Origin of the sequence: Actinobacillus arthritidis (assembly GCF_029774155.1) — a bacterium.
GTDB classification, from domain to species: Bacteria; Pseudomonadota; Gammaproteobacteria; order Enterobacterales; family Pasteurellaceae; genus Actinobacillus; species Actinobacillus arthritidis.
Window position 1 is genome coordinate 1,787,816 of record NZ_CP103833.1, and the last position, 57,671, is coordinate 1,845,486.

The 57,671-nt window shown below is 38.9% G+C and carries 43 protein-coding genes and 11 pseudogenes (2 of these 54 running past the window's edge); 17 read left to right on the forward strand and 37 right to left on the reverse strand.

The window, feature by feature from the left end; all coding sequences use genetic code 11:
* The 5 genes and pseudogenes from nagB to NYR89_RS08555 form a co-directional block, all read right to left on the reverse strand.
* Window positions 1–115, reverse strand: partial view of a glucosamine-6-phosphate deaminase gene (nagB, locus tag NYR89_RS08535; RefSeq protein ID WP_279445477.1) — the beginning only. The gene continues 689 nt to the left of window position 1, outside the view; the window shows 115 of its 804 coding nt (coding positions 1–115); the start codon lies at window positions 113–115; its stop codon lies off the left edge, out of view.
* Window positions 116–164: 49 nt separating this feature from the next.
* Window positions 165–1,043 carry an N-acetylneuraminate lyase gene (nanA, locus tag NYR89_RS08540; RefSeq protein WP_279445478.1) on the reverse strand — a complete coding sequence of 293 codons (879 nt, stop codon included), beginning with the start codon at window positions 1,041–1,043 and terminating at the stop codon, window positions 165–167.
* A gap of 20 nt (window positions 1,044–1,063) precedes the next feature.
* Window positions 1,064–1,934, reverse strand: a pseudogene (locus NYR89_RS08545) (N-acetylmannosamine kinase).
* A pseudogene (locus tag NYR89_RS08550) lies at window positions 1,922–2,632 on the reverse strand (N-acetylmannosamine-6-phosphate 2-epimerase). The pseudogenes NYR89_RS08545 and NYR89_RS08550 overlap by 13 nt, the downstream one beginning before the upstream one ends.
* A 37-nt stretch (window positions 2,633–2,669) precedes the next feature.
* Window positions 2,670–3,263 carry an SGNH/GDSL hydrolase family protein gene (locus NYR89_RS08555; RefSeq protein ID WP_279445479.1) on the reverse strand — a complete coding sequence of 198 codons (594 nt, stop codon included), beginning with the start codon at window positions 3,261–3,263 and terminating at the stop codon, window positions 2,670–2,672.
* 251 nt (window positions 3,264–3,514) lie between these two features.
* On the opposite strand from NYR89_RS08555, the gene menD reads away from it, so the two are divergent.
* Together menD and menH are read left to right on the forward strand one after the other, a co-directional pair.
* The gene (gene menD / locus NYR89_RS08560; RefSeq protein ID WP_279445480.1) at window positions 3,515–5,221 is read left to right on the forward strand and encodes a 2-succinyl-5-enolpyruvyl-6-hydroxy-3-cyclohexene-1-carboxylic-acid synthase; all 1,707 of its coding nucleotides are present in this window, start codon (window positions 3,515–3,517) and stop codon (window positions 5,219–5,221) included.
* Window positions 5,221–5,985: a 2-succinyl-6-hydroxy-2,4-cyclohexadiene-1-carboxylate synthase gene (menH, locus tag NYR89_RS08565; protein ID WP_279445481.1), complete on the forward strand. Its 765-nt coding sequence runs from the start codon at window positions 5,221–5,223 to the stop codon at window positions 5,983–5,985. Before menD ends, menH begins: the two co-directional genes overlap by 1 nt.
* 64 nt (window positions 5,986–6,049) lie before the next feature.
* Here menH and NYR89_RS08570 read toward each other — a convergent pair whose 3' ends face one another.
* Both NYR89_RS08570 and NYR89_RS08575 read right to left on the reverse strand, forming a co-directional pair.
* A complete protein-coding gene (locus tag NYR89_RS08570; RefSeq protein ID WP_279445482.1) occupies window positions 6,050–7,105 on the reverse strand; it encodes a HupA family protein in 1,056 nt (351 codons plus the stop codon).
* A 129-nt stretch (window positions 7,106–7,234) separates the two neighbouring features.
* Window positions 7,235–8,759 (reverse strand): annotated as a pseudogene (locus NYR89_RS08575) (YifB family Mg chelatase-like AAA ATPase).
* Between the two features lie 205 nt (window positions 8,760–8,964).
* On the opposite strand from NYR89_RS08575, the pseudogene NYR89_RS08580 reads away from it, so the two are divergent.
* Window positions 8,965–10,151: pseudogene (locus tag NYR89_RS08580) on the forward strand (FAD-dependent oxidoreductase).
* Window positions 10,152–10,347: 196 nt separating this feature from the next.
* Here NYR89_RS08580 and NYR89_RS08585 read toward each other — a convergent pair.
* The 8 genes from NYR89_RS08585 to NYR89_RS08620 all read right to left on the reverse strand — a co-directional run bounded on the left by NYR89_RS08585 (window position 10,348) and on the right by NYR89_RS08620 (window position 18,906).
* Window positions 10,348–10,905 carry a DUF5358 domain-containing protein gene (locus tag NYR89_RS08585; protein WP_279445483.1) on the reverse strand — a complete coding sequence of 186 codons (558 nt, stop codon included), beginning with the start codon at window positions 10,903–10,905 and terminating at the stop codon, window positions 10,348–10,350.
* 21 nt (window positions 10,906–10,926) lie between these two features.
* Entirely contained in the window at window positions 10,927–12,081 is a 1,155-nt protein-coding gene (neuC, locus tag NYR89_RS08590; RefSeq protein WP_279446669.1) for a UDP-N-acetylglucosamine 2-epimerase, read from the reverse strand.
* Complete coding sequence (locus NYR89_RS08595) at window positions 12,081–13,343, reverse strand: cytidylyltransferase domain-containing protein (protein WP_279445484.1); 1,263 nt, start codon at window positions 13,341–13,343, stop codon at window positions 12,081–12,083. Before NYR89_RS08595 ends, neuC begins: the two co-directional genes overlap by 1 nt.
* A 51-nt stretch (window positions 13,344–13,394) precedes the next feature.
* The gene (gene neuB / locus NYR89_RS08600) at window positions 13,395–14,432 is read right to left on the reverse strand and encodes an N-acetylneuraminate synthase (RefSeq protein WP_279445485.1); all 1,038 of its coding nucleotides are present in this window, start codon (window positions 14,430–14,432) and stop codon (window positions 13,395–13,397) included.
* The gene (locus tag NYR89_RS08605; RefSeq protein ID WP_279445486.1) at window positions 14,425–15,057 is read right to left on the reverse strand and encodes an acetyltransferase; all 633 of its coding nucleotides are present in this window, start codon (window positions 15,055–15,057) and stop codon (window positions 14,425–14,427) included. The genes neuB and NYR89_RS08605 overlap by 8 nt, the downstream gene beginning before the upstream one ends.
* A 107-nt stretch (window positions 15,058–15,164) precedes the next feature.
* Entirely contained in the window at window positions 15,165–16,511 is a 1,347-nt protein-coding gene (locus tag NYR89_RS08610; protein ID WP_279445487.1) for a tetratricopeptide repeat protein, read from the reverse strand.
* Window positions 16,512–16,516: 5 nt separating this feature from the next.
* Complete coding sequence (locus NYR89_RS08615; RefSeq protein WP_279445488.1) at window positions 16,517–17,692, reverse strand: DUF6716 putative glycosyltransferase; 1,176 nt, start codon at window positions 17,690–17,692, stop codon at window positions 16,517–16,519.
* Window positions 17,693–17,694: 2 nt separating this feature from the next.
* Entirely contained in the window at window positions 17,695–18,906 is a 1,212-nt protein-coding gene (locus NYR89_RS08620) for an alpha-2,8-polysialyltransferase family protein (RefSeq protein WP_279445489.1), read from the reverse strand.
* Between the two features lie 465 nt (window positions 18,907–19,371).
* Between NYR89_RS08620 and NYR89_RS08625 the strand changes: the two are divergent.
* The 3 genes and pseudogenes from NYR89_RS08625 (at window position 19,372) to NYR89_RS08635 (ending at window position 22,627) form a co-directional block, all read left to right on the forward strand.
* Window positions 19,372–21,036, forward strand: a pseudogene (locus NYR89_RS08625) (bifunctional metallophosphatase/5'-nucleotidase).
* A 222-nt stretch (window positions 21,037–21,258) separates the two neighbouring features.
* Window positions 21,259–21,792, forward strand: a complete 534-nt coding sequence (locus tag NYR89_RS08630; protein WP_279445490.1) for a hypothetical protein — start codon at window positions 21,259–21,261, stop codon at window positions 21,790–21,792.
* Window positions 21,749–22,627: a hypothetical protein gene (locus tag NYR89_RS08635; protein WP_279445491.1), complete on the forward strand. Its 879-nt coding sequence runs from the start codon at window positions 21,749–21,751 to the stop codon at window positions 22,625–22,627. Before NYR89_RS08630 ends, NYR89_RS08635 begins: the two co-directional genes overlap by 44 nt.
* Window positions 22,628–22,686: 59 nt before the next feature.
* On the opposite strand, the pseudogene rpoC reads toward NYR89_RS08635, so the two are convergent.
* The 9 genes and pseudogenes from rpoC to NYR89_RS08680 all read right to left on the reverse strand — a co-directional run bounded on the left by rpoC (window position 22,687) and on the right by NYR89_RS08680 (window position 36,326).
* A pseudogene (gene rpoC / locus NYR89_RS08640) lies at window positions 22,687–26,960 on the reverse strand (DNA-directed RNA polymerase subunit beta').
* A gap of 126 nt (window positions 26,961–27,086) precedes the next feature.
* Window positions 27,087–31,115: pseudogene (rpoB, locus tag NYR89_RS08645) on the reverse strand (DNA-directed RNA polymerase subunit beta).
* Between the two features lie 484 nt (window positions 31,116–31,599).
* Window positions 31,600–31,970: pseudogene (rplL, locus tag NYR89_RS08650) on the reverse strand (50S ribosomal protein L7/L12).
* Window positions 31,971–32,030: 60 nt separating this feature from the next.
* Window positions 32,031–32,523: pseudogene (gene rplJ, locus NYR89_RS08655) on the reverse strand (50S ribosomal protein L10).
* A gap of 288 nt (window positions 32,524–32,811) precedes the next feature.
* Window positions 32,812–33,501 (reverse strand): 50S ribosomal protein L1, encoded by a 690-nt coding sequence (gene rplA / locus NYR89_RS08660; protein ID WP_279445492.1) that lies wholly within the window; start codon window positions 33,499–33,501, stop codon window positions 32,812–32,814.
* Window positions 33,502–33,505: 4 nt separating this feature from the next.
* A pseudogene (gene rplK / locus NYR89_RS08665) lies at window positions 33,506–33,935 on the reverse strand (50S ribosomal protein L11).
* A 283-nt stretch (window positions 33,936–34,218) separates the two neighbouring features.
* Window positions 34,219–34,782, reverse strand: a complete 564-nt coding sequence (gene nusG / locus NYR89_RS08670; protein WP_279445493.1) for a transcription termination/antitermination protein NusG — start codon at window positions 34,780–34,782, stop codon at window positions 34,219–34,221.
* A 1-nt stretch (window position 34,783) separates the two neighbouring features.
* Complete coding sequence (gene secE, locus NYR89_RS08675; RefSeq protein ID WP_279445494.1) at window positions 34,784–35,197, reverse strand: preprotein translocase subunit SecE; 414 nt, start codon at window positions 35,195–35,197, stop codon at window positions 34,784–34,786.
* A 109-nt stretch (window positions 35,198–35,306) separates the two neighbouring features.
* Entirely contained in the window at window positions 35,307–36,326 is a 1,020-nt protein-coding gene (locus NYR89_RS08680) for a LacI family DNA-binding transcriptional regulator (protein WP_279445495.1), read from the reverse strand.
* Window positions 36,327–36,542: 216 nt separating this feature from the next.
* Between NYR89_RS08680 and NYR89_RS08685 the strand changes: the two genes are divergently transcribed.
* The 3 genes from NYR89_RS08685 (at window position 36,543) to NYR89_RS08695 (ending at window position 40,412) form a co-directional block, all read left to right on the forward strand.
* Complete coding sequence (locus tag NYR89_RS08685) at window positions 36,543–36,815, forward strand: PTS sugar transporter subunit IIB (protein WP_279445496.1); 273 nt, start codon at window positions 36,543–36,545, stop codon at window positions 36,813–36,815.
* A gap of 13 nt (window positions 36,816–36,828) precedes the next feature.
* The gene (locus NYR89_RS08690; protein ID WP_279445497.1) at window positions 36,829–38,187 is read left to right on the forward strand and encodes a PTS ascorbate transporter subunit IIC; all 1,359 of its coding nucleotides are present in this window, start codon (window positions 36,829–36,831) and stop codon (window positions 38,185–38,187) included.
* Window positions 38,188–38,405: 218 nt separating this feature from the next.
* Entirely contained in the window at window positions 38,406–40,412 is a 2,007-nt protein-coding gene (locus NYR89_RS08695) for an OPT family oligopeptide transporter (RefSeq protein WP_279445498.1), read from the forward strand.
* A 43-nt stretch (window positions 40,413–40,455) separates the two neighbouring features.
* Here NYR89_RS08695 and dprA read toward each other — a convergent pair whose 3' ends face one another.
* On the reverse strand, window positions 40,456–41,610 hold the full coding sequence (gene dprA / locus NYR89_RS08700) for a DNA-processing protein DprA (RefSeq protein ID WP_279445499.1): 1,155 nt from the start codon (window positions 41,608–41,610) through the stop codon (window positions 40,456–40,458).
* A 184-nt stretch (window positions 41,611–41,794) separates the two neighbouring features.
* Between dprA and def the strand changes: the two genes are divergently transcribed.
* From def to rfaD, 3 genes are read left to right on the forward strand one after another with little or no spacing between them, the layout of a single operon-like run.
* On the forward strand, window positions 41,795–42,307 hold the full coding sequence (gene def, locus NYR89_RS08705; RefSeq protein WP_279445500.1) for a peptide deformylase: 513 nt from the start codon (window positions 41,795–41,797) through the stop codon (window positions 42,305–42,307).
* A gap of 22 nt (window positions 42,308–42,329) precedes the next feature.
* Entirely contained in the window at window positions 42,330–43,775 is a 1,446-nt protein-coding gene (locus tag NYR89_RS08710; protein ID WP_279445501.1) for an ATP-binding protein, read from the forward strand.
* A 52-nt stretch (window positions 43,776–43,827) separates the two neighbouring features.
* Window positions 43,828–44,754 (forward strand): ADP-glyceromanno-heptose 6-epimerase, encoded by a 927-nt coding sequence (gene rfaD, locus NYR89_RS08715; protein WP_279445502.1) that lies wholly within the window; start codon window positions 43,828–43,830, stop codon window positions 44,752–44,754.
* A 197-nt stretch (window positions 44,755–44,951) separates the two neighbouring features.
* Here the strand turns inward: rfaD and NYR89_RS08720 are convergent, their stop codons facing one another.
* Window positions 44,952–46,358: a surface lipoprotein assembly modifier gene (locus tag NYR89_RS08720; RefSeq protein WP_423848074.1), complete on the reverse strand. Its 1,407-nt coding sequence runs from the start codon at window positions 46,356–46,358 to the stop codon at window positions 44,952–44,954.
* A gap of 146 nt (window positions 46,359–46,504) precedes the next feature.
* A complete protein-coding gene (locus NYR89_RS10925) occupies window positions 46,505–46,936 on the reverse strand; it encodes a factor H binding protein domain-containing protein (protein WP_341536372.1) in 432 nt (143 codons plus the stop codon).
* Window positions 46,937–48,736: 1,800 nt separating this feature from the next.
* On the opposite strand from NYR89_RS10925, the gene NYR89_RS08730 reads away from it, so the two are divergent.
* Both NYR89_RS08730 and NYR89_RS08735 read left to right on the forward strand, forming a co-directional pair.
* The gene (locus tag NYR89_RS08730; RefSeq protein WP_279445504.1) at window positions 48,737–49,150 is read left to right on the forward strand and encodes a helix-turn-helix domain-containing protein; all 414 of its coding nucleotides are present in this window, start codon (window positions 48,737–48,739) and stop codon (window positions 49,148–49,150) included.
* A 163-nt stretch (window positions 49,151–49,313) separates the two neighbouring features.
* Window positions 49,314–49,796 (forward strand): annotated as a pseudogene (locus tag NYR89_RS08735) (hemerythrin domain-containing protein); the annotation flags it as partial.
* An 88-nt stretch (window positions 49,797–49,884) separates the two neighbouring features.
* On the opposite strand, the gene NYR89_RS08740 reads toward NYR89_RS08735, so the two are convergent.
* Both NYR89_RS08740 and NYR89_RS08745 read right to left on the reverse strand, forming a co-directional pair.
* A complete protein-coding gene (locus NYR89_RS08740; protein WP_005620515.1) occupies window positions 49,885–50,214 on the reverse strand; it encodes a DMT family transporter in 330 nt (109 codons plus the stop codon).
* Between the two features lie 88 nt (window positions 50,215–50,302).
* Window positions 50,303–50,593, reverse strand: a complete 291-nt coding sequence (locus tag NYR89_RS08745) for a YfcZ/YiiS family protein (protein WP_279445505.1) — start codon at window positions 50,591–50,593, stop codon at window positions 50,303–50,305.
* A 202-nt stretch (window positions 50,594–50,795) separates the two neighbouring features.
* Between NYR89_RS08745 and NYR89_RS08750 the strand changes: the two genes are divergently transcribed.
* The 3 genes from NYR89_RS08750 to NYR89_RS08760 are packed head-to-tail and all read left to right on the forward strand — an operon-like array spanning window position 50,796 to window position 52,440.
* Window positions 50,796–51,104 (forward strand): helix-turn-helix transcriptional regulator, encoded by a 309-nt coding sequence (locus NYR89_RS08750; protein WP_279445506.1) that lies wholly within the window; start codon window positions 50,796–50,798, stop codon window positions 51,102–51,104.
* Complete coding sequence (locus tag NYR89_RS08755) at window positions 51,092–51,409, forward strand: HipA N-terminal domain-containing protein (RefSeq protein ID WP_279445507.1); 318 nt, start codon at window positions 51,092–51,094, stop codon at window positions 51,407–51,409. The genes NYR89_RS08750 and NYR89_RS08755 overlap by 13 nt, the downstream gene beginning before the upstream one ends.
* On the forward strand, window positions 51,409–52,440 hold the full coding sequence (locus NYR89_RS08760; RefSeq protein ID WP_279445508.1) for a type II toxin-antitoxin system HipA family toxin: 1,032 nt from the start codon (window positions 51,409–51,411) through the stop codon (window positions 52,438–52,440). Before NYR89_RS08755 ends, NYR89_RS08760 begins: the two co-directional genes overlap by 1 nt.
* Before the next feature lie 46 nt (window positions 52,441–52,486).
* Here NYR89_RS08760 and NYR89_RS08765 read toward each other — a convergent pair whose 3' ends face one another.
* The 8 genes from NYR89_RS08765 to ureC form a co-directional block, all read right to left on the reverse strand.
* Entirely contained in the window at window positions 52,487–53,119 is a 633-nt protein-coding gene (locus NYR89_RS08765) for a tellurite resistance TerB family protein (protein WP_279445509.1), read from the reverse strand.
* Window positions 53,120–53,259: 140 nt separating this feature from the next.
* Window positions 53,260–53,544, reverse strand: coding sequence for a putative quinol monooxygenase (locus NYR89_RS08770; RefSeq protein WP_279445510.1), 285 nt, complete (start codon window positions 53,542–53,544; stop codon window positions 53,260–53,262).
* A gap of 21 nt (window positions 53,545–53,565) precedes the next feature.
* Window positions 53,566–54,378, reverse strand: coding sequence for an urease accessory protein UreD (locus NYR89_RS08775; protein WP_279445511.1), 813 nt, complete (start codon window positions 54,376–54,378; stop codon window positions 53,566–53,568).
* Between the two features lie 165 nt (window positions 54,379–54,543).
* Entirely contained in the window at window positions 54,544–55,179 is a 636-nt protein-coding gene (ureG, locus tag NYR89_RS08780) for an urease accessory protein UreG (protein WP_279441882.1), read from the reverse strand.
* 20 nt (window positions 55,180–55,199) lie between these two features.
* Window positions 55,200–55,883, reverse strand: a complete 684-nt coding sequence (locus NYR89_RS08785) for an urease accessory protein UreF (RefSeq protein ID WP_279446671.1) — start codon at window positions 55,881–55,883, stop codon at window positions 55,200–55,202.
* Between the two features lie 11 nt (window positions 55,884–55,894).
* Window positions 55,895–56,458 (reverse strand): urease accessory protein UreE, encoded by a 564-nt coding sequence (ureE, locus tag NYR89_RS08790; RefSeq protein WP_279445512.1) that lies wholly within the window; start codon window positions 56,456–56,458, stop codon window positions 55,895–55,897.
* 72 nt (window positions 56,459–56,530) lie between these two features.
* Entirely contained in the window at window positions 56,531–57,148 is a 618-nt protein-coding gene (locus tag NYR89_RS08795; RefSeq protein ID WP_279445513.1) for a glutathione S-transferase, read from the reverse strand.
* A 122-nt stretch (window positions 57,149–57,270) separates the two neighbouring features.
* Window positions 57,271–57,671 carry the end of an urease subunit alpha gene (gene ureC / locus NYR89_RS08800; RefSeq protein ID WP_279445514.1) on the reverse strand. The gene runs 1,318 nt beyond the window's last position, so 401 of the gene's 1,719 nt are visible here — the last part of the coding sequence; its start codon lies beyond the right edge, outside the window; its stop codon occupies window positions 57,271–57,273.

The window sequence follows — 57,671 nt, forward strand, 5'->3', positions numbered from 1 at the left end:
AACCTAATACAAAAGGGCGATCCGCAGTCGGTTTAAATTGATTGATGCGTTCAACAATATGACGAGCGGCCCAGCGACTTACTTGCTCACTCGTTTGTAAAGGGATAAGACGCATAATATTTCCTCATTATTATTGTTATATGTGTACAACAAGCGGTCAAATTTTATAAAAATCTTGCATAAAGTGCTTTTGCCACTTCAAGTTGTTTGTCGGTTGCTTTAGCGGTCATCGGTTCACGGCAATAACCGGCTTCTACACCTTGTAATTTAAGTAATTCTTTAATGGTGAGATATAAACCGTTCGCTAAAATGCCTTCAATCAAATCATTGGTCACGTGTTGTACCGCTAACGCTTCCGCCAATTTACCTTGTTTGGTCAATTCAAAAATTTGACGAGCGCGCGGTGCGTTCACGTTAAAGGTCGAACCGATTGCACCGTCCACACCTAGTGCCACCGCTGGTAACATCATTTCATCAAAGCCCGCCCAAATTAAATGGTTCGGATAGGCTTTTTTCAAGCGTTCTAATAAATAGAAATCGCCGGCGGTAAATTTCACCCCTAAAATTTTCGGATTTTTATACAATTCGCCGAACTGCTCTACACCGATATTCACACCGGTTAAGAACGGAATCGAATAGACGATCATATTGTTGCCGGTTTCCGCAATAATAGTGTCGTAATAATGTTTAATTTCAGCAAAACTAAATTTGTAATAGAACGGTGTCACCGCTGATAAACAATCATAGCCTAATTCGGTGGCATATTTACCTAATTCAACCGCTTCCTGTAAATTGACACTTCCCACTTGTGCAATCAATGCAATTTGATCTTTCGCTTCGTCTTTTGCGATACGGAAAATTTCCTTTTTCTCTGCGGTAGAAAGCATAAAGTTTTCGCCAGTTGAACCACCGACATATAACCCATCTACTTTCATTTTGTCGATATTATGACGAATAATTTGGCGTAAACCTTGCTCATTAATTGAGCCGTCCTCGTTGAATGCCACGAGTAATGCACTAAAAATACCGGTTAAATTTTTCATATTATGTTCCTTAAATTTAATTAAAAATGTTGTTCCGCCCATGCTTTTGCACCGATTAAACCAGCATCGCCACCATATTTCGCGCCTTCCAATTCACAATGATAGAAATGTGGCATTTCGGCTAAGTATTTTTGCACGAGTGGCAAATACCCTTCTGCCAAGCCGACACTGCCGCCGATCACCACTTTTTGCGTATCCAAACCAATGGTTAAATCCGCCACTAAATTGGCGATCGCTTTTGCAGATTTTTCGACTAATTCGACCGCTTGTACTTTGCTCGCTCGGAATTGCTCAAACACTTGTTTCGGGGTACAGGGTTCCGTCCATTGGCCTGAAACCGCTTCGATAGCTCGTCCAGAAGCAACCGCTTCCACACAGCCTCGGCGACCACAGCCACAAATTGGTCCGTTCGGATCCGCTAAAGTATGTCCGATATGCCCTGCTACGCCATTCGGTTGGGTTAGCAATTTGCCGTTTTGGATAATGCCGCCACCGACACCGGTTGAAACGGTAATGAACACAAAATTTTCGACCGCTTGTTTATCTTGATGTTGATATTCGGCACAAGCCCGCTTGCACGTCATTGAGTAAGAAAATCGGTTTGTCAGTATGACTTGCAATACTTTCTTGCAACGGAAAGAAGGCTAATCCACCTAAATTTTTTGGGTTTAATGCGGTTAAAATACCGTTATTGATAATGCCGGTTGAAGCTACTGAAACTGCATCAAACTGTCCTTGGTACTGTTGCAAAATGTCCGCCAAAGTGTGGTGCATCGCTTCCGCCGCATCTTGTTGTGGCGTGCTGATTTGTCGGCGTTGGGAGATCACACCGTTTTCGACTAATGCCGAGGCAATCTTAGTACCGCCAATATCTAATGCTAAACAACGCATACATTCCCCTTAGACTTTTGCGCTTTTATTTCATCAGCAAACCAGCTGACAATATGCTCCAAACGCGTTAATGCCGAACCAACCGTAACACAATCCGCACCGATCTCAATCGCGGTTTTAGCCAGTTGAGGGGAGTTATAACGCCCTTCCGCCATCACAAAACAACCTGCCGCTTTTAAGTCTTTAACTAACTGATAATCCGGTTCATTCGGTACTTCGCCACCGGTATAACCCGACATCGTACTTCCGACAATATCAAAACCGAGTTGCTGGCAGTATAAACCCTCTGCCAAGGTCGAACAGTCCGCCATTGCCAAACAACCTAATTCGTGAATCCGTTTCAACGCCGCTTCAATCGTGACCGGTCGTACCCGATCCGTGCCGTCCACCGCAATAATATCCGCACCAGTCGCGCTAAATCTTCAATATCTTGTAAAAATGGGGTGATGCGTACCGGGCTATCCGATAAATCACGTTTGACAATCGCAATGATCGGTGCTTTTACTGTCGGACGCGTTGCTTTTAAATTATCTACCCCTTCAATACGTAACCCTGCTTGCGCCTCCGATAATTGAGGCTTGTGCCATTGCGGCGACAATCTCCGGCTTGTCCATCGGACCGTCATCAACCGGCTGACACGAAGCAATCAAACCATTTTGAATCGTATTCAATACTTCTGTATGAGATAATTTTGACATATAAACTCCTTGAGTCTGTTATGCTTTCCGACACATATTACACATACGCCTCTAATAAGCGACGCAAGATCGCGTAACCCTGTAAATTGAAGTGCAAACCGTCCGTCGTAAATGTCGCATTGAGATTTCCCTCTGAATCCGCAAATGCATCAAAGGTTTTAACAAAAGTTAGATTTGCCGGACAATGTTCGCTGAGATAGGCATTAAGTCGCTGAATTTGGCTGTTCGTAACCGTATTTATATGGCGAACTGGCGTAGCTTCTAGCAAGAAATAATGGGTATTTGGCATTGCAAGCGGTTGAATTTTTTCAATTATTTGCAATAACCAATGCAAGACTTGGGCAGGAGAATAGTCAGGCTCTTTCACAATATCGTTTACGCCTAAGAACAAGAAAACCTTTTGCCCTAATGAAGTAATACGCTGAGGTTTCGCTATCACATCCAAGTATTGGCGGGTACTCACGCCAGAAATGCCTAAATTTGCTACTGATTTACCATTAAAAGTAATTTCATTTTGCCAATCATTCCACATATCGAACAAAGAATGACCTAACAAACTGACTTCCACAATACGTTGAAATTCTTGGCTTTTAGCTTGATAACGTAGGAAAATATCCTCATCTGATAACATTTCTCCAAACCTCGCACCACTTATGAATAAACACACCATTTATTATAAACTTAATGGCGTAATTTTCATTTATAATGTTCAAAATATGTGAAGTACTTCTCATTAATTTTGTTATCCAGCAGAAAAACAATTCAATAAAAATGAAATAAAATGGCTAACAAATGGTAATTTTCCAACTATTTTTCGTAGATTTTGCTACAATTCTTTTATTTAATGATAATTAAACCCGTTATAAAGCACAGAGAAGAGATATGACAGTAAGCACCTTTAACCGCTCTTGGGCAAAAGTGATTGTGAACGCCTTATTAGGTTATGGCGTAAAACATTTTTGTATTGCACCGGGATCACGTTCCACCCCATTGACACTTGAAGCAATCCAACTACAGCAAAGCCAATTAGCTCAATGTCATAGCCACTTTGACGAACGCGGATTAGGCTTCTTTGCCCTCGGGATTGCCAAGTCAACTAATGATCCTGTCGCTATTATCGTGACATCAGGAACCGCAGTTGCTAATCTTTATCCGGCAGTTATTGAGGCAAGTCTTACTCACCATAAACTTATTGTTCTGTCTGCAGACCGACCGCCGGAATTAATCGGTTGTGGTGCAAATCAAGCGATTCAACAACCAGGAATTTTTGCGAATTATCCGGTGGCAAGCGTTAACTTACCAAAACCGGCAGAGCATTATAATGCGGCTTGGCTAGCCGCAACGATTGAACAGGCTTGTGTCACCCAAAACCAACAAGGTGGTGTGGTACATATCAACGCACCTTTCGCAGAACCGTTATATGAAGCAGATGAAAATGCTATTAGTACGCACCCTTGGCTGAAACCACTTCAAAGTTGGTTAATCAATCCACAAACCAAATGGATCAATAGCCAAACGATTCAAAGCGAAGTATCAATGCACGAAAATTGGGATTATTGGCGTACCAAACGTGGCGTGATTGTGGTGGGTAAATTACCGGTTGAACAAGGTATCGGCATTAAAGCATGGGCGGAAACGCTCGGTTGGTGCTTACTTACTGATGTGCAATCTTGTGTAGATGCGAGTTTACCATACGCAGATATTTGGTTGTCGAACAATACGGTTCACCAACGCTTATTACAAGCGGATATCGTGATTCAATTCGGTAGCCAAATTGTCAGCAAGCGAGTCAACAAATTCCTTGAAGCCTTCAAAGGTGAATTTTGGCAAGTTGATGAATATAGCGATTATTTAAATCCGTTCGCACATCATCAAACACGCTTTATCGCCAAAGCACATCATTTCTTACGTGTGCATCCGCCACTTCGCCAAAAACCGTGGCTATTAGAACCATTGGCGCTTTCACAATTCTGTGCCGGTTTTATTGAACAACAGGTAGGTGGTAGCTTAAATGAAGCATCATTGGCACACCATATTGAAGAAGTATTGGCGACTAACGGTAATTTGTTTATCGGCAATAGTTTATTTGTGCGTTTAGTCGATGCTCTATGCAAATTGCCAGAGGGTTATCCTGTTTATACCAATCGTGGTGCTAGCGGTATTGACGGTTTAATTGCAACCATGGCAGGTGTCGCACAAGGTAGCGGTCAACCGACCGTAGGTGTCATTGGCGATATTTCCGCTCTACACGATTTGAACTCGGTTGCATTACTCAACAAAATCAATCACCCTTGCATTTTATTCGTGATTAACAATAGCGGTGGTGCGATTTTCGATATGCTACCGGTCGAAGCAAAAGCGAAAGAACAATTCTATCGTTTAGCACATAACTATGAATTTGCCCCGATTGCAACAATGTTCGGCATTGAATATATCCGTCCATTTACTTGGGCTGATTTAAAAGCCAAACTAAAACTTGCTTACGGACGTAAAGGCGTGACTATCGTTGAAATTAAGGTAAATGATCAGGACGGTAGTAACCTGTATAAATCATTAATCAAACAAATCTCTCAAGCGGAAATTGCCTAATGCTCCATGCAACATGGCACAGTGAAACGGGTACACCGGTAGTTTTTCTGCACGGTTTACTCGGTTCACAACAAGATTGGCAAGCGGTATTAGACCGCTTGCAAAATTTTCCGGAAATTCGACCGCTGACCATAGATCTCCCCTTACACGGTGCAAGCGAACATATCGCCTGCCATGGTTTTACTCACGCTAGAGAGCTCATTCATCAAACTATCCTACATTATATTGGCAATCAGGCTTTTTATTTGATCGGCTATTCGTTAGGTGGACGTTTAGCTTTGGACTATACACTCAATGCCCATAATCCTCATCTCAAACATACCATTCTTGAAGGGGCAAATATCGGTTTAGCAACGGATACGGAACGCCAAACTCGTTGGCAAAATGATCAGCAATGGGCGGAACGTTTCCGCCAAGAGCCTATGACAACCGTGTTAAATGATTGGTATCAACAAGCGGTTTTTGCCAATTTAGACCTACACCAGCGGTCAAATTTGATCCAAAAACGGCAAAATAACCATGGGATAGCCATTGCAACAATGCTTGAAGCAACCAGTCTTGCAAAGCAAACATATTACCAACCCTTATTAATAGAAAAAAATTGGAATATTACCTTTTTAATCGGTGAGAAAGATCGGAAATTCCGAAAAATGGTCTGCGATAATAATCTCAATCATCATATTATTTCTGATGCCGGTCATAATGTACACACGGAAAACCCACAGGCTTTCCTCAATTGTTTACTTGGATTGATAGAAAAGTAAAAAAGCTATCCCCATTGGATAGCTTTTACTTTTCTTAATTTCTTAAAAGTGATAACTAAAAATTTTACTTATGATTTGTTTCCGTTGCTTTCGCACCAATAACACCATGCCATTTAGGACTAATTGCACTACCGGCTAACACTTCTCCATTTTTACCAAACAGTCCCCCAGAAAAATTAGCATCAGGGGTTAATTTAGACAAATCACCCTCAACTTTCGAATATAATTTGGCATTCAAGATTGTACCGTCTTGATCGACCGACGCACCATTTACTTTACTCGTTAGTAATTTAGTACTTCCAGTATTTCCTAGTTGCCAATAATCATCTCCCTTACCTGAAATATCCATTGATAATTTCTTATCAGCATGATTGTATTTAGCTGAAACACTGGCTTCTAACTTCTCATTCGATCCTTCTGTATATTGGTAAAACATATTTCCTTTATATACCAATGAGTTAGCCGGACGTCTTTTCTCATTATCATTCATCGATAACAGATAATGATCATTCAGATTTCTGCTATCAATACCTTCACGTTCCCCCTGCTTTACTTGATTTAATTGCATATATCCATAATATCCTAACAGTTTTCCTGTCGAATCATTCAAGGTTTTAATTTCTGAATTTGAGATTCTATTTGCAATCAGGAGATTATTTCGATTTGGATCTTCATTTAATAATGATATTTTTACATTCTTGTTGTCATCTAATTTAAGATTCAAAACAACATCAGAAATAGTGATAATACCAGAATTAATATCTTTAACTTCCAATCCTTTAAGAATATCTTCATTACTTTGATGAATATTATTTTCTTCGATACGTTTATTATTTAATGGCTGGGTTATAGGCGATAAGTCATCAGTATGAAGGTCTTTCTTTACAGAATCCATGATTGATGGGGTTACCTCTTTCTTAATTGATTCTTTTTTAGTTTCCACGTCTTTTGGTCGAGTTTCAGCCTGTTTGGTTGATTTTGGAGTAGATGTATTCATCTTATTAGGTTTTCCGGTATCAATTGTTGATTGCTTAGATGTTCCTGATGAACCTCCACTCCCACAAGCGACTGTTATTAAACAGACCATTATCATTGGTACTAATTTTGTTATAGTCTTCATATATAAATCCTTATTATTAGAAATAGAATAAAAAATTATTGGTTTCTTATTAAAACCAATTCCCCCTTTATGTAAAAATGAGAATACATAATAATACATAAATATATTAAATACACATTAATTTACAATTTAATTGTTTTGTAATCTCTGTAACAACCTATCCATAGCTCGATATCCCAATGCTTCTGCAAGATGATTTTGTTGAATATTAGGTTCATTAGCCAGATCCGCAATTGTGCGAGAAACCTTTAAGATTCGATGATAAGCACGCACTGAAAGCCCTAATTTGGTCAAAGCATTTTCTAGAAATAGTGCGTCTTTTTCTGCAAGGCGACAATCACGTTCGATTTCTTTGGTGGTTAACTTGGCATTAATTTTTCCGGCTCTCGCCATTTGCAATTCTCTTGCCGAAAGCACTCGCTTACGTACTTGTTCTGTGGTTTCGCCCCGGTTATCACTATTTTGTAATGCACCTTTCGGTAATAAAGGGACTTCGATGGAGAGATCGAAACGGTCTAAAAACGGGCCGGATAAACGATTTAGATAACGCATTACTTGTCGCGGAGAAGTTCGATTGTGCGTGCCTTGATAATGTCCTGTTGGACTGGGATTCATTGCCGCAATTAATTGAAAACTGGCGGGGAATTGCACCTTAGCATTCGCTCTAGAAATAATAATCTCACCGGCTTCCAACGGTTGACGTAATGCGTCCAATACTTTACGTTCAAACTCAGGCGACTCATCTAAAAAAAGCACACCATTGTGCGCCAAACTGATTTCACCGGGTTTAGGAATAGAGCCGCCCCCCACCAACGCCACCATAGATGCACTGTGATGCGGTGAACGAAACGGGCGTTCTTTCCAGTTATGAAAATTCAATTCGTTTTGTACCAAACTGGTGACCGAAGCGGTTTCAATCGCTTCGTCATCACTCATTGCCGGTAACAAATCCGCTAAACGGCTGGCGAGCATTGTTTTACCGGTACCGGGAGGGCCAAGGAAAAGTAAATTATGTTGTCCGGCGTACGCAATCATCAACGCTCGTTTAGCGTGCTGTTGCCCGATAATGTCGGTTAAATCACGTTTTACAAGCGGTTGAATTTCTTGTGTTTTTTGCGGAATCTGCTGAGCAATCGGCAGGCTGTCCCGCTTATTCATAAAATTCACCACCTGCAATAATGAACTGGCAAAATAGGTTTCGGCATTCGAAACTAACGAGGCTTCATTCACATTCGGGCGGGCAATAATCATCTGTCGTTTGGCTTTTTCGGCGGAAATTACCGCCGGAATCACGCCGTGAACGCCTCGTAACGTACCGGTTAAAGCCAATTCCCCTAAAAACTCAAACTGTTTTAAGCGATCCGAATCCATCTGCCCTGAGGCGCTAAGATCCCAATTGCGATCGGCAGATCAAAACGCCCACCCTCTTTAGGCAGGTCCGCTGGTGCCAGGTTAATGGTGATCCGCGCGGAGGGTACATAAAATTGGCATTCATTAATGCACTACGCACCCGATCGCCCGCCTCTTTTACCGTGGTTTCCGGTAAGCCGACAATCGTTAGCCCCGGTTTTCCATTACTCAAATGCACTTCAATCGTTACCAACGGTGCTTCTACACCAATCGATGCACGGCTATAAACAATGGCTAAAGACATCTTCCCTCCTACAAATTGTTAGGAGGGTAAAAGATAAAGTCACATAAGCACAGTAACAAAATCACTTTTCTCGATCAGGATCGCAAAAATAGGTTTCCTCTCTATCAAATCCAAGCTAAAAATCCTAAAAGCACTAAATATTGAGTTAGTTCCGGTAATTAAAACGTTATAATAGGGCATCAACATTCAGCAAATGAGGGGCAAAATGAAAACACAGGATATTATCATTATCGGTGGCGGTATGGTCGGGGCGTGGCGGCGCTCGGCTTGGCGAAACAAGGGTTAAATATCGCGTTAATCGAAAAAAATCCGCTTCCCTCATTTGATGCGAATGCCGCTTATGATTTACGTATTTCCGCTATCAGTATTACCTCGGTTAAACTGCTTGAAGAACTGGGTGCGTGGCAAGTAATCAGCCAATTGCGAGTTTGCCCGTATGACGGTTTGGAAACGTGGGAAATCGAAGGGTTTAATACCGCTTTTCATGCGGCGGAAATCGGCTTGGATAAGCTCGGCTTTATGGTAGAAAATAATGCGATTCAGCTTGGTTTATGGCAAGCCTTAAACCAATATCCAAACTGCCAACAAGCGGTCGGATTTTCGCAAATTTCTGCAAATTATCACGAACAATTATGGACGGTAACCGTTGATGAGCAAACATTTACTGCCCCACTGCTAATTGCGGCGGACGGCGCAAACTCACAAGTGCGTAGCTGGGCGGGTATTGGGCTAACCAGCTGGCAATATCGCCAACATTGTTTGCTTGCCACGGTGAAAACCGAATTACCGCAACAATCGGTTACCTGGCAACAATTCTTCCCGAGTGGCCCTCGTGCATTTTTACCTCTATCAGATCACAACGGTTGTGTCGTATGGTATGACGCTCCGCAACGCATTACTCAGCTAAAACAACTGTCTTCAGAAAAGCTCACCGCCGAAATTCAGCAACATTTCCCTGCCCGTTTAGGCAAAGTGGAAGTAGTCAATGCCGCCGGTTTTCCACTCACTCGTCAACACGCTCAACATTACGTCAAAAACGGCGTAGTATTGATTGGCGATGCGGCACACACTATTAATCCGCTTGCCGGACAAGGCGTCAATCTCGGTTTTAAAGATGTGCAAGTGTTATTGGAAGTGATTGAACAAGCGGTCAAAAAAGGCGAAAACTTTGCAAATGAAGCGGTGCTTAAACGTTATGAACATAAACGTAAACCCGACAATTTATTGATGCAAACTGGTATGGATGTCTTTTATAAAACCTTCAAAACCGAGTTATTGCCGGTAAAAGTCGCCCGCAATTTAGGCTTGGTACTGGCGGAAAAAATCACGCCACTCAAGAAAAAAGCATTACGCTATGCGATAGGCTTATCATCTAGATACTATACCAAATAAAAAGGACTGAATTTAACGAAATTATGTAGCAAATGCACAAAGTGACTAATTGGCTTCAATAATGTAGGGGCGAATACGATTCGCCCCTACAAATAAACTTTTGTACAACTTCTACATAATGCCTGACTTTAATCTTGTATAAAACTCAGTCCTTGAACATTGTTCTAACCGATGGACAATACTGTTTCAAGCCAAATTACAATAAGAGTGCTGACCCCCATTTGATAATATCAAAAAAGAATTTATTTTGATTAGTCGCCACACCATCGCCATTTTTAGCATCTGATTTGGTTTCCTCAACCATACCGCTTTTATACTGACCTTTTACAACGGCTAAGTCGGCTTTAGCTTTTTCTCTTAAGATTTGACATTGTTTCTTATCTAATGGCTCAAATTCTTGAGTATTTTTAAACTTTTTAAATTGATATTGAGCATAGCCCATCGCTTTCTCATCATCTTGAATAATTTTTACATATTGCTCGCCAATAAGCTCTTCTAACGGATAGAAAAATACATATTGTGAGTGAATATATGAATCTTCTTTACTAAAAGCCTGTTGTTGAATCTTTGTTAAATTCGGATAAATACACTGCTCAGCCTGCTGACTGGCAATAACCCAACGCTGAGCATCTGAATCCGAAAGTATATAATCCGCATTAGCAAACTCTCCGGGGAAAGTTTCTTGTAGAGAATTGGAAGATGAACAAGCTGTCACAAGTCCAACAACGGCTAATATTAACCACTTATTTCGCATAAAATACCTTTTTTGATTTTATTATAAATCGTAAAATGCTTTCGGCTGTGAAATCATTTCATCTGCCAAAAACGTTTTGATGATTCGATAAGCGTTTTCCATCGCATTATCTTGATAATATGGGTTTATCATTCGTGGTAAACACTGTTGAAAATCAAGTGAAATTAATCGTTCAATCCCTGCTTTAATCGCTTCTTTAGTCGTTTCCACATCAATCACGCTTTCTCCGCGAACTCTGCCTTGCTGGCGATTGCCAATATTTACCGTACCGACACCACAGCTTGGAGCTTCTAATAAACCTGACGAACTATTACCGATTAAACCGGCAGAATATTTAATTAAGGCTAAATACTCTTCCGGCTTTACCGAAGTAAAAAACTTATAATGATGTTTCGTAGCATAATCTTGCAGACGTTTAAAAATTTGATCAGCATTTGTATCCGAATTTGAGCCAATAAACACAAATTGATAATTCGATTTAAACGACTCTAAAGCGACTAGAAGCTGATCTACTTGTTCCAATACAGGTTGTTCACTCAATGTTTCCGGATGAAATACTACCATAAAATAAGGTGTATTCGGTATCTCTCGGCTAGAGATCAATTCTGCTTTAGTTGGTAACATCAGCAACAAGCTATTTTCCGCACCTAATGAACCTATGTTATGTACATATTGAGGAGCCTCACCTAATTGAATTACTCGTTTTTTATATGCTTCAGTTGCAGTTAAATGTAACTTCGACATTTTCGTAATACAATGACGAATAAATTCATCATAATTACCGAGCGTCTGTTCTCCACCGTGTAAATGAATCAAAGGAATGTTATGTATTGCGTACGCCGTTGCAACCGCAAGCATCTCATAGCGATCCCCTAATATCATAACCGCATCATATTTATGCTGTTGAAAATGCCTACCGAAATCATCTAAACATTCCGCCATAGAATGAATAATCGTTTGATTATTCTCAGCATTCAAGGTTAACGGTATACGAGTCGCAATATCAAAACCGTCTTTTTCAATGAGTTCTACTGTTTTTCCATATTGTGCATCCAAATGCATGGCAGTAACAACCAAAGAAAAATTCAGTTCAGTATCTTCATTTAACTTTTTTAGTAGTCGTTTGACAATACCATACTCGGCTCTTGAACCGGTTATATATGCAATGCGTTTAATCATTGTATCTTCTGCTCCAAAATAGCGGTCAATTTTTCATAGCCTTTTACATTAAAATGCAAACCGTCATCACTATATTCCAAGTTAAGTTTTTGGTATTTATCACTGAACTGCTCAGCTAAATCTACCCAAATCACATCTTGCAAATATTGCTTCAAATACACATTTAATGTTTTAATTTCCGTATTATTACGATCTACTCGTAAAGCAGTCGGTGTAATTTCTAGGAAATAGATTTCTACTGTAGGATTAATGTGTCGTAATTTCTGAATTACACTTTGAATATTGTGAGCAATTTCCTCTTTACTCCAATCCGGATAAACAATGTCATTTGTACCTAGCATCAAAATCACTTTCTCGCCCAGTTGCTGAATAAGTGGTTGATTTAAAATGAGAGATAAATACTGCTGTGTAGTAATTCCTGAGATCCCTAAATTATTTACTTCCAACCCTCTTAAAGTTTGAATATCCCATTGATCTAAAATTGAATGACCGATCAAAGTGATTGGTTTAGCCTGATTGAATAATATGGTTTTGTCAGTAATTCTTTGCTTAATACGATTTAATAAAAGTTCAAAACGTTTTTGCCGCTGAGTAAGAAAATAGAAGTATTCAAAATCTTGCCGATCATCAATATCTACTGCTTTTTCTCGTTCCATAAAATAAGCTAAAGATTTAGTACCAAAGAAGTGTTTTTGTTCTAAATAAGCTGTTGGTTTTGCGATAAAAATCGCACCATTCGGAGAATATTCTTGTCGATATTGTTGACGAGTATAATTGGTATAATCTAACTGGAAATGCTTGAGACTCCCATCTTCATCAATCGGAAAAGTTAATGAAGTTGGTTTATGTACATCCGATACTGAAACACAAAAATCAAATTGCTCAAAATGACGTTCAAATTTTTTACAGGCTTCTTTAATATGTTTTGCCGTCCGTAACGGAGAGGTCGGCTGTAATAAGACAAAATAATCAAATTTGATTGCATGATACTGTTTTAGTACATCTTCAATCACCACAAATGAACTGGCATTATCACTCGCTAAATGTGCCGCTCGTTTTAGAAATTCGATCGGATAATGAGACAATAAATCAATATATTCTTGCGAATCAGTACTCACAATAATTTTTTCAAACTCACCTGACTGTATTGCCGCCTCAATCGAATAGACAATTAACGGTTTCCCGTTTACCAATAAAACATTTTTATTCGGCAAGCCTTTTGAGCCTGCACGTGCTGTAATAATGGCTATTTTTTTCATAAATTTTACCGCTTATCTGTTAAATATGCCCTCCAATAGGCGGGCAACATATTACATTTGATTTTCGAAACGACTGTCAGCAATTAACTGATCTTCTTCAAAATCCTGTTCTGCCGTTTTGCCCAATACCTCATACCAAAACATTGGACTGATGCCATTACCCGGTCGTTTAGTGGTAAGATTCTCAACGGTAAACACTTCGCCTTTTTTAATCGCTCGAGCGGCAATAATGGATTTACGTGCCACAATTTTATTTTTCATTTCAGAACGTGTTACGACTTTTTTCGAACAACCTAACGACTTCTCAACTGCCCGAATCCCTTCACATAACAATTTTAGCTCATCCGGCGTCACAGAGGCTTTGTGATCCGGCCCTTCAAAATTTTTATCTAAGGTAAAATGTTTTTCAATAAACGTAATACCGTAAGGTACTGTCGCAAGTCCTGCAAAATAACCGGCAGAATGGTCAGAAAAACCTAAGCGATATTCACTAAATTCTTGTTTCAACTGATGAAAAGCATTTAGGTTCACATCCTCATAAGGTGTCGGATATTCGGTATTACAATGTAATATAGTAATATCTTTTTTTGCCATACCATTCACTTCCAGTACTTGAAGTGAACATTGAGTTTCTTCAATCGTTGCCATTCCAGTTGAAATAATGACTGTTTTTCCTTCAATCGGTAAACGGGCAATTTTTTCCAAATAGGGTAAGTTAGTTAATTCACCGGACGGAATTTTCCATATTTTTTGTCGTTGACTTGCCAAGAAATCAATTGATTCAAAATCAAACGGTGTAGAAAAGACTTCTAGACCTAATGAACGTGCGTAAACGTCTAGCTTTACAAACTCATCGTACGGTAACTCCAGTTTACGTGTCATTTCTAATTGAGAATCCGCCGTACCGGTTGTTACTTTTTGATATTCCGCTTTCGGTGCATATTTTGAAATTAATTTGTCAGCCTTAAAGGTTTGAAATTTTACTGCATCTACACCGCATGCTTTGGCTACCTCAACCATTTTTTTCGCTAATGCAGGATCGCCGTTATGATTACAGCCAATCTCCGCAACAATAAATACTTTACTCATTTATATTCCTGATGATTCTTGCCGGAACTCCGGCGACTACGGTTTCCGAAATGACATTTTTTGTCACTACGGCTCCAGAACCTACTACAGCTCTTTTACCAATATGAAGTTGCCCGTTAATAATCGAAGAACTACCTATAAACGAATATTCGGAAACAAATACATCGCCATTTAATGTTGTATTAGTTGAAATATTGCAATGATCTTCAATACAGCAACCATGTTCAATTAATGACTTAGTATTAATAATAACGTTATTACCAATCTTAGTTCCCGCATTGACAATAGATAATTTTCCGATAAAAACCCCAATACCTAATTCACTTCTTTCTGAAACAATCGCTGATTTATCTATTACGCTAATAATTTTGCAATTTAATTCTTGTAGAGAAAGAAACTTTCTCGAACGACTCTCATTACCACCAATACTAATGAAATAGCAATAATCATCTCTATCAGTAAATTCTTTTACTGTTTTTGCCAATATAGGGTATCCCAAATGGGAACTGCCTACGGGTTTTAAGCTGTCGATAAATCCATAAAACTCATATAATTCTTTATTTAAGGAATCTAACGCAGATTTAGCGTAACCTCCGGCACCAATAAAAATAACTTTCTGTTTCATTTTTTCTTCCTAAGATAAATTTAGAAATACTTTGATATCATTCATCACTCTATTCCGGATATAACGATATAAGTGAGAAAATTCTTATAGATATGATTGAACGACGTTTATAAGAACTTATACAAACGCATGTCAGGATCACTATAAATTGCATAGATTTCATCTAAGATATCTACAATATTCCCGTCTAATTCTTGACTATCATTATCTACAATCAAGTTCTCATATTTTCCTCTTAACTCTTCTTTAGTCTTATTTTCCGGAATTGTTAATGGAATACCTGTCGCATGACCAGAAAAATTTAATTTGATAATATCCACATTTTCATAGTCTGATATCCTGTTTATCTCATTCACATCCATCATAAATTTATTTCCATAAAATATAGATAATAAATTCTCATCTTTAATTTTAAATTTGATATATTCCTTTGCTTTCAAAATTAATTTCTCTAAGATAGGATTGCAAGCGATCTTCTCTGCCAAACTTCTATAGCTTAAAACTGAAAGATTTTGATTAAATGGCCAAAGTGCTATTTGAGGTGAACAAGCAACAGCCTTAATCATGATATCTGGAAGATGTTCTTGCAAAAGATTAATCAACATAATGGCGACAGTACCACCTTTTGACAGTCCAACAATAGATATTTTTTTATATCGTTTAATCTTTTGTAACTCTATGATCTTCTTGGCAATACTCTCGATAGATAACATATAATAACTCTCCGAGAGATCAACTAAGTTTAATCTGTCACCTTTAAATGGATATTTAGATAGAATAAAATCCATATTAGATGATAAAGTAACAAATAAATTATTTTCATTGTTATCAATAAAATTAGACTTAAATAAACTATGATAAAAATATTGTTTATATCGATGAGATGAAGTGAAATTTCCTGTATTTTTATGTAACTCTGATAACATAATATAGTCTGAAGCAGTATTCTTATCGGAAAGTTCAATAGCATAGGACATATCTTTTAAAAGAGAAGTATTGATACCTTCTTTAAATTTAATACAACACAAAAGTTTAAGTAGATCTGCTTTACCATTTTTCTTTGCAATCTCTTCTACTTCTCTGAGTTCAAAAATATCTAATGCTTTGCCTAATCTATACTTTAAGATAAAATTTTTATATTTTGCACTTAACAGTTTAGAATTCAGTTCTAATGCTTTCTCAAAATAGAATTGCGAATATTCAAGATCATTTCTTAACCAATAACACTCTGCTAACATCTCATAAATAAAATAATCCGTTAAAGGGGTATGATTTTCTAAAACTTTACAGGCCTTAATACACAATGCTAATTTTTTAGTTTTAAAGAAACTAATTGACAAATATCTAAGTGACTCCGAATCTAGCTTTTCTAATTCTACTTTTATTAAGTGATTAATAACTTCTTGATACTTCTGCTCATTAAATAGCTTTTTCACATAATTCTTACGTTTCATATTTATTACCTCCCTAATAAATACTTGTTAAATTTAGAATCTATAAAAAAATCTCTAGGTGATCTGACTAATTTCTTTAGTTTTTGATACTTATTAGATTTATTCATATATTGTCTCCCTTTAAAAAATAGAAATTTTTTATATAGTTTTGATGGATGGCTTATCATATTCTCAATAGCCTGTAATAAAGCATCATCTCTGTTATCATCAAAATATAAGTTTTTTTCTAACCATAATACTGAAGGCATAGGACGAATACCTCTCTCTATTTCATCAAAACTAAGAAAAATATCACTTCCTAAAAACTTATCTAAAGCATAATTATCATTAATACCCAAATCAGAAATTACCGCAATAGGAATCCCGTAATATAATGCTTCTAACAATACTGTAGATGAAAAAGAAAGGCATAAATCCATCTTATGATAAAGATCATAAATAGGTTCACTTGATATTTGAAAATTAGTCGGTAATTCTTTTTTATTTAGAATATCTATATAACTAATCTTATCCTCATGGACCGTTACTTCACGCTCAATGATTCTTCTTTTGAAGATAATTTCCTTTTCTGGATAATTTTCAGCCAAATTAATTAGCTTATCTACCACAAATTCTTTTTCTTCCTTAGTTTCAGGTATTCTAATTTGCTCAATAAAAACTATCGTTTTTTCAAAATTCCTTTTTGAAAAAATATTTTTCTTATTTATATCAATATTGATTAAACCATAATGTATAACCTTGGTAGTTGAACGATAAACCTTAAGGATTTCATTCACTTTTTCTTTATCTAATAAGCTATTCACTAAGATAATATCTGTATCTATTCTAGATAAAATACTTTCTGTATGCCCAAATATTAACCCTGGAAATATCGAAATAATAATAGGGCGTTTACAAGATATAGAATGGTTCTCATAAAAATGAGCAATAAATTTTTTGGTTGCGGCATTACCGACAGACAGAATAATAATATCGTATTGTAAGTAATCTAAATCATAACTGAATAATATCTGCTTATATTTAATTGCATTACTTTCTAATAATTGTCTAGCTGATAGCTGGTTCCGTTTTACCGGAAGTATCATAATTTCTATATTTTTATTGCTTGAAATTCTCTCCGCTACCTTAATCCCAGATCTAAGAAAAGAATCATAAGTAGCAATCACTAATACTTTATACATAATCAAATTTGGCTTGTATCACTAATAAACTTTACATTCTTAAATTTATTCAAAATAGCAAAATGTTCCTCTACTTCATAAAAGTTCTTATGCTCATAAGCTATACTTTCTAGCATTTTCTCTTTTATTAACAAATAAATGGATTCCGCATTGATATCATTTGCCAATAATTGTGAATAAATAAGGCTAGTTGAGGTTAATGCTAAAACTTTCTTAGGCTCTACAGCTTTAATTAATGATTCAACAAGAAAACCGGACTCATCAATTAATATAATTTTTGATGACATTGGTGAGTTGACTATTTCCTGTTTTAAAATCTCTTTAAGTTCTTCCGGATCTTTAGGGTGCAATTTTATAAACACTTTACAGGTATATTTTTCTGTATATATGGATAATATTCTAACTAAACATTGTACATATACTTCTTTTGGGAATGGATATCTTTGATTCAAAAAAAGAATATCATCGGTAGATATCTCATATTTATTCTTAATATTTAAGGCTGTTTTCCCAATTTCGATATTCTTATAGAGAAAAAATGCTTTACCCTCTTTAAAATTAAAGGTGTCTTTAAGTAATTCGGGAAATACCGCATAAACCTTATTAAAACCATTAAAAACCGATAATGCCGGCCTTAATTCTCTAAACATAGGTAACATATTGATAAAAAAGGCGGTCTTCTTTTCTTTTATGGATAAACTTGATTTAACTAAGGCATTCGCTTCATTCAAATTTTTATACTTATAAGTTGCAGTACCTTCCTCAATTAAATTAACTTCTATATTCCTTTCACTGGCTCTTTGTGCAAGTAAACAATAATGTTTTTCAAAACTAAACATAAATAGTCTATGCGGTTTAATTTTTGCCAATAAATTTCTATAAGAATTATTAATATAAGTGAGATTTTTAATTTGTACTTTATTTGGGAATGAAGGAATTTTTAATTGCTGAATGCGGTTAAATAAACTCGGATTCGATGCTTTTTTTACCATCATTGGCATCGTTGTATTCTTTTTTGTGTATAAAATAATTAAAACACAATTCAATAATTTTTCTTGTTTAATTAATGCTTCCGCTTGAGATAATTGACCAAGATGAGTTAACACAAATAGATTTTTTGTCTTTTTAAAATCTTCTAAATGTGCATATTTACAAACCCAGGAGTCTGTCATAAATCTTAAAGGATTAACTAGAAATTTTTTTATCTTCTTCATAGCCTATATTCTTAATTTTAGCAGAATCAAAATCTTTAATAACTTTACATTATTTAATCAGATTTAATTTTTGATCAAAATAAAAGAAAAAGCAAATGAATTAGATATTTATTTGTTAATTAATTCCATAAAAACACAATATAAAAGTCGCTAAAAACTAAAAAATTTATACTTTCTTAGCGTATTAAACGCTAGTTATACAAAGGCACTATACAAAATGTTATATCTTAAATTCCTTATAGATAAGCGGTTAAAAATCATCAGCATTTTACAAATCTATCCTGTCTTAAAAGAGGAATGAAATGTAACAATGAGCTTGATAAGTCTATTTTTCATTAAAAGCCTCTCAATTTTATCGATGAGATCACATTTCCTAAAAAAAATACTGCTAATTCAGTACAATCAACAATTAACCTAAGCTAAAATAGAACAAGCTATTCCTACCTATCCCATAAGGAGATCATTATGAAAAAAGTACTCAGTACTTTATTTGTGCTTTCTGCGGTAAGCGTTGCCGTTGCGAAAGAAGTTAATATTAAATTTTTGGGTACATCAGATGTTCACGGTCGTATCGTACCTTGGAACTATGGAGCGGATATTGAGGACAAATCCGGTTCTTATGCACAAATCGCGACCTATGTAAAAGAAGTCCGTCAGAATAATAAAAATGTAGTGTTAGTCGATATCGGTGATGCGATTCAAGACAACCAAGTAGAAGTTTTTGCTAAAACGAAAAAATACTACAAAGACAACCCGGTTCCTAAAGTATTAAACGAAATGAAATACGACTATTTTATTTTAGGTAACCACGAATTTAACTTCGGTATGACCGCTTTAAATGAAATCATTAAAGACATTAATGCCAAAGTATTAACCGCCAACTTCTACTATAAAAAAGATGGTAAACGTTACGTTACCGCCACCGATATTATTGAAAAAGACGGCGTAAAACTCGGTTTAATCGGTTTAACCACACCAATGTCAGCAACTTTTGAAAAAGATACGCACAATCTTGATGAGATGAAATTCAGCTCACCAAGTGAAGAAGCAAAAGCCCAAATTGCCGAGTTAAAAGCGAAAGGGGTTGATGCGATTATCGTATTAGCACATATGGGAATTGATAACGAAAACAATATTCCTGATACCGGCGTGGCGGATTTAGTCAATAACGTGGACGGTATTGATGTGATTATCGCCGGTCATATGCACAAAAACGTCTCGGCGGAAACCATCAAAAATACACTGATTACCGAACCGCACCGCTACGGTACTGTGGTTTCAGAAGTGGATTTAGCCTTTGATGTCGCGGATAACGGCAAAGTGAAATTACTTTCAAAAAATGCAAAAACCGTACCGGTTAAAGCATTGGCTTCAGATCCTGCAATTGAAAAAATTTACCAACCGTACCATGACGAATTACGCCGTTTGAACAATGTGAAAATCGGCGAAACCGCACAAACCATGATTCCGCAAGGTAAAAATCACGGCGTAGCGATTGCCTTCACGCAAGATACCGGCTTATCTTCATTGATTAATGACGTACAACAACATTACAGCAAAGCGGACGTGGTGTCTTTTGCATTCGACCACCAAACCGTACGTTTAGACAAAGGCGATATTAAGAAAAAAGATATTATCTATAACTATCGCTATGCAGGCGCATGATGTAAGCGTTTATGAAGTAACAGGCAAACAGCTCAAGGCATATATGAACTGGTCAGCAGATTACTTCGATACAATTCAGCCGCAAGACAAAGATTACCGTATCAATGAAAAACGTGGAAAATCGAAATACGTTACTTTCGATATTTTTGGTGGCGTGAAATATCAGATTGACCTACGCAAACCAAGTGGTGAAAAAATCGTTGATCTTAGCCTTGCCAACGGCACCGCAATCACTGATGACAGCAAAATCAAACTCGGTATGAACTCATATCGCTATGAACAGCTCATCAAAAAAGGCGGCGTATGGGAAGGACAACAAATCCCGGTATTATGGGAATCAAAAGTCGCAATGGGCGCGAAGCCGGCACCATTCAAAATATGATGATCGATTACATCTCTAACGTGAAAAAAGGCAAAGTAGAAGGCGTGTCTCACAACCGCTGGAAAATTGTTGGTTTAGAGTAATTGATACAATACAAGCGGTTAAATTCCTTAAGATTTTTGCAAAAAGTTAGGGGAATTTGACCGCTTGTTTTATATGTTGTCAGCTAGCTCCCGAAATGAGAGAGCTTGTTTCCGAGTAGCACTTATACAAATTTCACGATGATATCAAAGAAATAGACCAGTCAAGAGATGATGTTATTGAGGACTTAAATTGACAGAATCTTATTATTAAGGATATATTTTATGAATAACCTAAGAAGAACGGACAATACTAGAGAAATATGGATTAATAAAGTATCTCTAAATAAAGATCTTATTACTGGCATAAAAACATGTGATATTTTATTTCTTCCTATTGATTCTTATAAAAATATTGAAAATGGATTCCTTTCAGATACCTATGATCTCTTTCAATATTTAAAAAATCAAAAAAATATTTCTACAGATATTTGTATTAATGATGAAGACTTTACACTAATATCTCTAAACTCTAGAGAATTTAGATTTGGAAAAGTTTTATTAAAAGAAATAGTTCTACCAATTTTTATAGGATTTGTATCTGACTATCTTTTAGACTATGTAAAAGCTACTAATGAAGATAGTGTATCATTATCTATAACAATAGAAAAAGAAAATGGAAATTATCAATTTGATTATGAAGGAAACGTAGAAAACTTTCTCAAACTTCATGAAAAATTAGTTCCAGTAGGACATAATCTTAAAAATAAAGAAAATGAAAATCCAAACTCAAATTATCAACAGTCTAAAATCATTTAAGACACGAAAATATAATGAAGCTGATGAACACAAGCTTCTAAAAGAAATTGATAGTGAAATAAATAATGCTAGCAATAATAGAAATGAGCTATTAGCTAACGAACTTTGGCATTTAAAGACCTTATTCTTAGCCCAGAATGATTATCTAAGGTTTCTAGATTTATTATTAGAAAAATCCTATTATCAAGCTTGGTGTACCTTGGAACAATGTGAGATAAAAATCAATTCACTAAATCGTCATATTGATGACTTCTCAAAAGAGAAGTACTATTTTCATTTTCTAAATTTTCAAGTCTCAAGATGGCAAGCAATTTTTCCTTACAAATGGTTCACAAGCCCTGAATTCAGGTTCAAGAAAGTAAAATGTAGTATTTGCAAAAAAGCCATAAGTCCTAGAGGAAGTTGTTCGCACATTGTTGGTGAATTATATTCTGGTAAAATTTGCCATCATATTATAGAAGATATGGAGCTTATTGGTGTAGCTATTACACAAAATCCAGTTATGAAAAGTAACGTAATTGATCCAAAAGGAGAAAATCAAAATTTTTCCGGATTAAAAACTATCTTAGATATTCTTCCTACTCCATTTCATTATTGGGAAATAAATTATACAAAAGAATCTATACCTAAATCATATATGAAAATAGCATCTTCAGAATTATGTCCATGTGGCTCTAACTTATCTTATTTATTATGTTGTCAAGGTAGAGCTAGTATTCTGATTCCCCATTTACAAATTCTTCCTATTAAAGAGAAAATAGAAAATAAATTAGATGGTACAATAAATATTCAACTAACAATATTAAATTACCTTCGCGTTTTACAATATTCATAAAAAAGTAAAGCCCCCAGAACTTTCGTTCTGGGGGCTTTTTATCTATCCGATACTACGAATTACTCTTCATCACCTGCATTTAATAACGCCGCTAGGCTTTGAGTTGCATCGTCTGCAACGAATTCGAATTCCGCTTCGATATCAGCATCTGTTGCGAATACGTTAGCCGGTGTAACCGGTGCTTCGAAAGCGACCGCTTGTTCTTGTTGGCTACGTTTTTTCGCACGTGCTTGGTGGTATGCGAAACCTGTACCAGCCGGGATTAAACGACCTACGATTACGTTCTCTTTCAAGCCGCGTAATTCGTCACGTTTACCTGCCACTGCCGCTTCAGTAAGAACACGTGTTGTTTCTTGGAACGACGCCGCTGAGATAAATGACTCAGTTGCAAGCGACGCTTTGGTAATACCAAGTAATTCACGTTCGAACTCAACAAGTGGTTTGCCTTCTTCTGCACGTTTACGGTTAGCAATTTTCACGCGAGCCACTTCAACTTGTTCCCCTTCGAGGAATTCGCTGTCGTATGCGTTGGTGATAATCGCTTTACGTAACATTTGACGAACGATAACTTCGATGTGTTTATCGTTAATTTTTACCCCTTGTAAGCGGTAAACTTCTTGTACTTCGTTTACGATGTAATCTGTTACAGCATGAACACCACGTAAACGTAAGATGTCGTGCGGAGTTTCTGCACCATCAGAGATTACGTCACCACGTTGTACCATCTCGCCTTCGAATACGTTGAGCTGACGCCATTTTGGAATCATTTCTTCGAATGCTTCGCCTTCTGCCGGCGTGATCACTAAACGACGTTTACCTTTAGTTTCTTTACCGAATGACACGATACCTGAAATTTCAGCAAGGATTGCCGGCTCTTTCGGTTTACGTGCTTCGAATAAGTCTGCTACGCGTGGAAGACCACCGGTAATATCTTTCGTACCCACAGATTCTTGCGGAATACGTGCTAATGCTTCACCGACTTCGATTTCTGCACCGTCATCTAAGGTTACGATTGCTTTACCCGGTAAGAAGTATTGTGCTTGCAACGTCTGTACCTGGAATTAAGATGTCGTTACCTTGCGCATCTACTAAACGTAATGCTGGACGTAAATCTTTACCTGCTGTTGCACGTTCACCCACATCTTGTACCACAATAGATGATAAACCGGTTAATTCGTCGGTTTGACGAGTAACGGTTAAGCCATCTACGATGTCGCTGAATTGGATGCGACCGCTTACCTCTGAGATTACCGGCATTGTATGCGGATCCCAGTTCGCAACTACTTCACCTACTGAAACTTCTGCACCATCGTTTTTAGAAAGCACTGCACCGTAAGGTACTTTATAGTTTTCTTTGGTACGACCGAATGTGTCGATAACGGTTAATTCTGTGTTACGTGAAGTTAATACGATTTTGCCTTCTTTGTTAGTTACAAATTTAGCGTTAGTTAATTTAATCGTACCTGCGTTTTTCACTTGGATGCTAGATTCTTTTGTCGCCGCAGAAGCCGCACCACCGATATGGAACGTACGCATGGTTAACTGTGTACCCGGTTCACCGATTGATTGTGCCGCGATAACACCAACTGCTTCACCTTGGTTGATAAGGTGACCGCGAGCAAGGTCACGACCGTAACATTTCGCACACACACCGAAGTCTGTGTTACAAGTTACCACCGAACGTACTTTGATTACGTCCACAGATTCCGCATCAATCACATCACACCATTTCTCATCGATTAAGGTGTTACGTGGAATTAATACTTCTTCCGTACCCGGTTTTAATACGTCTTCTGCCACCACACGACCTAATACACGATCACGTAATGCTTCTTTAACGTCACCACCTTCGATTAACGGAGTCATCACGATACCTTCGTGTGTACCACAGTCATCTTCAATGATTACTAAGTCTTGTGCTACGTCTACTAAACGACGTGTTAAGTAACCTGAGTTCGCTGTTTTTAATGCGGTATCCGCAAGACCTTTACGCGCACCGTGGGTTGAAATAAAGTACTGAAGAACGTTCAGACCTTCACGGAAGTTCGCGGTAATCGGGGTTTCGATGATCGAGCCGTCTGGACGAGCCATAAGACCACGCATACCTGCTAACTGACGAATCTGAGCCGCAGAACCACGTGCACCCGAGTCAGCCATCATAAAGATACTGTTGAATGACGCTTGTTTTTCTGGGTTACCTTCACGGTTGATCACTTCTTCCGTTGAAAGGTTTTCCATCATTGCTTTTGCAACACGTTCGTTTGCCGCCGCCCAAATATCGATTACTTTGTTATAACGTTCGCCTGCAGTTACAAGACCTGAGTTAAACTGTTCTTGAATCTCTGCAACTTCTGCTTCCGCCGCACGAATAATTTCGTGTTTTTGTGCCGGAATAACCATATCATCGATACCAACTGACGCACCTGAACGAGCAACCGTATGCGAAACCGGTATACATAATTTGGTCAGCAAGAATGACCGATTCTTTTAAACCTAAACGACGGTAAGATTCGTTGATTAATTTTGAAATCGCTTTTTTACCTAACGTTTGGTTAAATACTTTAAACGGCATACCTTTCGGTGCGATCATCCATAAGATGGCACGACCGATTGTGGTATCTAATAAGTTAGTTTCTGCAACTAATTCACCCGCTTCATTTTTCACGTATTCTGTAATACGAACTTTAACACGTGCGTGTAATTCAGCTTGACCGGTACGGTACGCTTTTTCCGCTTCACGTGGGTCAAGGAAGTACATTCCTTCACCTTTCGCATTCACTTTCTCACGAGTCATATAGTAAAGACCTAATACAACGTCCTGAGAAGGTACGATAATCGGGTCACCACTTGCCGGTGAAAGTACGTTATTGGTAGACATCATTAACGCACGAGCTTCTAACTGCGCTTCAAGTGTTAATGGTACGTGTACCGCCATTTGGTCACCATCGAAGTCCGCATTGAACGCCGCACAAACGAGTGGGTGTAACTGGATTGCTTTACCTTCGATTAAGATCGGTTCAAATGCCTGAATACCTAAACGGTGAAGTGTTGGCGCACGGTTTAATAAAATTGGGTGTTCACGAATCACTTCCGCAAGGATATCCCATACGATCGGTTCTTCACGTTCAACCATTTTCTTCGCGACTTTGATTGTTGAAGCAATGCCACGAGATTCTAATTTAGAGTAAATAAACGGACGGAATAATTCCAATGCCATTTTTTTCGGTAAACCACATTGGTGTAGGTGTAAGTAAGGACCTACGGTGATTACCGAACGACCTGAATAGTCTACACGTTTACCTAATAAGTTCTGACGGAAACGACCTTGTTTACCCTTGATCATATCTGCAAGAGATTTTAATGGACGTTTATTAGAACCTGTAATCGCACGACCACGACGACCGTTATCTAATAACGCATCAACAGACTCTTGTAACATACGTTTTTCGTTACGTACGATGATGTCCGGTGCGACTAAATCTAATAAGCGTTTTAAACGGTTGTTACGGTTGATCACGCGACGATATAAATCGTTTAGATCTGAAGTCGCAAAACGACCACCATCAAGTGGTACTAATGGACGTAAATCTGGTGGAAGCACCGGTAATACAGTCATTACCATCCACTCCGGTTTATTGCCGGATTGTTGGAATGCTTCTAATAATTTTAAGCGTTTTGTGATTTTTTTACGTTTTGTTTCAGAGTTAGTTTCTTGTAACTCTTCACGCATCATTTCACATTGATGCTCTAAATCCATATCACGTAAAAGTGCTTGGATACCTTCCGCACCCATTTTCGCTTCAAACTCATCGCCCCAACGCTCTTCTGCGTCTAAGAACTGTTCTTCGGTTAATAACTGATTTTTTTCTAAATCGGTCATACCCGGCTCAGTAACCACATAAGATTCGAAGTAAAGTACACGTTCGATATCACGCAACGGCATATCTAAGATTAAACCGATACGGGACGGAAGTGATTTTAAGAACCAAATGTGTGCCACCGGACAAGCAAGTTCGATATGCCCCATACGGTCACGACGTACTTTAGTTTGAGTAACTTCAACGCCACATTTTTCACAGATTACGCCACGGTGTTTTAAACGTTTATATTTACCGCATAAACATTCGTAATCTTTTACCGGTCCGAAAATACGTGCACAGAAAAGACCGTCACGCTCAGGTTTAAAGGTACGGTAGTTAATGGTTTCCGGTTTTTTTACTTCACCGAAAGACCAAGAACGGATTTTATCCGGTGATGCTAAACCAATTTTAATTACATCAAAATCGTCATTTGATTTCGATTGTGCTTTTAAAAACTTTACTAAGTCTTTCACTTTTTGCCCCTAGTGAGGAATTAAAGTTTTGCTTAGAACACAAGGCTCTAAACGAGGAAATTTGGTTTTACAAGCGGTCAAATTTTGCAAATTTTTGACCAAATTCGACCGCTTGAGGGCTGACGACTAGTCTTCGTCTAACTCCATATCGATACCTAAGGCACGAATCTCTTTCAACAATACGTTGAATGATTCCGGCATACCCGGTTCCATTTGGTGTGTGCCGTCTACGATGTTTTTGTACATCTTCGTACGACCGTTCACGTCATCCGATTTAACCGTTAACATTTCTTGTAAGGTGTAAGCGACACCATATGCTTCTAATGCCCAAACCTCCATCTCACCGAAACGCTGACCACCGAACTGCGCTTTACCACCAAGTGGTTGCTGAGTAACAAGACTATAAGAACCTGTTGAACGCGCGTGCATTTTGTCGTCAACTAAGTGGTTCAATTTGAGCATATACATATAACCTACGGTTACAGGACGCTCGAATTTCTCACCGGTACGACCGTCAAATAATGTAATCTGACCTGAAGTCGGTAAGCCACCTAATTCTAATAAGCCTTTGATTTCGCTTTCATGCGCACCATCGAATACCGGAGTTGCAAGCGGTAAACCTTTACGTAAGTTTTCTGCTAAACGCAATACTTCTTCATCAGTAAAGGTGCTTAAGTCTACTGATTGTGAACCCTGGCCTAAATCGTATGCTTTTTGGATATACTCACGCAATTTCGCAACAGATTGTTGTTGTTTAATCATTGCATTAATTTGGTCACCGATACCTTTCGCCGCTAAACCTAAGTGCGTTTCTAAGATCTGACCGATGTTCATACGTGAAGGTACGCCCAGCGGGTTCAATACGATCTCAACCGGTTGGCCGTTTTCATCGTACGGCATATCTTCAACTGGGTTGATTTTCGAGATAACACCTTTGTTACCGTGACGACCCGCCATTTTATCACCCGGTTGGATTTGACGACGAACCGCTAAGTAAACTTTAACAACTTTTAACACGCCCGGTGCTAAATCGTCACCTTGGATAATCTTGTTGCGTTTAATTTCAAGTTTACGTTCGAACTCTTTACGTAATTCTTCGTGTTGTTCCGCAAGCTGTTCTAATTGATTTTGTTTCGCTTCATCATCTAAGGTTTGTTCTAACCATTTCTCACGAGAAACTTTATCTAATTCAGCTTCTGATACGCCACCTTCAACTAATAAGTTGCGAACACGTGTGAATAAGCCAGCTTCTAAAATTTCTAACTCTTCAGTTAAATCTTTCTTCGCTTCTTTAAGTCGCATTTCCTCGATTTCTAATGCACGTTTATCTTTTTCAACGCCATCACGAGTAAATACTTGAACGTCAATAACCGTACCTGAAGTACCGTTTGGTACACGTAATGAAGAATCTTTAACATCAGATGCTTTCTCACCGAAGATTGCACGTAAAAGTTTTTCTTCCGGTGTTAATTGGGTTTCACCTTTAGGCGTTACTTTACCTACTAAGATGTCGCCGCCTTTAACTTCCGCACCAACGTACACGATACCTGATTCATCAAGTTTACTTAATGCTGATTCGCCCACGTTCGGAATATCCGCTGTGATTTCTTCCGCACCAAGTTTAGTATCACGCGCCACACAAGATAATTCTTGAATGTGGATTGTCGTGAAACGATCTTCTTGTACCACACGCTCAGAAACTAACATTGAGTCTTCGAAGTTATAACCATTCCATGGCATGAATGCCACACGAATGTTTTGACCTAATGCTAACTCACCTAAGTCTGTTGAAGGACCGTCCGCTAAGATCTCACCACGCGCTACCGGCTCACCTAAATTCACACAAGGAATTTGGTTGATACAGGTATTTTGGTTTGAACGGGTATATTTAATTAAGTTATAGATGTCGATACCTGCTTCGCCCGGAATCGTTTCATCTTCATTTACTTTCACTACGATACGAGAAGCATCAACACGTTGTACGATACCACCACGTTTCGCCACAATCGCTACACCTGAGTCAAGTGCGATTGGTTTTTCCATACCAGTACCAACAAGTGGTTTATCCGCACGTAATGTCGGAACAGCCTGACGTTGCATGTTCGCACCCATTAACGCACGGTTCGCATCGTCATGCTCAAGGAACGGAATTAACAGCTGCCGCAACAGAAACTACTTGTTGTGTTGAGATATCCATATAGTGAATATCTTCCGGTTTGTATAAACCTGACTCACCGTGTTCGCCACGACAAGTTACGTAAGTATCAGTAAAACGGAAGTTCTCATCTAAGTTTGAGTTAGCCTGCGCGATAACATAGTTACCTTCTTCGATTGCCGATAAATACTCGATATCTTCGGTTACTTGACCGTTTACCACTTTACGGAATGGCGTTTCTAAGAAACCGTAGTTATTAGTACGTGCATATACTGAAAGTGAGTTGATCAAACCGATGTTTGGACCTTCAGGGGTTTCGATCGGACATAAACGACCATAGTGAGTAGTATGTACGTCTCGAACCTCAAAGCCTGCACGTTCACGGGTTAAACCACCCGGACCTAATGCCGAAATACGACGTTTATGGGTAACCTCTGAAAGCGGGTTATTTTGGTCCATAAATTGCGAAAGTTGTGAAGAACCGAAGAACTCTTTCACTGCCGCAGAAATTGGTTTCGCATTGATTAAATCTTGCGGAGTAATGCCGTCTAAATCACCTAATGATAAACGCTCACGCACAGCACGCTCTACACGCACTAAACCAATACGGAATTGGTTTTCAGCCATTTCGCCTACTGAACGAATACGACGGTTACCTAAGTGGTCAATATCGTCCACTTCGCCACGACCGTTACGGATTTCGATTAATTTCTTCATCACGCCGGTAATGTCGTCATTACTTAAAATTCCTGAACCTACGCCTTCTTCAAGATTTAACGAACGATTGAACTTCATACGACCAACCGCTGATAAATCATAACGGTCTGCTGAGAAGAACATATTGTCAAATAACGCTTCTCTTGCTTCTTTTGTCGGTGGCTCGCCCGGACGCATCATGCGATAGATTTCTACTAGTGCACTTAAGCGGTCATAAGTTGGATCAACACGTAAGGTTTCAGAAATATATGGACCGTGATCTAAGTCGTTAGTAAATAATACTTCGATCTCTTTGTAACCTGCTTGCGATAATTTCGCTAACATCTCCATTGAGATTTCCATATTCGCCGGACAAACTAATTCGCCGGTTGAAAGATCAACATAATCTTTCGCGCAACTTTACCTACGATGTACTCTACCGGCACTTCGATTTGTTTAATTTCGTCTTTTTCTAATGTACGAATATGACGTGCGGTAATACGACGACCACGTTCAACATACACTTTACCGTTCGCTTCAATATCAAACGCAGCAGTTTCACCACGTAAGCGTTCCGGCACCAACGTCATTAATAATTTATTATCTTGGATTTCAAAGTTCACTTTATCGAAGAACATCGATAAGATTTCTTCGGTCGTGTAACCTAAAGCACGTAAAATAATCGTTGCCGGTAATTTACGGCGGCGGTCGATACGTGCATAAAGATTGTCTTTCGGGTCAAACTCGAAGTCTAACCAAGAACCACGGTAAGGAATAATACGTGCGTTATAAAGCACTTTACCTGATGAGTGGGTTTTACCTTTGTCAGAATCGAAGAATACGCCCGGACTACGGTGTAACTGAGATACGATTACACGCTCAGTACCGTTAATCACGAATGTACCGTTATCGGTCATTAATGGGATTTCGCCCATATACACGTTTTGTTCTTTAATGTCTTTTACCGTACCGGTCGCCGCTTCACGGTCAAAAGTCACTAAACGTAATTTTACGCGTAATGGTCTTGCATAGGTTGTACCACGAATTTGACATTCACGAACGTCAAATACCGGCTCACCTAATTCGTAAGAAACGTATTGTAATTCAGTGCTTCCGTTATTGCTTACAATCGGGAACACAGAACGGAATGCCGCTTCTAAACCTTGTTGTCCATCTGAATCTCTTTGAATGAATTTTTCGTAAGAATCAAGCTGAATTGTTAATAGATAAGGTACGTTAAGAACTTGTGGACGTTTACCAAAGCTCTTACGAATACGCTTTTTCTCGGAATATGAATATGCCATTGCTAGATAGCCTTCTGATTTTCTTATTTGGTTGAGGTTACACAATCCACTCGAAAAAACTCGGTTGGAAGTGGCATTAAAATGTTGTACGAGGTGTCATTTTCCAATCGCCTTACTTGAGTCAAAAATCACTACTGCAAGCGGTCAAATTGGGTGGGGTTTTTACAAATTTAGCTTATTAAAATGACAAAATAAGCTAATGCTTCCAAGCACAAAAGGCTGACGGAGTTATAGCCGTCAGCCGGAATGCAAAAATGGTTGGTAATTATAGCAGAGATTCGCAATTTTGGTCAATCCTGTTGCAAAAAATGGGAAAATTTTGACCGCTTGCAATGATAACGCCTAAAAGCATTTTTCTCGTCTAAAGAACACTCTCTTGCTAAACCGTAAATCTGCACCTTCACCGCCTAATAAAAATGAAAAAGCCAACGATTTCTCGTTGGCTTTTTCTGAACTTGAAGTTCTGGAAAAGTTAAATCAAAAATTATTTGATTTCTACTTGTGCACCAGCTTCTTCTAATTCTTTCTTAAGTGCATCAGCTTCAGCTTTAGAGATGCCTTCTTTTAATGCTGCTGGTGCAGATTCAACTAAGTCTTTAGCTTCTTTTAAGCCTAAACCAGTTGCACCACGTACTGCTTTGATTACAGCAACTTTGTTTGCACCTGCGTTAGCAAGAATTACGTCGAATTCAGTTTTCTCTTCTGCTCGTCATGCGCCTGCTCGCTGGAGTCGCCTGCTACTGCTGCCATTGCTGAAACACCGAATTTTTCTTCCATCGCCGCGATTAATTCAACGATTTCTGATACTGATTTTGAAGCGATCGCTTCGATTAATTGTTCGTTAGTTAATGACATGACAATCAATTCCTAAAGTAAATAAGTTGTTAAACGAGTTAAGAAGTTTTCTGCTAAAAATTATGCGGCTTCTTGTAATTTGTCGCGTAATGCCGCAAGAGTGCGAACAAGTTTGCCTGCCGCAGCTTCTTTCATTGTGCCCATTAAACGTGCAATTGCTTCTTCGTAAGTTGGTAATGTAGCTAAGAATTCTACATCTTGTACTTTACCTTCAAAGGTCGCACCTTTAAGTTCAAACTCTTTATTTGTTTTCGCAAATTCAGTGAATAAACGAGTCTGCCGCGCCCGGGTGTTCGTGAGAGAATGCGATAAGAGTCGGACCAGTAAACGTATCTTTTAAGCACTCGAATTCTGTGCCTTCAACCGCACGACGTAATAAAGTATTACGTACAACACGCATTGTTACACCAGCTTCACGAGCAGATTTACGTAACTCAGTCATTTTCTCAACTGTTACGTCGCGAGAATCCGCAACAACAGCTGAAAGGGCACCTTTGGCGGCTTCGTTTACTTCAGCAACAATCGCTTGTTTGTCTTGAAGATTTAATGCCATTGGTTTTAGCTCCTGATACACTCCACCAAAGTGGAATTTACAAAAAACCTCAAAAAACTCACCGCTTGCATCGCAAGTAGCAATCTTCTGAGCCTAAGGTGTCCAGAAGCAGAAAATTCTGTCTGTTCACCATCTACGTAGGTTTTGATTAAGAATAAGAAAACTTATTCACCTACGGTCTTGGACGGGGCTTAGATAGGCTAAGCACCATCAGCTTGCTCTCGCAAGTTAAGGTCGCAAATTATACAATAATCTACGACCTTGTAAAGTTTTAACTTCTGTTAGAAATTAAAGTGATGCTTGATCAACAGCAACACCAGCACCCATAGTTGTAGAGATGCTTACTTTCTTGATGAAGATACCTTTAGCTGTTGTTGGTTTAGCTTTGTTTAACGCCGCTAATAACGCAACTAAGTTATCTTTTAATTGTTCAGGTGAGAAGTCTGCTTTACCGATAGTTGTATGGATAATACCATTTTTGTCGTTACGGTAACGGATCTGACCTGATTTAGCATTTTTAACTGCTTCAGCAACGTTTGGCGTTACAGTACCAACTTTCGGGTTTGGCATTAAGCCGCGTGGACCTAATACTTGACCTAATTGACCTACAACACGCATTGCATCCGGAGAAGCGATAACAACGTCAAAGTTCATTTCGCCTTTCTTGATTTGCTCTGCTAAATCTTCCATACCTACTAAATCAGCGCCTGCCGCTTTAGCCGCTTCTGCGTTCGCGCCTTGTGTGAATACTGCTACGCGAGCTGTACGACCTGTACCGTGTGGTAATACTGTTGCACCACGTACGTTTTGGTCTGATTTACGAGGGTCGATACCTAAGTTCACCGCTACGTCTACGCTTTCAACGAATTTAGCTGTTGCGAATTGTTTTAAAACTGCGATCGCTTCGTTGATTTCGTAAGCTTTAGTAGAATCTACGCCAGCTTTAATTGCTTTCATTTTTTTAGTCAATTTAGCCATTGTATTATTCCTCTACGATTAAGCCCATTGAGCGAGCTGTACCAGCGATTGATTTCATTTTAGTTTCGATAGTCGCACCAGTCATATCTGCTTGCTTTAGTTTCAGCGATTTGACGTAATTGCTCTTGAGTTACTGTACCCACTTTATCTTTGTTCGGTTTACCTGAACCAGATTTGATACCTACAGCTTTTTTAAGTAATACTGTCGCCGGTGGAGTTTTAGTTACGAAAGTGAATGAACGGTCTGCGTAAACTGTGATAACAACAGGGATTGGTAAACCTTTTTCTAAGCTCTCAGTACGAGCGTTGAATGCTTTACAGAATTCCATGATGTTAACACCTTGTTGACCTAATGCAGGACCAACTGGTGGTGAAGGGTTAGCCATACCAGTCGCAACTTGCAACTTAACGTATGCTTGGACTTTTTTTGCCATTTTTAAGTTTCCTCTAAGTGGGTAATAACGCCGAAAATCGGCTCCCCTGTTACACAAAAAACGAGTTAGCAAGCCAACTCGTATAGATTGATTATTCTAAATAAATTGCGATCATTTTTCAAGCAAAACTATTTGGAATAATAAAATTTTATTGCTGAAAAATTCATATGTACTATAAAAGATACATTACAAAATGAAACAAGCGGTCATTTTTTAAAATTTTTTGCAAAAATCAGGTAAAAATAAACCGCTTACTTTCAGCTAGATTCTGTATAAAAAACAATTACGATTGTTTTTCTACCTGGCCGAACTCAAGTTCAACCGGAGTTGCACGTCCGAAGATAGATACAGACACTTTTAAGCGGCCTTTTTCGTAATCCACTTCTTCAACCGTACCGGTAAAGTCTGCGAACGGACCTTCGGTGACACGAACATTTTCGCCCGGTTGATATTCGTTACGATCACGTGGTTTTTCCGCCGTTTCTTGAACACGATTTAAAATACGATCCGCTTCGCGTTTAGAAATCGGTGCAGGTTTATCCGCTGTACCGCCGATAAAACCCATTACACGCGGCACACTTTTTACTAAATGCCATGTGTCGTCATTCATTTCCATTTGTACTAACACGTAGCCTGGGAAGAATTTACGTTCGGTACGGCGACGTTTACCACCTACGTTTTCAACAACTTCTTCAGTCGGCACTAATACTTCGCCGAACTGATCTTCCATTTGGTGTAACTTGATATATTCACGCAATGTTACTGCAACACGGTTTTCAAAACCTGAAAATGCTTGTAATACATACCAACGCATTTTTGTTACTTCTGTATTTTCTACTTCGCTCATCTTAGAACCTTAAATTTGTTAAAAACGTAACCAACGTAACGATAATAGAGTCGATACCCCATAATACTAACGAAACCACCACACACATTGCTAACACAATTAATGTAGTTTGGGTCGCTTCTGGGCGAGTTGGCCAAATAATTTTTCTAAGCTCTGTACGAGATTCTTTGATAAAGCCAATCGCTTTTTGACCTTGGTTAGTGATTGCTGCAAGTACAACCGCACCAACGATTAATACGACAAGTAATAATACGCGTACAACTAATGAAAAATGCGATGCAAAATACGCATTACCAATCGCGACTACAGCAAGTAATGCAATCGCGACAAACCATAATGCCCCGTTTACACCCTTACTTTTAACGCCCTTTTCTTCGATCTGTTCAGGGGCTTTCTTGTTAATCTCAGTTGCCATATAAAACCTAAATATTGTAAAAAAGAGAACTATTATTTTGAAAAGCGTTGGATTCTAACATTTTTAGCCTTACTTGCCACGATCTTTTGTGAAATTTTATCCAAAAAATCTAAACACTGTTCCTGATTAACAGTTTTATCGGCAATTCCACAATGCGATCTTTTTCCGTCACCGTTTCTTGTGTCAGTCTTGCGAGTAATTGCTTACCGGCAACTTTGCCCATTTGTTCATAAGGAATAGCAATCGTGGTTAAATTTGGGTAAGACACGCTACCGACATCTAAACCACCCAATCCGACTACCGCAATATCTTTAGGGACGGAAATATGTCGTCTTAACGCTTCATACAATGCACCACACGCCAATTCATCCGATAAAAAGACTAATGCATCAATATTTCCCCATTCCAAATAAGCGTCATTAAATAATTGTACGCCTGAGGAAAATGAAATGTCATCCGTAGCATACCGCACTAATTGCGGGTCTAAATGTTTACTTAATAAGGTTGTTCGCCAACTTTCCAAATAATGTTGGAAAATGGAAAGATCGTGTTTAGCCGCCAATAAACCGATTTGTCGATGGCCTTTATCTACCAAAAAATCGATCATCGTTTTCATTGCGACTTTACTGTCGATACCTACACTCATATCTATCGGTGTTGATTTTTTATGACCGATTTCAACTGTTGGTATATGGCTTTTTTTAATCCATTCCGCCGCATTTAGCGGACAATCTAAATTTAATAGTACAATTGCTTGTGGTGTATGATTAATCAGCTCTTGTAACCAAGACGGTTGATCCGCAACCAATATCACGATTTGTAATTCCAATTTCGCTAAACTTTGGCGTAAAGCCGATAAAATCAAGTTATTTTCGGTCGAAGTAATTGATGATGTCACAATCACTAAATTTTGTGAGGAAGCCGATGCAAGTTGTCTAGCGACAACATTCGGCACATAGCCTAATTCGACAACAGCCTGTTCAATCTTTTTACGTAGCGGCTCAGAAACGGCTTCAGGTGTACGTAATGCCCTTGAAACCGTCATTTGACCGACACCAACAAACTTTGCAACATCCGCTAGTGTTATTCTTCCCGATGTTTTCCTTGTTCTTGTTGATTCATTTGCCATAAGCTCTCCTCATCTTGCCAATGATCTTATCATTAAAAATTAACTTTTCATTTGGCTATATCAAAAAATCTCATCGTAATTATTTTGCAGAAAAAATAAAAAATGTTACCGCTATCACACTTTTAAAGATTGCCTGTTGATAGCGGTAACATTTCTCTCTATATTGTGCTTAAAACATATTTCTAATCCAATTTCTTTCACTATGAGGGTTTAACAATGAAAATTATGGCTGTATGTGGTAATGGTATCGGTAGTAGCTTTATGATGGAAATGAACATCAAAAAAGTCTTGAAAAAATTAAATGTGGAAGCAGAAGTCGGTCATACGGATCTTGCCTCGGTAACAGCAGATGATGCGGATATTTTTGTGATGGGTAAAGATATTGCCAGCAGTGCAACCAGCTTACCAGCAGAACGCATTATTATTGTAACTAATTTAATTAGCCCGGTTGAATTTGAAGAAAAACTTACCGCTTACTTCAATCGCTAAAGCGAGGTGAACTATGGACTCTATACTTTTCTTCCTGTTAGATATTTTAAAAGTACCGTCAATTCTGGTCGGTTTAATTGCGTTAACCGGTTTACTTTTACAGAAAAAATCCTTACCGGATACCATTAAAGGTACAGTAAAAACCATTTTAGGATTTCTTGTATTAAGTGGTGGTGCAACCGTTTTATTAAGTTCGCTTACGCCTCTCGGTGGTATGTTTGAACACGCATTTAACGTGCAAGGCATTATTCCGAATAATGAAGCGGTTGTATCCATGGCAATGGAAAAATTCGGGACAGCAACAGCACTCATTATGGCATTCGGTATGGTTGCCAATATTATTGTTGCACGTTTTACTCGTTTGAAATTCGTTTTCCTGACCGGACACCACACTTTCTTTATGGCGTGTATGGTAGCGGTTATTTTAGTGGTTGCGGGCTTTGAAGGGGTTCAACTTGTCTTTACCGGTGCATTAACACTCGGTTTAATTATGGGCTTCTTCCCAACAATTGCTCATCGCTATATGAAAAAAATTACCGGTAGCGATGATGTCGCATTAGGTCACTTCGGTACTATCGCTTATGTGCTTTCCGGTGCAATCGGTCAATTAGTCGGTAAAGGTTCAAAATCTACCGAAGAAATGAATTTGCCGAAAAACTTAAGTTTCCTACGTGACAGTTCTATTTCTATTTCGCTTACGATGATGGCGATCTATGTGTTCTTAGCTCTTGCATCCGGTAACGAATATGTTTCGCAAAACTATAGTAACGGTCAACATTATGTGGTTTATGCGATTATTCAAGCGATTACTTTTGCGACCGGTGTATTCGTTATTTTACAAGGCGTGCGTCTTGTATTAGCGGAAATTGTACCGGCATTTACCGGTTTCTCCGAAAAATTAGTCCCGGATGCAAAACCGGCATTAGACTGCCCGATTGTTTTCCCTTATGCACCTAATGCGGTATTAATCGGCTTCTTAGCCAGCTTTGCCGGTGGTGTCGTCGGATTAGCGGTGTTAGGTCAATTAAATTGGGTATTAATTTTACCGGGTGTTGTACCCCACTTCTTCTGTGGTGCAACTGCTGGTGTGTTCGGTAACGCAACCGGTGGTCGTCGTGGTGCAATTATTGGTGCATTTGCACACGGCATCTTAATCACCTTCTTACCGGTGTTCTTATTACCTGTTCTCGGTTCATTGGGTTTTGCCAATACAACATTCTCTGATGCGGATTTCGGTGGTGTCGGTATCGTATTAGGCTATATGGCACAAGTATTTAATAAGGATGTGATTACTGCGATTATTGTCGGATTATTTGCTCTTTTAGTTGCTTACAACTACCTTGCTAAAAAGCCAGCAAAAGATACTGAGTAATAAGCGGTCTGATTTTCATAAAAATTTGCAAAAGTTGCATTAAAATTCAATTTTAAACATTTAAGCTAAAGCCGGTTTTCTTAAATCGGCTTTATTTTTTTGCGTAATATCACATTTTTATGAAAATATTAGTAAGAATGAGTAAAAAACAGACTGAATAATTATCTACACTTTTTACTTTCTTGATAATATAGACTCCTATTTATTTTGGAGGACTTATGAATAATCCTACTACTCTACGAGAACTTACCCTAAGGGGTATGATTTTGGGGGCGTTAATTACTGTGGTATTTACCGCTTCTAATGTTTATTTAGGACTGAAAGTGGGGATGACGTTTGCATCATCGATTCCTGCGACAGTTATCTCAATGGCTGTACTCAAAATGTTTAAGGGATCAAATATCCTTGAAAACAATATGGTACAAACGCAAGCCTCATCTGCCGGTACACTTTCTTCGGTAATCTTTGTGATTCCGGCATTATTAATGATGGGCTATTGGCAAAACTTCCCGTTTTGGCAAACCTTACTTATCTGTATTTCCGGTGGAATTTTAGGGGTGATTTTTACCGTACCGTTACGTAATGTGATGGTGGTAAAAAGTGACTTACCTTATCCGGAAGGCGTTGCCGCGACTGAAATCTTAAAAGCCGGTGATGAAAGCGATAATAAAGACAGCGGTATTAAAGAAATCGTATCCGGTGGTTTATTAGCGACTTTTGTGAGCTTTCTGACAAACGGCTTACGTGTCGTTGCCGACGGTGCAAGCTACTGGTTTAAAGGCGGTAATGCAATATTCCAATTACCAATGGGCTTCTCTTTTGCCTTACTCGGTGCCGGTTATTTAGTCGGTATGATGGGCGGTATCGCGATGTTAGTTGGTACGATCTTTACTTGGGGCGTGGCAGTACCTTACTTTACTGCAACAACACCAATGCCTGCCGATGCGGATATGATTAGCTTTGCGATGGTTTTATGGAAAAGCAATGTTCGCTTTATCGGGGTCGGTACGATTGCGATTGCGGCAATCTGGACTTTACTCGTGCTATTTAAACCAATGGTACAAGGTATGTCGCAAGCATTCCGTGCATTGAAAGATCCAGCATTACAAAATGTTGATCGTACCGCACAAGATCTGTCGCCAAAAACCATGCTTTATACCATTTTAGCGAGTATTATTTTAATCATTATCGCTTTAGTGAGCTTCTTACAACCGGTCGGTTTACCGATGGAATTAGCGTTCTTATTAGTTGTACTTTGTACGATTTTAGCGGTGGTAGTCGGCTTCTTAGTCGCGGCGGCATCTGGTTATATGGCAGGTTTAGTCGGTTCGTCCTCAAGCCCAATTTCAGGTATCGGTATCATCTCAATCGTGATTATTTCGGTAATTTTGATGATGGTCGGTAATGTTGCCGGCTTAATGGAAAATGCGGACGGACAACGTTTCTTAACTGCATTAACTATTTTCACCGCATCAATCGTCTTCTGTGTTTCGACAATTTCAAACGATAACCTACAAGATTTAAAAACCGGTTATTTAGTCAAAGCAACACCGTGGCGTCAACAGTTTGCGTTAATTATCGGTTGTATCGTCGGTGCATTAGTTATCACACCGGTATTGGAAATCCTTTACCACGCATACGGTTTTGCCGGTGCAATGCCACGTGAGGGAATGGATGCGGCACAAGCACTTTCTGCACCGCAAGCTACCATTATGATGACTATTTCCAACGGTATTTTCTCAAACAGCCTTGAATGGACTTACATTTTAGTCGGTGTCGCTTTCGGTATCTGTTTAATTATCGTGGATACCTTACTGAAAAAAGCGAGTGCAGGTCGTTTAGGTTTACCAACTTTAGCCGTGGGTATCGGTATTTACTTACCACCGGTGGTAAACGTACCGTTAATTATCGGTGCATTACTTTCTTGGTTGGTTAATCGTCATATTCAACGCTATGCAAAACGTAGTGGTAAAGATGTCGAAGCCACAAGTAAAAAAGCGGAACGTTATGGAACGCTTTTCGCGACCGGTTTAATCGTGGGTGAAAGTTTAGTCGGCGTACTGTTAGCCTTTGTGATCGCTGGTTCTGTGACTTCGGGTGGTTCTGACGCACCGTTAGCGTTAAATCTCAAAAACTGGGGCGGTATGGCAGAATTACTTGGTTTAACACTATTTGTGATCGGTTGTATTATTTTCGCTCGTCGTGTATTGCAAGCGAAAAAATAATTTTCCCTATTTTGAATTGGACGGCATCTTCGGATGCCGTTTTTTATTGTCTGACATAGCCACCACTTACCTGCTTAATTACATTCAACAATTCTAAATCAAGTAACTCGACTAATAGCGTTTCCACTTCTAATGAAATCGCCTTTGCCAACTCATCAATCGAAATCGGATCAAGACCGATATGTTCCACAATTTGTTGCTGACAAGCGGTCAATTCCGGCAATTTTTTTGCAAGATGATTGTTCTTATTCGGCACATCAGCTTTTGCAAAAAATGGGGCTTTTTCGACCGCTTGTTGCGGCTCAAACAGCACCTGTTGCCGAGGCTGATCCGGCAGTTGATATTGAATCGCCTGTAAAATATCCTCTATCGTCTCAGTTAAAAGTGCTCCTTCTTTGATCAATTTATGACAGCCTTGTGCATACGGGTTTTGTACCGAATTAGGAAGTGCAAAAACTTCTCGCCCTTGCTCCAACGCATAACGAGCGGTAATCAGCGTGCCACTATTTAATGTAGCTTCCACCACTAATGTACCAAGTGATAAACCGCTGATAATCCGATTACGACGAGGAAAATTCTCGGCAAGCGGCGGTTGATTCGGGAAAAATTCCGACACCAACGCCCCGCCGCTTTCAATAATCTGTTCCGCCAATTTTTTGTGTCTTGCCGGATAGACTTGATCTAAACCGCTACCCAGCACAGCAATCGTAATACCCCGTTCCGCTACCGCTCGCTGATGACAAAAGCCGTCTATACCGATCGCAAGTCCGCTGGTTACCGCCAAATGATGTTTAATCAGTTGCTCGCTAAAATAGCATGCCCAATATTCTCCATAGGCAGAAAAATCTCGGCTACCAACAATCGCAATTTGCGGTAAACTCAAACTGCTTACAGAACCTCTGACAAATAACACCGGTGGTGCGGTGCTGATTTGCCGTAATAAAAACGGATATTCCTCATCAAATAAGCTCAATAAATGTTGATTCGGTTGTTCCGCCCACGCTAATGCGCTCTCAATCCAACGCATTTCCGGATTGAACCAGCGTTGAATCTGTTTCTCGTTCCAACCTATTTGTTGTAATTGACATTTGTCATATTGGCAAAATTGGGCAAAATCCACTTCGGACAACAGACGAGCTATTCGTCGCGCCCCTAGTTGCGGAATTTGTAGTAATTTCAGTAAAGCGATTTGTGGCATTAATCTATTCCCTAAATGAATGATGGCTAATTAAAAGGAAACATAGACAAATAACGATTAAACAGGTAATTTAGTCAGACGTTTTATCTTATTTAGCTATGTTTTTCACAAAATAGCCCATCATAAGAAAACGAATTAATTAACCAATTTATAATTTTTTATTTTTCGATTGAGATCACAAAAAATGTCAGTTTTAGAAGTTGTACTTTACCCGGATGAAGGGTTAGCAAAAGTGTGTGAGCCTGTTGCACAGGTGGACAATGAATTAAATCAGTTCATTGATGATATGTTTGACACAATGTACGAACACGAAGGTATCGGTCTTGCCGCACCGCAAGTGGGCGTATTAAAACGTGTTATTACGATTGATATTGAAGGCGATAAAACTAACCAAGTGGTACTGATTAACCCGGAGATTTTAGAATCGAGTGGCGAAACCGGTATCGAAGAAGGCTGTTTATCGATCCCCGGTCATCGTGCGTTAGTGCCACGTAAAGAAAAAGTGAAAGTAAAAGCGTTAAACCGTAAAGGCGAAGAGGTGATTTACGAGGCGGACGGCTTATTCGCTATCTGTATCCAACACGAAATCGACCATCTCAACGGTGTGCTGTTCGTGGATCACATCTCTGCACTTAAACGCCAACGCATTAAAGAAAAAATGCAAAAACTCAAAAAACAAATTGAGCGTGCTAAGTAAAACCACTTTGTAGGAAACAGTTATGAGTAAATTCTTAGATTTAAACGTTCTAAGATTTCAAAAAGAAGGACAATATTTTGATCGTAAAAGTGCAAGAATAAGACCGAGAGATATATTAAAACATTTGGTCGCTTTTGCGAATGCTAACGGTGGAACTCTCGTAATCGGTATTGAAGATAATGGAGATATCAGTGGCTTTGGGGTTAATGGTTCACATTCGATAGATGAATTTTCATCTATCGCACTCATAGAATTACGAAAAACGCCCATTCTCGTCAAAACCGAGCGGATTCCCGTCTTAAATACAGCCGGAGTAAGTGATGAAATTCTACAGATTACTGTTGATGTATCAAGCGATCGTGTTATAGAGAACTATGACAATAAAGTTTATTTAAGACAAGATGATAAAAGTATTGAACTTAACTTTGAACAAATTACTCAATTAACTTATGATCGAGGACAACGATATTTTGAGGATGAAATCGTTGAAGATTCATCAATGGATGATATTGATGACGAGATTCTGGCAAAATATCGTGCTTTAATGCGCTTAGATAACCTCTCTATATTAGATATACTCTCAGCAAGGAACTTTATAAAAAACGGGCATTTAACGCACGCCGGAGTGCTATTATTTAGTAAAAACCCAACTAAATACTTACCACAAGCCCGTTTAAGAGTAATCAAATATGACGGTAATAATGCTCAAGTCGGTCAAAGTTTAAATATCATTAAAGAAAAAAATTTTGAAGGGAATATTCCTAAAGTTATTTCTGAAGTTAAAAGTTTCGTGGCGGATCAATTAAGAGAATTTCAATATCTCGATCATAACGGTACTTTCAAGATTATGCCGGAATACCCCGAATTTGCTTGGTTTGAAGGAATTGTGAATGCTTTAGTCCATAGAAATTATGCGATTAGAGGAGATCATATCAAAGTATTAATATTTGATAATCGCTTAGAAATTCATAGTCCCGGATTGCTTCCGAATATTGTTACCCTACAAAATATGAAAACACAAAGATTCTCTAGAAATCCTCGTATAGCAAGAATCTTATCCGAGTTTGGCTGGGTAAAAGAAATGAATGAAGGCGTGAAAAGAATATATTCGGAAATGGAGAATTTTTATCTAAAACAACCAATATATTTTGAACAAAACCATTCACTCATACTCACGTTAGAAAACAATATATTAAATCGAGCTTTAAGAGTTAAGGATTCTTTAGAAGCATTAATCACATCTGATACATTTAATGATTTAAGTGGATATGAGAAAGAAATCCTAAGCTATATTTATACCAACAAAAAAATTACTGTGAAAGATGGCATAGAGATACTCAATAAAAGTAATACTTTTGTAAGAAATAAATTTAAACATCTTGAAAAGCTAGGTATTCTAAAATGGAACGGGTCTAATCCTACAGATCCTACGCAATATTATGCTTTAGCTGAAAAATATAGTTCATAGTAGTTCATAGTAGTTCATAGTAGTTCATAGTAATATCAGGAGTAATATTTATATGATTATCGTAACAGGCGGCTTTGGTATGATCGGTAGTAATATCGTCAAAGCATTAAATGAAATCGGCAGAAAAGATATTCTTGTTGTAGATAACTTAAAAAACGGCGAAAAATTCGTAAATTTAGTAGATTTAGATATTGCGGATTATTGTGATAAAGAAGATTTTATCGCTTCGATCATTGCCGGCGATGATTTCGGCGATATTGATGCGGTATTCCACGAAGGTGCTTGCTCGGCAACCACCGAATGGGACGGCAAATACTTAATGCACAATAACTACGAATATTCAAAAGAGTTATTACATTTCTGTTTAGATCGCCAAATTCCGTTCTTCTACGCATCAAGTGCGGCAACTTACGGTGGCCGTTCGGATAACTTTATCGAAGAGCGTAAATTTGAACAACCGCTCAATGCTTACGGTTACTCAAAATTCCTATTTGACGAATATGTACGCCAAGTTTTACCGGAAGCGGATTCGCCGGTATGCGGTTTTAAATATTTCAACGTGTACGGCCCACGTGAACAACACAAAGGCTCAATGGCAAGCGTAGCGTTCCACTTAAACAATCAAATGCTGAAAGGCGAAAACCCTAAATTATTCGAAGGCTCAGAAACCTTCTTACGTGATTTTGTGTATGTGGAAGACGTGGCAAAAGTGAATATCTGGGCGTGGCAAAACGGTATTTCCGGCATTTATAACCTCGGTACCGGCAAAGCGGAATCGTTCCAAGCGGTAGCACAAGCGGTGATCGACTTCCACGGCAAAGGCGAAATCGAAAAAATCCCATTCCCAGATCATTTAAAGTCTCGCTACCAAACCTTCACCCAAGCGGATCTAACCAAACTCCGTGCGACAGGCTATACAGGTACATTCAAAACCGTAGCCGAAGGTACGAAAGAATATATGGCGTGGTTAAATCGTTAATATCTAGCCTTATATTAAAAACAAAGCGTAAGTCGCTATAAGTGCTACTTAATTAGGTGAAAACTACCATAAGTGTTAAGAAAAGATGCCTAACGGCATCTTTTCTTCATATAAATATTTAATGATACGAGAGAGAACTCTCACATCATCGTTAGCGATTTTTTGTTGTTTTCTTAGCAAAAACGACCGCTTACAAGCTACCAACTCTTCTCTACCGTCATAAACCATTCACTTCCCGATCGGCTATAAAAAGCGGAAATATTGCTGTCAATTTTACGATAACGATAATTTAATTTTGGAACAAAACCTTGCCATTGAATTTGGTTATGCCACAAACTAGCATTTACACTATATTCATCATCCAGTCGCTTTTTCGGGAAATAGAAGTTATCCGCTAAGAAATCACGCTTTACATAACGCAAACTGACTCGGCTCACAACATCGCCATAACGCACTAGCGTACCAAGATTAATTCCTTTACGAATAGACGTTTCTGCCTTATCTCTCGTGCGATCTTTACTCAACTCTACCCCACTGAACACCACCCAATTCGGATTGACGGTATAGCTTAACGAAGCCGATAATCCATTGATATAACCATTATAACGTTGTGCAATATTTTCATCGGCATAGCGTTTCTGTGTATGGTTAAAATTGGCGGAAAATGACCATTGGCGGTTAAGCTGACGGCGAAACTCAATATTTGCACCGTAATTTTGGCTGTAACGTGGCGAAGCGAGCCAGTTTTGTTCAAAGAACGGCAAAATGCCCCAAGATTGCAATGCAGAATGTTTACGATAACCGAATGAACCGTATAACGATTTTTCGCTGTAATCTTGGTTATCCCAATAATGCACACCACTAAATCGTCCTTCAAATGCCACAAAATGATTACCGCTTAGGTTTATTTCTCTACTTGCTCCCAAACCGTAACGAAAACCGTGGGCTTTTTGCGGTAAAGAATCTTCATTTTTTAAGAATCGCAAACCACCGATTTCGACTTCTCGTTCACTGGAAGCATTGTTCACATTATCGGTTTGTGTATATTGCAATTCCGCATCCGGTTGCCAATTTTGACGCTCTGCCATTGCTTGCAAATAACGTTCAACTAACGGTCGCATTTGCGGATCAAGGACTTTTCTTGCTTGTTCTAACTGTTGTTTCGCTTCACGATATTGCTTGTTTTCAAACAACATCACACCCAAATCGAAACGTGGATAAGCTAACTGCGGTTGAGCCTGTAAAATTTGTTGGTAAAGCTCGATCGCCCCGTCATAATCTTGTTCCGCACGCAACATTGCTCCTTTCGCATAGCGATATAAAATCGGATCGAAGTTCGCCTGTTTAGCATAATTATCCAATGCCGGTTTTAGAGCTTGCCACTGTTTATTGACTAATAACGCTGTGATAGTTTGATCTAAATTTGCCGGTTCGGCTGGTGTAAATATCGGGGTATCAGCGGTTAAATTCGTTGAACTTTTTACAAACTCCGCCGGTTTTAGATGATCGGCTTTATCCTCAAAGAAGATTGGTTTGGGTGTAGAAATAGTTTCCGCTAAAAGTGTTGAGGGAAGCACAAGAAGAATAAAAGGTATTGATTTCATTAGATTTTATCGGAAAGGTTTTTATTAGCGTAGGGATGCACCTCGTGCGTCCGCAAGCGGTCTAATTTGTAAAAAATTTTGCAAATTCAACCGTCAAATACGGACACACGCCGTGTGTCCCTACCATTATATGAAATAGTTAAAAACTATTTTTTGATTTCACCACGTGTGCCGCCGAAGCCAATGTCAAATGAACCTGAACCGTGCATATCATGTCTATCTGACGACATAACTTTATCACTAATAGATTTAGTTGGTGACAAATAAGTGTTATTTTCGCTATCCCAAGCACCATAAGGAGATTGGCTTAATGTTGCTCGCCCAGAAATTTCTTCTGCGTTTTTACCATAGAATCCTAATTGGTAATCTCCACTAGTATCTCTTACATTTTTCCATTCATCCGCACTAATTCTGCCTCTTGCTCGCATACCGCCAGAGGAAGCCGATTTATAAATTTCACCTTGATCAAGTGTTAAACGACCTATATGCTCTAACCCTTCAATACTTCCTTGTCCTGTTTTCTTAGCAAAATCTACATTATAAGTAAGTGTTCCTTGGCTGTGAGAATCAAATGCCACACCTGTATATGTCGCACTTCCTTCAGTTGGAAATTGAAGTTCTTTTGTTTCCAAACCTTTATCATCCTGAACAGTATAGGTTTCTGTTTTTCTTACAACTGGTTCATACCTATAATTTGTTCCATCATAGTTATATTGCATCTCTTCACTTTCTTTAGAATGGTACTTTCCTGTTACAACAGAATATCTTTGGTTATAAATATCGTTATGTTGATCAGTAGTTATAAATCGTCCTGTTTCTTTGTCATTTTCAACAATAGGCTCTTTTACTAAACTTGAATTTTGATTCCGATTGAATCCTATTAAAGTTTCATTAGGGAGACCTTTCAAGCTATTACTCAGATTAGTTTCCGCCTCATCTAGCGTGTTATATAAGTTTTCTCTAACAAAATCCGCTACATAATATTGATTGTTTAAATAGTCTTTAGAAAGTTGTTCTAAATTTTGTTTATGGGTAACTAATTGCTCTAATTTGTTCTTAAACTCATCTAAAGTTAGAGCTTTATTTTGTTCGACAAAATCTGTCGTATTAAGATTATAATTAAAATGTTGCTGAGAATATGTGTTTGCTAACTGATACATTTTTTCTGTTTTTTGTGATTCCTCTCGTTCAGCAACAAGTTTATCTAACTCAGTCAATGCACTTTCTTTGCTACCATTTGCATAATTACTAGCAAAATTACCCGCTTCCCAATCTTCTAACCCTTTTTCTTTCGCCAGTTGGGTTAATTCTTTAATAAAATTATTACGTTCAACTAACTTATCTAGCTCAACTAATGTTGCATCTTTTCCTTGATCAACATTGTTATAAGCAAAATTATTCGCTTCCCACTCTTGTAAACCTTTGCTTTGAGCTAATTGTTTTAATTCGGTAATTAGCGTTTCACGAGCATTTTGTTTATCTTCTGCTTCTTTTCGTAATAAATCGGCTAAATCATCATAACTTTTATCTCTATTCGCTTTTTCAAATGCTCTTGTCGCTTCATCCGAATAACCGAAATCTCTTGCCAAAATTCTGACTTTCGAGTTTCTTGACGCAAGCATAATTTTATCTGTCACTTCTTGCTTAGTTTTACCGATTAAATCCGTCGCTAATTCATCCGCCCAACCATTACTTAAACCGGCACTGATTGCTAGTTTATGAATTTGCTCTTTAGTAAGCGGTGTATTTACCGCTAATAAAGCGGCTTCAGCCTTTAATTTTGCTTCCTGCTCCGCTTGTATTACTTTTTCTTTTTGCACTAAACTTTCATTTGCTTTTGCTAATTCTTGGGTAAATTTAGTCAAATTATTTTGTGTCGTAACAAGCGTTTTCTTGATCTCATCAACCGTTTTAGCGGAAGCCGAATTAGCTTGCTTTAATTGGGTTGTAACAGCTTCAAGATTACTTTTTGTCGCAGTTAATTCTTTCTGTAAGTCTGCTTTCTCTTTACTGGACAACAATGATAAATTTTTTAATTTTTCTTCTGCTTGTTGTGTAGCTTGTTGTGCATTGGCTAACTGTTGTTTTACTTGTTCAATTTCTGTTTGTTGTATTTGTGGTTGCGTATGTATTTGCATATCCGTTTTTGGTTTAGCATGATTAGAACCGCCGCCACTACTCCCACAAGCGGTTAAACTCAGCAAAATTGCGGTTGCAATAGAAATACGTTTAATAGACATAGATAGACCTCATAAAATAATATAACGGTTAAAATTAAACCCGTTTTAATTTATACTAAACCGTAAAAATAAACCATAAATTATTAATTACAGTCTATTACCTTGTTAAGCAAGGTAACCTACCTTAAAAGGGCAATTATGAAAATTAATGAGAAAATCCGTCATTTACGAGAAAATCATCAGCTTTCCCAAGAAGTAATGGCAGATAAATTAGGTATGTCGGTAACCGGTTATGCCAAAATTGAGCGAGGCGAAGTGCGTTCCAATTTACCTCGTTTAGAGCAAATTTCTGAAGTATTTGATATGGATATTTGCGAATTGTTGTCTTACGGAGAGGAAGGGCAGATTTTCTTTAATAATGCAGATAATGATTTTAGTAATTCTAATAACTTTTGCTTTTCTCTAGGTAATAAAGGCAACAACCAAGAAATCGAAAAATTACAACAGTTATTAGTGCATAAAGAAGAGTTAATAGCACAAAAAGATAAGCTGATCGAGAGCCTTGAACGTGAACTGGCATTACTCAGAAAGCTGACAAGCGGTCAAAATTAGTCGATTTGTTACCGGCGATATATCGTAAAAGAAGTTCTTACTTAAATAAGTAAGAACTTTTTGATTTAAGTCTAACCGCTACCCCGTCTTGATTATAGAGCCACTAAATTTCCAAATTTATAATTCCTACTAATTTAATCAACTATATTATTAGGAGTTTACGATGTCTGTTTTAACTGATAAAGATTGGCGTACTGTACCGCTTGGTGAAATTATTGATTTTATTATCCCTCGTTTTCACGATACACATCGCAACCAATTACCTATCCTAATTGAATTGGCAGAAAAAGTGGAATCCGTTCACGCCGATAGTGCTGATTGTCCGAAAGGTTTAGCGGAACTTATTCGTAAAGTTTATGCGGATTTAGTGAATCATATGATGAAGGAAGAACAAATTCTATTCCCATTGATTAAAGCCGGTAGAGGAAAAATGGCGGCGGCACCGATTTCCGTGATGGAGGCCGAGCACGATGAGGCCGGTAACGATGTTGAAGAAATACAAAAACTAACCAATAACTTTACTCCGCCTGAGGGGGCTTGCACATCTTGGCGTAATCTATATCAAGGCTTACAAGAATTTGCCGATTTAGATGCACACGTAGATTTGGAAAATAATAATTTATTCCCTCGTGCATTAGCAGGTGAAGCGACCTTAATCGAAAACAAGCGGTTGATTTTGAAGAAAAATTTGCAAAATTCTTGCAAAAATCGACCGCTTGTATCACATTCACAAATTAAGCTGATGCTTTTGAGAACAGGTTAATCACCAACACGCCGGCAATAATCATTCCCATACCGATAAAGCCAGCCAAATCCGGTTTTTGTCCGAAAGCGAAATACGCTACAATGGCGGTCAGTACGATACCAACGCCCGACCACACCGCATAAACTATACCAATCGGCAATGTTTTGGTAATCACCGATAATAAATATAACGCTATCACAAAAGCGCCAATTGCCACTACGGTCGGTAGCGGTTTGCTAAAACCTTCGCTTGCCTTAATGCAATTACTGCCAATCACTTCAATGACAATCGCAAAGCCCAATAAAACCCAAGGGTTCATAAATTTCTCCGAAAACAAAAGCGGTTGGATTTTGCTCATTTTTTGCAAATTTCTAGCAAAATCCAACCGCTTTTCAAATAACTACAATTTAGATTGCACGTGTACCTAATTGGAAAATCACCACTTCCGCTTGGCAACTAAAACGGAAATTCGCGTCCAGTAAAAAACCGCCGTCTACCGCTTTAATTTCGCTGGTGATTTCACACGGTTCGCTTTCCGTGTCACGAGCTTTTTGGGTTAATTTCACAAGTGCTTGTTCTGCTTCCGCTTGTGTTTCATACACTTTTGCAAATTTCGCATCTCGTTCACTGTTATCAATGATTGAGCCGACATCAAAAGTATTACAACCCACACATTCAACCGGTTTATCTGATTTCATAAAAACCTCTATAAATTTTAGTTAATCATATGAATACTTTAATACTAAATAGATTGTTAAGCAACATACTTGAATCATCATATATGAACTATAAATGTATAATATTATTCATTATAGGTTAAAAAAGATCTTTATTTTATTAAAAAACTCAAATATGATACTTTTAATATTAAATTAAACAAAAATGGTTTACATATAAGCTATGACAGATATAAATTTACTATTAGAAGCACAAATTGATGCATTAAAAACGTTGCAAAAACAGCTATTAGTGTACGAACAGGCTAAAAAGCAACAGTTAATTGAAGGAAAAATCGAAGATTTGACCGCTTTCGGGCAACAACTTAACCAAAAACGTAAAGCGTTAAATATTGATTTATACACATTGGAATTACAAACCAATATTTCATCATCAACATTAAAACGATTGTTTCAAGATCCGAGCCAAGTGAGATTTTCCACCGTGTTACTTGTTGCTAAAACATTGGGAGTTTCACTATGCGCCGTATAAAACGTTCGGCAACCGTTTTTTTATATGATGAACCGGTCGGGCATCTTTACCAAGATGATATGGGATTTCATTTTTCTTATTTCAAAGATTATGTCGGTATTCCGCTATCACTTAGTTTGCCGGTCACGCAACAACACTTTCATTCAGAACAATTATTTCCTTATTTTGCCTCATTAATTCCTGAGGGTTGGCTCAAAGCAAAATATAACGTCTTACAAAAAATCGATGAACAGGATCAATTCGGGTTATTACTCAATAATGGGGAAAATATGCTCGGTGCGATAACGATTAAACGGGAGAAATAATGCAAAATTGCAGGGTGCTACTCACACAACTTACGGACACAGAACAAAAATCAGGATATAGCCAAAAGGGATTGCACTATTTGACCGGACAATCTGACTTTATTCCGGTTTTACCGTTCAGTCGCCAAGATTTCGGTACGTTAGAGCCTCGTAAACAGCAAGGAATGAGTATTTCCGGCTATCAACCGAAACTTCAATTAGTGATTCACGAGAAACAATTTCAAAGTATTACTCACCAAGGAAACTATATTCTAAAGCCCTCTCCCGAAGATTATCCATTTTTAGCGGAGAATGAACACGCGACGATGCAACTTATGGCTAAATTAGGATTTATTGTGCCGGAGAATGGTTTAATTCCGTTCCAAACAACCTCGGAACAAACGGAATATGCCTTTGTGATTAAACGTTTTGATCGCACAAATGATAATAAGCCTATTCATCAAGAACAGTTAGATGGTGCAATGAGCGTTACGGAAAAATACGGTAAGACAGGAAGCGATAACGAGCAATATATTAGCTATGAACAAGCGGTTAAATTTATCTTAAAACATACCGAAAATAATCTCGCTCAACAACAAGAGTTATTTAGACGGATTGTTTATGCCTATTTACTAGGCAATAATGATTTACACCTACGCAATTTCTCTCTGATTTACGCCAAAACGGGGGAAGCAAAGCTCGCTCCGATTTACGACTATGTTTCCGTTGTACCGTATAAAGCGATATTTGAAGGAACAATTTTAGCTTTACCCTTGCTTGCTAAAGAGGAAGGAAACAAAGAACTCGCCCATGGCTTTACTACACAATACGGCGAATATATCGGACAAGATTTTATTGAATTTGGCGAAAACATTGGGTTAAATCGAAATGTAATATTAAAAAAATTACTACCGCAAATACTAAAAGAAAAGGCGATAGTCGAAAGTGTTTATCAGCATTCCTTTATGCCGTTGGCACACCAAGAACTTGTCTTAAAAAATTACTCTCGGCGTTTACAGTTACTGCAAATCATTGATGAACCTAGCTTGTAACACAAAAGCCTTTAAGTATATTACTTAAAGGCTTTTTCTCACTTAATTAAAAACCAGCTTGTTGTTCCAGTTGTTCTACTAACGCATCGTCTAAACCGAGTGCTTCGGCAAGGTCGGCAAGGAAAACAATTTCTTTACGAGCTAGATCAGCACATACCACTCGAGCGGCTAAATAAACTTGCGCCGCTAATGCCGGGTTTTTACCGACTTGTGCGGCAATTTGTTGTACGGTTGCCGGTTGGTACATCGCTTGTTCAATCCATTGTTGGATTTCCGGATCTTGTCCCGCTTCGCCTAAAATGGCTTGTCTCTCTTCGTCAGAAATCGCACCGTCAGAAGCGTGTACTGCAATCATCGCTTGTAAAATCACTTGGTCGCTTGCTTGAGCATTTTGTTCTGTCACCGCAAAATTTTCTTCACTCACTGGAGCGACTTGTGTTTGGTTTTGCTGATATTTTTGGTAAGCCTGATAAGCAAGACTACCAATTGCCGCCAATGAACCTAATTTCGCTAAGCTAGAACCGCCATTACGCCCGAAGATCATCGAAAGAATGCCGATTGCCGCCGCACCGCCACCAATTTTTGCCACTTTATCGGTTGTGGTATTGCCGTTCATTGCATTTTTTGCCGATTCTTGGGCAACGCTTAGCACTTGATTTAAAATTTTGCTGAAATCCATAGAGTTTCTCCAATAAGAGTAAAGATAAATATCTTAGCCAACTAAGTGCCTATTTGTACATTAAATGGCTCAGAAGTTCCGTCTTCATCAAAAAACAAACGGTCGTAAATTCTCGTGAAAATACGACCGCCTGTTTCAAATTACAGTAAATCTACAATGTTAATCTCTATCGGTTGACTTAATAACTCAGCAAATTTAGCACCGGCATCAATAAAATGTGCCTGTTGGGCGTGTAAGGCTAAATCTTGTTGCGATTGCCATTGCTCTACAAAAGTATAAACATTCGGCTGACCTTGTACCGCACCACAGCCGTAAGCAATACAACCTTGGTCGTTAAGCGAAGCACGAATTAAGTTTTTTGCCAATGCTTCAAATTCTGCGATTTTATCCGCTTTTACATGACATACTGCATAAACTGCGATCATAATTGCTCTCCTAAACTAAAATTACACGATGTTGGAATGTGCTTTTAAAGCTTGCCCAATCCGCTCAAATAAATGTTGAATGATATCCGCTCGATGTGCAAGCACTCGAACTATTAATCCGCCGTCATTTAGCTGGGATACCCCCACCAACATCTCTTTTTGCTCGGCAATCAAGGCTTGTAACTCACTCACAATCGCCTTAATTTCTAAGGCATTTTTTGCCAAATTGATATAGGTTAATGAACCTTGATGCGAAAAATCTTCCATTTGGCTCAATGACGTCAATGCCATTTTTGCCGGCGACCATTGAATACGGTCGGTAACAAGCGGTCGATTTTGGTGAGAAATTCGCAAATAGGACGCAAAATGGCGGAAGGCGAATCGTTCGCCGTTTAGCACACGCCCAATCGCCACAATCTCACCATAAATCAGCTCAGACTGCTCGCCCATCTCAATTTCGGTAGTTTGCTTAAATCCGCTGTCTTTATGCGGCACCAACGGATGCGGAAGATAAAACAAGCGGCTATTTTTGCCCAATTTTATGCACGTTTTTTGCGTTGCATAATCGCCCTCATTCATTGATTGCACGCGAGTAAATGCCTGCGTGTTCAACGAAAGCGCTGTACCCTCCGCCAAAGTCATCTCTATATCCAGCTGATCGCCCGCCAGTAATCCCGGCGATGACGACATCTGCATCGCATTCAAGCCGCTTTGCCAAGCATCATCATAAACTGGTAAAGTCATAACCTTAAACGGCGGCGATACAAAATATTGATCGAGTCGCGTTTTGCCTTGCGAGGTAAGTTTTGTTGAAAGTAAAAGTTTGCTTTGCATTTTACAGTCTATTTTTTTAAATCTCCCCCAACCCCTCTTTACAAAAGAGGGGAGAGAAACTAGAGAAAATGGAGATCGCCAAATCTCTCTCTAATATGTTCCCCTCTTTAGTAAAGAGGGGATAGGGGAGATTTGTGCGATGTTCAAGCGATTATTTTTTGAAAATTAACGAACTAAAGATACCGGATCTTCAATATTTTTTAACAATGCGTATTTTTCGATCCAACCGATCACTCCATCAAGATTTTCATTTTTCATCAAGTTGGTGAAAATAAACGGCTGGCCGTTACGCATACGGCGAGCATCACGTTCCATTACACTTAAATCCGCCCCTACAAACGGTGCTAAGTCAGTTTTATTAATCACTAACAGGTCTGAACGTGTGATACCCGGTCCGCCTTTACGTGGAATTTTCTCACCTTGTGCCACGTCAATTACGAAAATGGTTACGTCTGCTAAATCTGGGCTAAAAGTTGCCGAAAGGTTATCACCGCCCGATTCAATGAAAATTAATTCCACTTCCGGAAAACGCGCGACCATTTCGTCCACAGCTTCAAGGTTCATCGAAGCGTCTTCACGAATTGCCGTGTGTGGGCAACCGCCGGTTTCCACCCCCATAATACGCTCAGGCGGAAGTAAACTATTTTTGGTTAAAAACTCTGCATCTTCTTGGGTGTAGATATCATTAGTAATCACCGCAACACTGTATTTGCTTGCGATTTCACGAGTTAAACGTTCGATTAACGCGGTTTTCCCCGCTCCCACAGGGCCTGCCACCCCGATTTTGATATATTTACGCATTGGTTTTCCTATTATTCAAATTAAGACATATAAAGTCTTGTATAAAGCTGTTCGTGTTGCATTGAGCGAATATCGCTTGCTAGCGTTGCCGCACCGAGCCATTCGGGATCAGGATTTAGGCTATTTTCAACCGCTTGCGCAAGTGGTGTGCGTAACGCAAATAAAATATCTTGCCCGTCCATTTGGCTTAACGGCACCAGTTTCACGCCATTAGTCACCGCTCCGACTGCCGCATTGTAGTAGAACGCATAGAGCGTTTCGGCTTTATCTAGATTCATCGCTTGAGCCACCATTGCAAACACAATTGGGAAATAGCCCTGACAACGTTTTTCGCTGATCGCTTGTTGGAAGGCACTCAGTAATGGGTGATTTTCATAACGAATAAAAATCTTCAGCAATCGTACACCTAATTTATAACTGCCCTCACGACTCTCACGAGCGATTTTGCTGGCGGCAAGCTCTTGATCTAACGCCAACAAGCGGTCTAAATCGTGGTTTGCCATTGCATCAAATGCCAGTGATAAATACGCACCGTCATTGTAAATCCAGTTCTGCATCAGCTGGGTTTGAACATACTCTTCAAGACTTGCTCGACTGTTCACTTTGCCTTGTTGCACAAAGGTTTCCAAGCCGTTGGAATGATTAAAACCACCGATTGGCGGCGTAGGATCAACTAAGTGTAACAACGCCCCTAACTGCCCCATACGTGCGAAATCTAGTGCTTGTGCCAATTTCCGTCTCCATGGTGATGATAGCCGTGATGATCGTGCGCATGACTGTGACCGTGAGAATGTCCGTGTCCCTGAGCGGAATTTGCTCGCAACGCTTGGCTTAAACGTCGTTCTGCTTTCTTCGGTTCAAATCCGGCCGCTTGTAGCCATTCAAACATCGGTTTGTCGTACGGAAGCGTCACCTCATCACCGTCTAAAAATAATGGCGAATGTTTGTTACCGATTTCATAGCAAGCACGCGCCATTTCCGGCAAGGTTTTCGGCGAAAGTACAATGACCTCAGATGGCAAAATTTCAATCGCAATCACAAGGCTCTCGTTCACAAACACCACATCATCGTGTTTTAAACGTTGCCCTTCTTTCAAAAGACGAAACGCCACTTCACGCCCCGACCGACTTTTTTTACGCAGAATATTGCGCTCACTCTCAAACCATTCGAGCGGTACATAATCAATTTGTTGTGTAGTAATTTGCCCGCTTGCTTTAAGTGTAGCCAAATTACCTAAAATGTCTTCCATTACTGGAAGGATTGGGTTAAGGATTTGCATTATCTTTCTTCCATTCCCCATACTACGTATGGGGTTACGCATTGTACGATTGCTCTGCAACCTGTTTTGTAGTTAGACGTGTGGTTTTGTCTCCGCCAATACAGCATATTTGCCATTCATTTCTTCCGCCCAAGCGGTCAAATTCGGGTGATTTTTTGCAAGATCGTAACCAAGTTTTTCGGCACGGAATTGCCACCAGTCGATTAAGCAAACTGCATTGATTGTGCCGATATTTAGCTCTGTGCCGAATGGCTCAATCGCTTTTTCAAGCTGTGGGAATGAACGAATATTACGAACCATTAGTCGCTCTTGACGGCTTGTCCACCATTCGTTTTCAGGGCGAAGCATACGTTCAGCCATAATCGGGACGGTATTTTCTAAAATGCCGTCCGCAAGGTTATGTAACGCTAACGTCGCCCAGCGTGGTTTGCCACTTTCCGGAAATAATTTCGGTTGGTCGCCTTTTTGATCGAGATATTCACAAATCAGTTGGTCGCCGAATAACCAATTTCCGCAATTACGCTGTAAAGCCGGTACACGTCCAAGCGGATTGTCTTGGTTGTGTGGTGAATTTGGGTCAAATGACGAACTAATTTTTAACAGCTCGGTTTTAGCTTCTAATTGTTGATGTTTTAGCGTAACTAACACTTTACGCACAAAAGGGCTAGTGGTGGAATACCAGAGTTTCATTATTTAAATCTCCCCTACCCCCTCTTTACAAAAGAGGGGAACTGATTTTAATGAAGAATGAAGATCTTAATGCTTTCCCCAACTATACCCCTCTTTTGTAAAGAGGGGCTGGGGAGATTTTGCTAGAACAAGAAATAACGCTGTGCAAGCGGTACTTTGGTCGCAGGTTCGCAAGTAATATGCTCGCCGTCCACACGTACTTCATAGCGTTCCGGGTCAACGGTAATTTCAGGCGTTGCATTGTTGTGAACGAGGTCTTTTTTGCCTACATCACGACAGCCTTTTACCGCTAGGGTTTCTTTCTGAATGCCGTATTGCGTTTTGATGTTCGCATCCACGCTAGCTTGGGAAACGAAGTACACTGCACTTTCGGTATTCGCTTTCGCATTCGCCCCGAACATTGGGCGGTAGAATACCGGTTGTGGCGTTGGGATTGAAGCGTTCGGGTCACCCATTTTCGCAAAGCTGATAAAGCCTTTTTTCATCACAAACTCCGGTTTTACGCCGAAGAATTGCGGTTTCC

Bases quoted from the DNA above. Each gene is read 5' to 3' on its own strand.
- secE (WP_279445494.1), bottom strand. From the start codon at position 35,197: ATGGCAACTGAGATTAACAAGAAAGCCCCTGAACAGATCGAAGAAAAG.
- NYR89_RS08605 (WP_279445486.1), bottom strand. From the start codon at position 15,057: ATGAAACAGAAAGTTATTTTTATTGGTGCCGGAGGTTACGCTAAATCT.
- NYR89_RS08635 (WP_279445491.1), top strand. From the start codon at position 21,749: ATGAAAATCCAAACTCAAATTATCAACAGTCTAAAATCATTTAAGACA.
- NYR89_RS08615 (WP_279445488.1), bottom strand. From the start codon at position 17,692: ATGTATAAAGTATTAGTGATTGCTACTTATGATTCTTTTCTTAGATCT.
- NYR89_RS08740 (WP_005620515.1), bottom strand. From the start codon at position 50,214: ATGAACCCTTGGGTTTTATTGGGCTTTGCGATTGTCATTGAAGTGATT.
- NYR89_RS08610 (WP_279445487.1), bottom strand. From the start codon at position 16,511: ATGAAACGTAAGAATTATGTGAAAAAGCTATTTAATGAGCAGAAGTAT.
- NYR89_RS08745 (WP_279445505.1), bottom strand. From the start codon at position 50,593: ATGAAATCAGATAAACCGGTTGAATGTGTGGGTTGTAATACTTTTGAT.
- NYR89_RS08755 (WP_279445507.1), top strand. From the start codon at position 51,092: ATGCGCCGTATAAAACGTTCGGCAACCGTTTTTTTATATGATGAACCG.
- dprA (WP_279445499.1), bottom strand. From the start codon at position 41,610: ATGCCACAAATCGCTTTACTGAAATTACTACAAATTCCGCAACTAGGG.
- def (WP_279445500.1), top strand. From the start codon at position 41,795: ATGTCAGTTTTAGAAGTTGTACTTTACCCGGATGAAGGGTTAGCAAAA.
- NYR89_RS08685 (WP_279445496.1), top strand. From the start codon at position 36,543: ATGAAAATTATGGCTGTATGTGGTAATGGTATCGGTAGTAGCTTTATG.
- NYR89_RS08695 (WP_279445498.1), top strand. From the start codon at position 38,406: ATGAATAATCCTACTACTCTACGAGAACTTACCCTAAGGGGTATGATT.
- NYR89_RS08785 (WP_279446671.1), bottom strand. From the start codon at position 55,883: ATGGGGCAGTTAGGGGCGTTGTTACACTTAGTTGATCCTACGCCGCCA.
- NYR89_RS08620 (WP_279445489.1), bottom strand. From the start codon at position 18,906: ATGAAGAAGATAAAAAAATTTCTAGTTAATCCTTTAAGATTTATGACA.
- rfaD (WP_279445502.1), top strand. From the start codon at position 43,828: ATGATTATCGTAACAGGCGGCTTTGGTATGATCGGTAGTAATATCGTC.
- nanA (WP_279445478.1), bottom strand. From the start codon at position 1,043: ATGAAAAATTTAACCGGTATTTTTAGTGCATTACTCGTGGCATTCAAC.
- ureG (WP_279441882.1), bottom strand. From the start codon at position 55,179: ATGCGTAAATATATCAAAATCGGGGTGGCAGGCCCTGTGGGAGCGGGG.
- NYR89_RS08555 (WP_279445479.1), bottom strand. From the start codon at position 3,263: ATGTTATCAGATGAGGATATTTTCCTACGTTATCAAGCTAAAAGCCAA.
- NYR89_RS08680 (WP_279445495.1), bottom strand. From the start codon at position 36,326: ATGGCAAATGAATCAACAAGAACAAGGAAAACATCGGGAAGAATAACA.
- NYR89_RS08795 (WP_279445513.1), bottom strand. From the start codon at position 57,148: ATGAAACTCTGGTATTCCACCACTAGCCCTTTTGTGCGTAAAGTGTTA.
- NYR89_RS08765 (WP_279445509.1), bottom strand. From the start codon at position 53,119: ATGGATTTCAGCAAAATTTTAAATCAAGTGCTAAGCGTTGCCCAAGAA.
- NYR89_RS08585 (WP_279445483.1), bottom strand. From the start codon at position 10,905: ATGCGAAATAAGTGGTTAATATTAGCCGTTGTTGGACTTGTGACAGCT.
- NYR89_RS08775 (WP_279445511.1), bottom strand. From the start codon at position 54,378: ATGCAAAGCAAACTTTTACTTTCAACAAAACTTACCTCGCAAGGCAAA.
- rplA (WP_279445492.1), bottom strand. From the start codon at position 33,501: ATGGCTAAATTGACTAAAAAAATGAAAGCAATTAAAGCTGGCGTAGAT.
- NYR89_RS08630 (WP_279445490.1), top strand. From the start codon at position 21,259: ATGAATAACCTAAGAAGAACGGACAATACTAGAGAAATATGGATTAAT.
- menH (WP_279445481.1), top strand. From the start codon at position 5,221: ATGCTCCATGCAACATGGCACAGTGAAACGGGTACACCGGTAGTTTTT.
- NYR89_RS08760 (WP_279445508.1), top strand. From the start codon at position 51,409: ATGCAAAATTGCAGGGTGCTACTCACACAACTTACGGACACAGAACAA.
- ureE (WP_279445512.1), bottom strand. From the start codon at position 56,458: ATGCAAATCCTTAACCCAATCCTTCCAGTAATGGAAGACATTTTAGGT.
- NYR89_RS08770 (WP_279445510.1), bottom strand. From the start codon at position 53,544: ATGATCGCAGTTTATGCAGTATGTCATGTAAAAGCGGATAAAATCGCA.
- menD (WP_279445480.1), top strand. From the start codon at position 3,515: ATGACAGTAAGCACCTTTAACCGCTCTTGGGCAAAAGTGATTGTGAAC.
- nusG (WP_279445493.1), bottom strand. From the start codon at position 34,782: ATGAGCGAAGTAGAAAATACAGAAGTAACAAAAATGCGTTGGTATGTA.
- NYR89_RS08710 (WP_279445501.1), top strand. From the start codon at position 42,330: ATGAGTAAATTCTTAGATTTAAACGTTCTAAGATTTCAAAAAGAAGGA.
- NYR89_RS08730 (WP_279445504.1), top strand. From the start codon at position 48,737: ATGAAAATTAATGAGAAAATCCGTCATTTACGAGAAAATCATCAGCTT.
- NYR89_RS08750 (WP_279445506.1), top strand. From the start codon at position 50,796: ATGACAGATATAAATTTACTATTAGAAGCACAAATTGATGCATTAAAA.
- NYR89_RS08720 (WP_423848074.1), bottom strand. From the start codon at position 46,358: ATGAAATCAATACCTTTTATTCTTCTTGTGCTTCCCTCAACACTTTTA.
- NYR89_RS08570 (WP_279445482.1), bottom strand. From the start codon at position 7,105: ATGAAGACTATAACAAAATTAGTACCAATGATAATGGTCTGTTTAATA.
- NYR89_RS08595 (WP_279445484.1), bottom strand. From the start codon at position 13,343: ATGAAAAAAATAGCCATTATTACAGCACGTGCAGGCTCAAAAGGCTTG.
- neuB (WP_279445485.1), bottom strand. From the start codon at position 14,432: ATGAGTAAAGTATTTATTGTTGCGGAGATTGGCTGTAATCATAACGGC.
- NYR89_RS08690 (WP_279445497.1), top strand. From the start codon at position 36,829: ATGGACTCTATACTTTTCTTCCTGTTAGATATTTTAAAAGTACCGTCA.